The 47,342-nt window shown below is 64.1% G+C and carries 37 protein-coding genes, 1 tRNA gene and 5 pseudogenes; 20 read left to right on the forward strand and 23 right to left on the reverse strand.

Translation table 11 applies throughout. From position 1 onward, the window contains the following. Positions 1-57: 57 nt before the first annotated feature. From XpopCFBP1817_RS03915 to XpopCFBP1817_RS03925, 3 genes and pseudogenes are all read right to left on the reverse strand, one after another. Positions 58-521: pseudogene (locus XpopCFBP1817_RS03915) on the reverse strand (dihydropteroate synthase); the annotation flags it as partial. Continuing rightward, positions 521-1,565: pseudogene (locus XpopCFBP1817_RS03920) on the reverse strand (homocysteine S-methyltransferase family protein); the annotation flags it as partial. The pseudogenes XpopCFBP1817_RS03920 and XpopCFBP1817_RS03915, both read right to left, overlap by 1 nt. Next, entirely contained in the window at positions 1,540-2,535 is a 996-nt protein-coding gene (locus XpopCFBP1817_RS03925; protein ID WP_167393818.1) for an ArsR/SmtB family transcription factor, read from the reverse strand. The pseudogene XpopCFBP1817_RS03920 and the gene XpopCFBP1817_RS03925, both read right to left, overlap by 26 nt. 92 nt (positions 2,536-2,627) lie before the next feature. On the opposite strand from XpopCFBP1817_RS03925, the gene XpopCFBP1817_RS03930 reads away from it, so the two are divergent. Both XpopCFBP1817_RS03930 and XpopCFBP1817_RS03935 read left to right on the forward strand, forming a co-directional pair. Next, entirely contained in the window at positions 2,628-3,806 is a 1,179-nt protein-coding gene (locus tag XpopCFBP1817_RS03930) for an acyl-CoA dehydrogenase family protein (protein ID WP_167393819.1), read from the forward strand. A gap of 376 nt (positions 3,807-4,182) precedes the next feature. Further along, positions 4,183-5,616, forward strand: coding sequence for a platelet-activating factor acetylhydrolase IB subunit (locus XpopCFBP1817_RS03935; RefSeq protein WP_128416082.1), 1,434 nt, complete (start codon positions 4,183-4,185; stop codon positions 5,614-5,616). Positions 5,617-5,842: 226 nt separating this feature from the next. On the opposite strand, the gene XpopCFBP1817_RS03940 is transcribed toward XpopCFBP1817_RS03935, so the two are convergent. Continuing rightward, positions 5,843-5,929 (reverse strand) — tRNA-Leu (locus XpopCFBP1817_RS03940). Between the two features lie 121 nt (positions 5,930-6,050). Here XpopCFBP1817_RS03940 and rnr point away from each other — a divergent pair. The 3 genes and pseudogenes from rnr (at position 6,051) to XpopCFBP1817_RS03955 (ending at position 12,285) form a co-directional block, all read left to right on the forward strand. Continuing rightward, entirely contained in the window at positions 6,051-8,591 is a 2,541-nt protein-coding gene (gene rnr, locus XpopCFBP1817_RS03945; protein ID WP_128416083.1) for a ribonuclease R, read from the forward strand. A 217-nt stretch (positions 8,592-8,808) separates the two neighbouring features. Further along, the gene (gene rlmB, locus XpopCFBP1817_RS03950; protein ID WP_128416084.1) at positions 8,809-9,558 is read left to right on the forward strand and encodes a 23S rRNA (guanosine(2251)-2'-O)-methyltransferase RlmB; all 750 of its coding nucleotides are present in this window, start codon (positions 8,809-8,811) and stop codon (positions 9,556-9,558) included. 446 nt (positions 9,559-10,004) lie between these two features. Then, positions 10,005-12,285, forward strand: a pseudogene (locus tag XpopCFBP1817_RS03955) (diguanylate cyclase domain-containing protein). A gap of 191 nt (positions 12,286-12,476) precedes the next feature. On the opposite strand, the gene rnt reads toward XpopCFBP1817_RS03955, so the two are convergent. The 9 genes and pseudogenes from rnt to XpopCFBP1817_RS04000 all read right to left on the reverse strand — a co-directional run bounded on the left by rnt (position 12,477) and on the right by XpopCFBP1817_RS04000 (position 21,177). Further along, positions 12,477-13,118, reverse strand: a complete 642-nt coding sequence (rnt, locus tag XpopCFBP1817_RS03960) for a ribonuclease T (RefSeq protein ID WP_128416085.1) — start codon at positions 13,116-13,118, stop codon at positions 12,477-12,479. A 139-nt stretch (positions 13,119-13,257) separates the two neighbouring features. After that, positions 13,258-13,665 (reverse strand): annotated as a pseudogene (locus XpopCFBP1817_RS03965) (RcnB family protein). A gap of 130 nt (positions 13,666-13,795) precedes the next feature. Then, positions 13,796-14,500, reverse strand: a complete 705-nt coding sequence (gene phoU, locus XpopCFBP1817_RS03970) for a phosphate signaling complex protein PhoU (protein ID WP_128416086.1) — start codon at positions 14,498-14,500, stop codon at positions 13,796-13,798. 128 nt (positions 14,501-14,628) lie between these two features. Next, positions 14,629-15,459: a phosphate ABC transporter ATP-binding protein PstB gene (pstB, locus tag XpopCFBP1817_RS03975; protein WP_128416087.1), complete on the reverse strand. Its 831-nt coding sequence runs from the start codon at positions 15,457-15,459 to the stop codon at positions 14,629-14,631. Between the two features lie 22 nt (positions 15,460-15,481). Beyond that, a complete protein-coding gene (pstA, locus tag XpopCFBP1817_RS03980; protein WP_128416088.1) occupies positions 15,482-16,345 on the reverse strand; it encodes a phosphate ABC transporter permease PstA in 864 nt (287 codons plus the stop codon). After that, the gene (gene pstC, locus XpopCFBP1817_RS03985; RefSeq protein ID WP_128416089.1) at positions 16,345-17,319 is read right to left on the reverse strand and encodes a phosphate ABC transporter permease subunit PstC; all 975 of its coding nucleotides are present in this window, start codon (positions 17,317-17,319) and stop codon (positions 16,345-16,347) included. The genes pstA and pstC overlap by 1 nt, the downstream gene beginning before the upstream one ends. Positions 17,320-17,431: 112 nt before the next feature. Continuing rightward, on the reverse strand, positions 17,432-18,523 hold the full coding sequence (gene pstS / locus XpopCFBP1817_RS03990; RefSeq protein ID WP_128416090.1) for a phosphate ABC transporter substrate-binding protein PstS: 1,092 nt from the start codon (positions 18,521-18,523) through the stop codon (positions 17,432-17,434). 189 nt (positions 18,524-18,712) lie between these two features. Continuing rightward, a complete protein-coding gene (pstS, locus tag XpopCFBP1817_RS03995; protein WP_167393821.1) occupies positions 18,713-19,732 on the reverse strand; it encodes a phosphate ABC transporter substrate-binding protein PstS in 1,020 nt (339 codons plus the stop codon). A gap of 194 nt (positions 19,733-19,926) precedes the next feature. Continuing rightward, positions 19,927-21,177 (reverse strand): OprO/OprP family phosphate-selective porin, encoded by a 1,251-nt coding sequence (locus tag XpopCFBP1817_RS04000; protein WP_128416091.1) that lies wholly within the window; start codon positions 21,175-21,177, stop codon positions 19,927-19,929. 337 nt (positions 21,178-21,514) lie between these two features. On the opposite strand from XpopCFBP1817_RS04000, the gene XpopCFBP1817_RS04005 reads away from it, so the two are divergent. From XpopCFBP1817_RS04005 to XpopCFBP1817_RS04015, 3 genes are all read left to right on the forward strand, one after another. Next, positions 21,515-21,835, forward strand: coding sequence for a hypothetical protein (locus tag XpopCFBP1817_RS04005; protein WP_128416116.1), 321 nt, complete (start codon positions 21,515-21,517; stop codon positions 21,833-21,835). A 113-nt stretch (positions 21,836-21,948) separates the two neighbouring features. Beyond that, on the forward strand, positions 21,949-22,632 hold the full coding sequence (locus tag XpopCFBP1817_RS04010) for a carbonic anhydrase (protein WP_128416092.1): 684 nt from the start codon (positions 21,949-21,951) through the stop codon (positions 22,630-22,632). Positions 22,633-22,643: 11 nt separating this feature from the next. After that, complete coding sequence (locus XpopCFBP1817_RS04015) at positions 22,644-24,212, forward strand: SulP family inorganic anion transporter (protein WP_128416093.1); 1,569 nt, start codon at positions 22,644-22,646, stop codon at positions 24,210-24,212. A 309-nt stretch (positions 24,213-24,521) separates the two neighbouring features. Here the strand turns inward: XpopCFBP1817_RS04015 and nth are convergent, their stop codons facing one another. From nth to XpopCFBP1817_RS04030, 3 genes are read right to left on the reverse strand one after another with little or no spacing between them, the layout of a single operon-like run. After that, complete coding sequence (gene nth / locus XpopCFBP1817_RS04020; RefSeq protein WP_128416094.1) at positions 24,522-25,208, reverse strand: endonuclease III; 687 nt, start codon at positions 25,206-25,208, stop codon at positions 24,522-24,524. Continuing rightward, positions 25,205-25,585, reverse strand: a complete 381-nt coding sequence (locus XpopCFBP1817_RS04025; RefSeq protein WP_128416095.1) for a hypothetical protein — start codon at positions 25,583-25,585, stop codon at positions 25,205-25,207. Before XpopCFBP1817_RS04025 ends, nth begins: the two co-directional genes overlap by 4 nt. Before the next feature lie 10 nt (positions 25,586-25,595). After that, on the reverse strand, positions 25,596-26,378 hold the full coding sequence (locus tag XpopCFBP1817_RS04030) for an enoyl-CoA hydratase-related protein (protein ID WP_128416096.1): 783 nt from the start codon (positions 26,376-26,378) through the stop codon (positions 25,596-25,598). Positions 26,379-26,541: 163 nt separating this feature from the next. Here XpopCFBP1817_RS04030 and XpopCFBP1817_RS04035 point away from each other — a divergent pair, with 163 nt between their 5' ends. The 4 genes from XpopCFBP1817_RS04035 (at position 26,542) to XpopCFBP1817_RS04050 (ending at position 30,085) form a co-directional block, all read left to right on the forward strand. Next, on the forward strand, positions 26,542-27,240 hold the full coding sequence (locus XpopCFBP1817_RS04035) for an FKBP-type peptidyl-prolyl cis-trans isomerase N-terminal domain-containing protein (protein WP_128416097.1): 699 nt from the start codon (positions 26,542-26,544) through the stop codon (positions 27,238-27,240). Positions 27,241-27,436: 196 nt separating this feature from the next. Beyond that, complete coding sequence (locus XpopCFBP1817_RS04040; protein ID WP_244171050.1) at positions 27,437-28,174, forward strand: CoA pyrophosphatase; 738 nt, start codon at positions 27,437-27,439, stop codon at positions 28,172-28,174. After that, complete coding sequence (locus XpopCFBP1817_RS04045; protein ID WP_128416098.1) at positions 28,171-29,058, forward strand: sulfurtransferase; 888 nt, start codon at positions 28,171-28,173, stop codon at positions 29,056-29,058. The genes XpopCFBP1817_RS04040 and XpopCFBP1817_RS04045 overlap by 4 nt, the downstream gene beginning before the upstream one ends. 73 nt (positions 29,059-29,131) lie before the next feature. Continuing rightward, complete coding sequence (locus tag XpopCFBP1817_RS04050; RefSeq protein WP_128416099.1) at positions 29,132-30,085, forward strand: DUF1684 domain-containing protein; 954 nt, start codon at positions 29,132-29,134, stop codon at positions 30,083-30,085. Between the two features lie 9 nt (positions 30,086-30,094). On the opposite strand, the gene XpopCFBP1817_RS04055 is transcribed toward XpopCFBP1817_RS04050, so the two are convergent. Beyond that, a complete protein-coding gene (locus XpopCFBP1817_RS04055; protein WP_128416100.1) occupies positions 30,095-30,670 on the reverse strand; it encodes an N-acetylmuramoyl-L-alanine amidase in 576 nt (191 codons plus the stop codon). Between the two features lie 23 nt (positions 30,671-30,693). Here XpopCFBP1817_RS04055 and XpopCFBP1817_RS04060 point away from each other — a divergent pair, with 23 nt between their 5' ends. The 8 genes and pseudogenes from XpopCFBP1817_RS04060 to XpopCFBP1817_RS04095 all read left to right on the forward strand — a co-directional run bounded on the left by XpopCFBP1817_RS04060 (position 30,694) and on the right by XpopCFBP1817_RS04095 (position 39,199). Then, positions 30,694-31,185 (forward strand): MOSC domain-containing protein, encoded by a 492-nt coding sequence (locus XpopCFBP1817_RS04060; protein WP_128416101.1) that lies wholly within the window; start codon positions 30,694-30,696, stop codon positions 31,183-31,185. Then, positions 31,182-31,709, forward strand: coding sequence for a YqiA/YcfP family alpha/beta fold hydrolase (locus XpopCFBP1817_RS04065; RefSeq protein ID WP_128416102.1), 528 nt, complete (start codon positions 31,182-31,184; stop codon positions 31,707-31,709). The genes XpopCFBP1817_RS04060 and XpopCFBP1817_RS04065 overlap by 4 nt, the downstream gene beginning before the upstream one ends. A gap of 40 nt (positions 31,710-31,749) precedes the next feature. Next, positions 31,750-32,256, forward strand: a complete 507-nt coding sequence (locus tag XpopCFBP1817_RS04070; protein WP_128416103.1) for a GNAT family N-acetyltransferase — start codon at positions 31,750-31,752, stop codon at positions 32,254-32,256. Positions 32,257-32,438: 182 nt separating this feature from the next. Then, positions 32,439-34,038 (forward strand): annotated as a pseudogene (locus XpopCFBP1817_RS23510) (ABC-F family ATP-binding cassette domain-containing protein). Positions 34,039-34,204: 166 nt separating this feature from the next. Beyond that, positions 34,205-36,340: a bifunctional 23S rRNA (guanine(2069)-N(7))-methyltransferase RlmK/23S rRNA (guanine(2445)-N(2))-methyltransferase RlmL gene (rlmKL, locus tag XpopCFBP1817_RS04080; RefSeq protein ID WP_128416104.1), complete on the forward strand. Its 2,136-nt coding sequence runs from the start codon at positions 34,205-34,207 to the stop codon at positions 36,338-36,340. A gap of 209 nt (positions 36,341-36,549) precedes the next feature. Further along, complete coding sequence (locus XpopCFBP1817_RS04085; protein WP_128416105.1) at positions 36,550-37,326, forward strand: NAD kinase; 777 nt, start codon at positions 36,550-36,552, stop codon at positions 37,324-37,326. 167 nt (positions 37,327-37,493) lie between these two features. After that, positions 37,494-38,459, forward strand: a complete 966-nt coding sequence (locus tag XpopCFBP1817_RS04090; RefSeq protein WP_128416106.1) for a 5'-nucleotidase — start codon at positions 37,494-37,496, stop codon at positions 38,457-38,459. Further along, complete coding sequence (locus XpopCFBP1817_RS04095; protein WP_128416107.1) at positions 38,456-39,199, forward strand: spermine/spermidine synthase domain-containing protein; 744 nt, start codon at positions 38,456-38,458, stop codon at positions 39,197-39,199. The genes XpopCFBP1817_RS04090 and XpopCFBP1817_RS04095 overlap by 4 nt, the downstream gene beginning before the upstream one ends. Before the next feature lie 78 nt (positions 39,200-39,277). Here the strand turns inward: XpopCFBP1817_RS04095 and XpopCFBP1817_RS04100 are convergent, their stop codons facing one another. The 6 genes from XpopCFBP1817_RS04100 to XpopCFBP1817_RS04125 form a co-directional block, all read right to left on the reverse strand. After that, positions 39,278-39,844: a DUF2939 domain-containing protein gene (locus tag XpopCFBP1817_RS04100; protein WP_128416108.1), complete on the reverse strand. Its 567-nt coding sequence runs from the start codon at positions 39,842-39,844 to the stop codon at positions 39,278-39,280. A gap of 124 nt (positions 39,845-39,968) precedes the next feature. Continuing rightward, positions 39,969-40,655: a DUF2461 domain-containing protein gene (locus XpopCFBP1817_RS04105; protein ID WP_128416109.1), complete on the reverse strand. Its 687-nt coding sequence runs from the start codon at positions 40,653-40,655 to the stop codon at positions 39,969-39,971. Then, positions 40,652-42,097 (reverse strand): exodeoxyribonuclease I, encoded by a 1,446-nt coding sequence (gene sbcB / locus XpopCFBP1817_RS04110; protein WP_128416110.1) that lies wholly within the window; start codon positions 42,095-42,097, stop codon positions 40,652-40,654. Before sbcB ends, XpopCFBP1817_RS04105 begins: the two co-directional genes overlap by 4 nt. Before the next feature lie 109 nt (positions 42,098-42,206). Beyond that, positions 42,207-43,574 (reverse strand): FAD-dependent oxidoreductase, encoded by a 1,368-nt coding sequence (locus tag XpopCFBP1817_RS04115; protein ID WP_128416111.1) that lies wholly within the window; start codon positions 43,572-43,574, stop codon positions 42,207-42,209. A gap of 172 nt (positions 43,575-43,746) precedes the next feature. Continuing rightward, positions 43,747-45,018 (reverse strand): kynureninase, encoded by a 1,272-nt coding sequence (gene kynU / locus XpopCFBP1817_RS04120; protein WP_128416112.1) that lies wholly within the window; start codon positions 45,016-45,018, stop codon positions 43,747-43,749. A 34-nt stretch (positions 45,019-45,052) separates the two neighbouring features. Next, entirely contained in the window at positions 45,053-47,194 is a 2,142-nt protein-coding gene (locus XpopCFBP1817_RS04125; RefSeq protein ID WP_128416113.1) for an FUSC family protein, read from the reverse strand. Between the last annotated feature and the right edge of the window lie 148 nt (positions 47,195-47,342).

Consider the following 47,342-nt stretch of genomic DNA (forward strand, 5'->3'; position numbering starts at 1 on the left):
GAGCGATTACGCACACTGCCCGAACACGTCTACAACCAGATGGTCATGGGCTGAAAAACGTGGGGATACCTCAGGGTCCAGCTCGTCGTAGATCGGCATGCCGCCGGCGTTGACGATGCCCATCTCCATGCCGGCCTTGATCGAACGGAACAGAAACACCGAATGGATCGCCTGGCGCACCATTTCGTTGCCGCGCAACGAGAACGACACGTTGGGAACACCGCCGGAAATATGGCAATGCGGCAGCGTGCGCTTGATCTCGCGGGTGGCTTGGATGAAGTCCACCGCGTCGTTGGCGTGCTCCTAGATGCCGGTGCCAGGGCAAAGAGATTCGGGTCGAAGATGATGTCTTCGGGTGGGAATCCCCTCTGCTCGGTCAGCACCTTGTAGGCGCGCGTGCAGATCTCCACCTTGCGTGCGCAGGTATCGGCCTTGCCCACTTCATCGAAGGCCATCACCACCGCGGCAGCGCCATAGCGCAGCACCTTGCGCGCCTGTTCGATGAACAGCGCTTCGCTTTGAGCAGGCCGGCTTGCGCAAATTCGCGCAAGGTCTGGGCCATCTCTTCCGGGGTTTCGTCGTACTCGCCGACGGCATTCGGCAGGCCGGCGTTTGGATGCGCACTGACGTAAGCATCGGCAATCTGCGCCAGCGTTTCTACGTGTGGGCGCAGATCCTTTGCACCGAGCGCGCAGTTCAAGCCCACCGGCAGCGGCCGCCCGTGCGCGACCGAGGCATAGAACGCCTGTGCAGTTTGGCCAGACAACGTGCGACCTGAGGCGTCGGTGATGGTGCCGGAGATCATCACCCGCCGCCGGCCGCCGCGTGCTTGGAACACTTCTTCGATCGCATACAGCGCGGCCTTGGCGTTGAGCGTGTTGAAGATGGTGTCCACCATCAGCGTATCGGCGCCGCCGTCGATCAAGCCGTCGATGGCTTCGCGATAGGTCTCGCGCAACGCATCGAAACTGGTGCTGCGATACCCGAGATCGTTGACGCCCGGGCTGATCGAAGCGGTGCGGCTGGTGGGGCCCAGCACGCCGATCACAAAGCGCGGTTGTGCGGGGTCAATGCTTCGAGGTCGTCGCGGCATGCGCGCGCGACCTGCGCGCCGGCCTTGTTCAATTCGTACACCAGATGTTCCAGGTGATAGTCGGCCTGGCCCACCGAGGTCGCATTGCAGGTATTGGTTTCCAGCAGGTCGCACCGGCGTCCAGATAGGCGCGATGGATGCCGGCGATGCTCTCCGCGCGGCTCAGCAACAGCAGATCGTTATTGCTCTTCAGATCGTGGCCTTCCGGAGCGTGGGCGTGATCGCAGCCCGGCCCGTGAACGTGCACCTGCGCGCTGTCGTAGCCGCCGGCAAAGCGCGTGCCGCGGTAGTCGGGCTCCTGCAGATCGCGGCGCTGGATCATGGTGCCCATCGCGCCGTCGATGATGAGGATGCGTTCGCGCAACGCAGCGTTGAGTTTTTCGGCGCGCTCGGGGTGCAGCCAGGGCAGGGAAAACGAGATTGCGGATTGCTGAGTTGTGCAGACGTCATGACCCGGTGCTCGGCAAGGCACTGCTCTTGCTTTCAACGACGACCGCATCGCGACTTCCGATTCCCGGCTTCATCGCAATCAACGAAATCACCTCGAAATGCGGCGGGCGCTTCTCGCGCGTCACCGTTTCCAGGCTTGACACGTCCAGCCCGGCTTTCTCGGCGAACTTGCGCAATTCCTTGGACGCAAAACCGAGGTTGACATGGCCGTAGGCATGCACGGCTGCGCGATGCTCGTGCTTGGCCAGGCTGCACAGCAGTAACCGGCCACCCGGGCGCAGCACGCGCGCGGATTCGGCCACCGCTTGCGCCGGTTTTGCCGCGTAGGTGAGCGCGTGCATCAGCACCACCAGGTCGAAGCTGGCATCGGGAAACGGCAGTGCATGCATGTCGCCCTCGCGTACTTCCACATTGCGCAGCTTGCGCAAGCGCTCGCTGGCGGCCGCGACCACGCGCGCACTGGTGTCGATGCAGATGTAGCGGGTGGCGTGCGGGGCCACCAGCTCGGCCAGCACGCCGTCGCCGGAAGCGATGTCGAGCACGTCGCCGGTTTCCAACAAGGGCAGTGCGGTGCGCGCCAGCGCTTCCCAGGTGCGACCGGGCGAGTAATGCCGCTCCATATCGCCGGCCACCGAATCGGCCCAGTTCTGATCGGCGGCGCGATTGGCCAGCACGGTGGCCACGCGCTCGGCGTCCTGGCGTAGCAGCGGGTCGTCGCTGCCGGTGCTCAGTGCCAGCCACAAGGCGCGCTGCGCCGGGTCCAGCGATACCTCATCGAAGCGGTAATAGGCCGACACGCCGGCGCGACGGTCGCGTACCAGCCCGGCTTCCTTGAGCTTGGCCAGGTGCGTGGACACGCGCGGCTGGGCCAGACGGGTGATGGCCGACAGCTCGGCCACGGTGAGTTCTTCCTGCTCAAGCAAGGTCAGCAGGCGCACTCGGGTAGCGTCGGCAAACACCTTCAGGCGCGCCGACCAGTCTTCCAGATCCATGAATATCTCTATATCGCGATATGGAGATATCTTCGGCCGGGGAGGGTGTGCGGTCAACTGCATACGCATGCGAATGGTATTGGCTACAATGGATGCTCAGCCTTAGCCTGGAGGGATGCGACGTGGATTTCAGCTTTACCGAAGAACAATTGATGATCCAGGATGTGGCGCGCCGCATCGCCCAGGAAAAGATCGCCCCCAGCGCCGAGCAGTTCGACCGCACTGGCGAGTTCCCGCTGGAGAACATCCGGCTGCTCGGCGAAAACGGCCTGATGGGCATCGAAGTGCCGGCCGAGTACGGCGGCGCCGGCATGGACCCGATCAGCTACGCGCTGGCGATGATCGAAATTGCCGCTGCCGACGGTGCGCACTCCACCATCGTGTCGGTCAATAACTCGCTGTTCTGCACCGGCATCTTGAAGAACGGCAGCGAAGCGCAGAAGCAGCTGTACGTACGTGCGATTGCCGAAGGTGCGCACATCGGTGCGTTCGCGCTGACCGAGCCACAGTCGGGCTCGGACGCCTCGGCGATGCGCTGCCGCGCGGTGAAACAAGCTGATGGCAGTTTCGTGATCAACGGCAAGAAGAGTTGGATCACCTCCGGCCCGGTCGCCAAGTACATCGTGCTGTTTGCAGTGACCGAGCCGGACAAGGGCTCGCGTGGCATCACCTCCTTCATGGTGGACGCCGACCGCGCCGGCTTCCATCGCGGCAAGACCGAACCCAAGTTGGGCATCCGTGCCTCGGCCACCTGCGAGATCGAGTTTGCCGCTTACATCGCGCAGCCCGATGACGTGCTGGGCGTGGAAGGCGAGGGCTTCAAGACCGCGATGAGCGTGCTCGACGCCGGCCGCATCGGCATCGCCTCGCAGGCGGTCGGCATCGCGCGTGCGGCCTACGAGGCCACGCTGGCCTATGTGAAGGAGCGCAAGGCCTTCGGCGTGGCCATCGGCACTTTCCAGATGACCCAGGCCAAGATCGCCGACATGAAGTGCAAGCTGGATGCGGCGCTGCTGCTCACGCTTCGCGCGGCCTGGTTGAAGGGGCAGGGGCGCAAGTTCGGCACCGAAGCGGCCGTGGCCAAACTCACCGCCTCGGAAGCGGCGATGTGGATCACCCATCAAGCGGTGCAGATCCATGGCGGCATGGGCTACTCGAAGGAAATGCCGCTGGAGCGTTACTTCCGCGATGCCAAGATCACCGAGATCTACGAAGGCACCTCGGAAATCCAGCGCCTGGTGATTGCGCGCGCCGAGACGGGTTTGCGCTGATCCTGGCGTGCTTCAGCACACCTCAGCGTGGTGGTGCTGGAGCGCCTGCGTGGTGTGTGAGCGCATTGATATCCGTCAAGGGATGTCGTACTCCGGCGTTTGCCGATCGTTTGCGCCAAGCCTGGATTGCGTTCAAGCGCGTCTGTGTTCTTTCATTCGTATGCGAGGGTGGTGAGCGCATCTGTTGCATCGCGGTGCGCGCATCTGCGCGGCATCTCGCAACCCGCTTGTGAGCGTGCACGCGGGCAGGCCACAATCGACGGTCTCCAGATCAGAGGGCGTGCCCATGTCCTTGCTCTCGCAGTTGCTTCGCCGCCGTACGCGGCCAGCCGTTATTGCAGCTGTTCTCGCATGTGCGTGCGTATCGACTGCCGCAATGCCGGTGCTCGCACAAACGCCGCCGCCCTCGATCGTGCCCACCGACCGCTTGCAGGAGGCGTGGTGGGCGCAGCGGCATGCGCAGGTGCTGGACGAGGTCAGGCGGCATCCGGACACGCCGCTGCTGATGATCGGCGATTCGATTACCCAGAACTACGAAAAATCCAAGGCGCCGGACGAAGCGTTTCAGCCGACCTGGCAGACCTTCTACGGCAGCCGCGGCGCGCTCAATCTGGGCTTCAGCGGCGACGGTACCGAAAACGTGTTGTGGCGGCTGGCCAACGGCGAGGTCGAGGGCCTGCAGCCCAAGGTCGCATTGGTGCTGATCGGCACCAACAACACCGGCCATCTCGGTCAGACCGCCGAGCAGACCCAGTTGGGCATCGACGCAGTGGTGGCGGCGATCGAGCAGAAGCTGCCGCGCACGCACATCTTGTTGGTGAGCGTGCTGCCCAGCGACATCTCCAGCGAGAAGTCGCGCCGCGATGCGCAGATCAACCAGGGCCTGGCGGTACGTTATGGCGACAATCCGCGTGTGAGCTATCTGGATGTAGGGTCGATCTTTCTGTGCGATGGCAAGCTGCGCACAGAGTTATTCTACGACACACGGTTCCGCCCGCCTGCCGGCGCCTTGCATCCGGACACGCAAGGCCAGCGCATGTTGGCCGAAGCGATCGAACCGACCCTTGCACGGCTGCTCGGCGAGCCGCCGGTCAAGCCGGTCGCCGAGCTCGGCCGCGATTTTGCGACGTCGCTGATTCCGGTCGATTGGCTAGAGCAAGACTCGTACGATTGGTATGCGCGTCATCATGCGGCGCTCGCCGCAGCGCGCACGCGCAAGCCGGACGTGGTGATGATCGGCGACTCGATCACGCATTTCTGGGCTGGCCCACCGCAGGCCACGCGCGTCAGTGGCGCGCAATCGTGGCAGTGGTTGTACGGCACGCGGCCGGTGCTGAATCTAGGCTTCGGCTGGGACCGCACCCAGAACGTGCTCTGGCGGATCCGTCAGGGCGAGCTCGACGGTCTGGATCCGCAATGGGTGGTGCTGCATCTCGGCACCAACAACCTCACCGGCACCGCGCAGTCCCGCGCGAGCACGCCGGCCGAGGCCGCGCAGGGCGTGGAGGCGGTGGTGAACGAAGTGCGTCGCCGCTTGCCCAACAGCAAGCTGATCCTGATGGCGATCATGCCGCGCGGCCGCCATGCGGGCGACGCACAGCGTGCACCGATCGCCGAGACCAACCGCTTGCTGGCCGCGCGCTATGCCAAGGATCCGTCAGTGCGTCTGGTCGATATCGGCAAGCAACTGCTGCAGCCCGACGGCACGTTGCCCGAGACGCTAATGCCTGACGGCACGCATCCCAGTGAAGCGGGCTATGCGATCTGGGCAAATGCGCTGCGCGAGGCGGGGATCACGGCCTCGCCATAGCCTTGCGCCTGCAGCAGCTTCGAATGAGGCTGCTGTCGTCAGGCCATATCGCTTTGCATGGCGCGCCCGCTGATACAGCGCAGCGGGGGGTGATCGCTTGACGCTCCGGTACCCACACACAGCCACTCATCCAGCCGACCGACAACCCGGCGACTCAGCAGCACGCAAGCATTTTCAGACACCAGAAACCAGAAGACCCCCGATCGCTCGGGGGTCTTTTTAAAACTGGTGCCCAGAAGAGGACTCGAACCTCCACGAAGTTGCCCCCGCTAGCACCTGAAGCTAGTGCGTCTACCAATTCCGCCACCTGGGCAAGGTGAGCCGCTAATTTTGCAGGCTCCTGACAAGCTTGTCAATGAGGGGCGTCGGCGATCTGCGCCTGGACGGGCCGGCTTTCAGCCCACATCACGGCTGCACGGGGTAATATGGTGGCAATGACCAAGAAAAACACCCCAGATTCCGATCGGCCGAGTCGCCGCAATTCCGCCAGCATTGACGAGCCCACCACCGCCGAAAAACAGAAGTTGCCGGGGTGGATGCCGGACTTTCTGGTTCGCGCCGCCGCTGGCGCCTCGACCAAGTCCGCCAACAAGCGCGCTGCCGATAAAGCGGCGCAGGTCTCGCCGGAGCTGCAAGTAGCGCCGCCGCTGCCTCAACCGCCGGCTCCGCGCGCACCGCATCCGCGCAAGAGCGGCCCGCCTGCGCCGCCGCCGGAACACCTGGTGCCAGTCCAGGTCGCCACTGCCGCTGCCGCTGAATTCAAGGACCCGCACGCCGATCGCGAAGCACTGCGTTACGCCGAGCCGATCGCCAGCCGCGAAGCCATCCTGCAGCTGCTCGAATCCTGCGACGGCCCGCAAACCGCCGAAGAAATCGCCGAACAACTGCATCTGAGCGACCGCATCGATGCGTTGGGCAAGCGCCTGTCCGCGATGGTGCGCGAAGCGCAGCTGGTGCAGAACCGCCTTGGCGGCTACGCACCTGTGCAGCAAACCAGCCTGATCGCCGGCGTGGTGATCGCCAATCCGGAAGGCTTTGGCTTCCTCAAGCCGGACGAAGGGGGCGACGATCTGTTCCTGCCGCCGTACGAAATGCGCAAGGTCATGCACGGCGATCGTGCGCTGGCCAACGTCACCGGCATTGACCGCCGCGGTCGTCGCGAAGGTGCGATTGCACGGGTGCTCGAACGCCGTATTTCGCGCATGCTCGGGCGCTTTTTCTACGAGCACGGCGTGGCCTACGTCGACCCGGACGACAAGCGCGTGCAACGCAATGTGCAGATCGCACCGGACGGCATCGGCGAAGCACGCGAGGGGCAGTTGGTGGTGTGCGAACTGATCGCGCCACCAGATGCACGTCGCCCCGCGATCGGCAAGATCATCGCGGTGCTTGGCGACAAGCTGACCCCGTCGCTGGTGGTGGAAATGGCCATCCACGGCCACGAACTGCCGCATGAATTCCCGCAGGAAGTGCTGGACGAAGCGGCTGCTGTGCCGCTGGTGGTCGAGCCGCAGATGATCGGCGGGCGTGTGGACCTGCGGCAGATGCCGCTGGTCACCATCGACGGCGAAGACGCCAAGGATTTCGACGACGCGGTGTATTGCGAATCCAACGCCGACGGGTTCCGTCTGGTGGTGGCGATTGCCGACGTGTCCAACTACGTGCGTCCCGGCACGCCGCTGGACAACGAAGCACAGAAGCGTGCCACCTCGGTGTATTTCCCGGGTTTTGTGGTGCCGATGCTGCCGGAGACGCTGTCCAACGGCATCTGCTCGTTGATGCCCAAGGTCGACCGCATGTGCTTCGTCTGCGACATGCAGGTGGGGCGCGATGGTGAAGTCACCGGCTCGCGTTTCTACGAAGCGGTGATGAACTCGCACGCACGCCTGACCTACAACCAGGTCTGGAAGGCAGTCGGCGAAGACGATGCCGACACCAAGGCCTTTATCGGCCCGTTGTTGCCGCAGGTGCAGCGTCTGCATCAGCTCTACAACGTGTTGTCCAAGGCGCGCACACATCGTGGCGCGATCGAATTCGAAACCTCCGAAGTACGCTTCGTGCTCGACAACGCCGGTGAGGTCACACAGGCCGGCATGCTGGTGCGTAACGATGCGCACAAGCTGATCGAAGAATGCATGATTGCTGCCAACGTGGAAGCCGCGCGTTATCTGCTTAGCATGCATGTGCCGGCGCCGTATCGCGTGCACGAGCGGCCGCCGGAGAGCAAGTTCGAAGACCTGCTGGAGTTTCTCAAGGAATTCCAGCTGAGCCTGCCGGCGTGGAGCAAGGTGCGCCCCGGCGACTACACCAAGTTGCTGAAGAAGGTGCGTGCGCGCCCGGATGCTGCCCTGCTGGAATCGGTGCTGCTGCGCAGCCAGAGCCTGGCGGTGTACTCGCCCGACAACAACGGTCATTTCGGTCTGGCATTGGATGCGTATGCGCACTTCACCTCGCCGATCCGGCGTTACCCGGATCTGCTGGTGCACCGCGCGATCAAGCATGCGTTGACCGGCGCCAGCCCGGAAAAATATATCTACGCCCCGCGTCAGATGGGGGCGTTGTCGCTGCAGTGTTCCGAGCGTGGGCGGCGTGCCGACGAGGCCGAACGCGAAGTCGACGAGCGTTATCGCGCCGCGTGGATGGAAAAGCATGTCGGCAGCCAGTTCGATGGCGTGATCAGCGGTGTGACCGGGTTCGGCCTGTTCGTGGAATTGAACGAATCCAAGGTCAACGGCCTGGTGCATGTCACCCAGTTGCCGCAGGACTATTACCAGTTCGATCCGATCCGCAAGACGCTCAGTGGCGAGCGTCGTGGCCGCGCATTCCGCCTGGGCGACCCGGTGCGGGTGCTGGTGCTCAAGGCGAGCATGGAAGAGCGCAAGATCGACTTCCGCCTGGCCGAAGATCGCGGCGATTCGCCCGAACCGCCGCCGCCGCGCGCTCAGCCGGCCAAGCGCAAGAAGAAGCAGTACTAAAAGTGGCTAACAAAACTGCGCAGGGGTTTTGACAGCCGCTCTTAGCGTGTCGACACCATCGCGAGCATCCGTTTGGCGGCTGCTCGCGGTGCGTACGAAGACGGCAGCAGGCCGCTGCTGCGAAGGCTCTCCACCGTCACCGCCGTCCAAACCACGGCCGTGACGTGGCAGGCCGCAGGCCCTACCATTCCTCTTTATCTCTTCGTATGCCCGCGCAATGAGCAAGCAGAATCAGTGGATCGTCGGCGTCAACGCCGTTGCCTCGTCGGTCGAGAACGACGCCGATAACGTGCGCGAAGTGTTGATCGAAGCCGGTAGCAAGAATCCGCGCCTGACCGAGATCGAAGAGCAGGCGCGCAGCAAGGGCATCGAGGTACGTCGCGTCAACACGCAGGCGCTTGACGGCGTCGGTGGGCAGCTCCGCCACCAGGGCGTGGTCGCGCGCTACGCTGCCGCGCGGCTGTGGGCCGAAAGCGAGCTCGAAGCGTTGGTGACCGCCGCCGAAGGACGTGCGCTGCTGCTGATCCTGGATGGCGTGCAGGACCCGCACAATCTCGGCGCCTGCCTGCGTAGCGCCGCCGCCGCCAGCGTCACTGCGGTGGTGATTCCCAAGGACAAGTCGGCCACCGTCAATGCGACCGTGCGCAAGACCTCGGCCGGTGCGGCCGATCGGATTCCGGTGGTGGCAGTGACCAATCTGGCGCGTTGCCTGCGCGATCTGCAGAAGCAGGGCGTGTGGCTGTATGGCCTGGCCGGCGAAGCCGAAGCCTCGTTGTATAGCGTGGACCTGCGCGGCAATGTCGGGCTGGTGCTCGGTGGCGAGGCCGATGGCCTGCGTCGGCTCACGCGCGAGCATTGCGATGGCCTGGTCAAGATTCCGATGCCGGGCGATATCGAAAGCCTCAACGTGTCGGTGGCGGCTGGTGTGACCTTGTTCGAAGCCGTGCGCCAGCGCCTGGGCGCGTAATCGCATTGGCGCGTGAGGACGTATGCGTGCGGATTGAGCGCTAGACCGAAGGCGCATCGTTCAACACGCGCGCGTCGCATGGCCCATAACAATCGTGCAGTGCGCGCACGCTTGCGCAGATGTCGATAGCGATGTGTTGCCGATCGCAAACGCAGCGCTTGTGCATCAGCACTTTCGACAACACGCGTATCGATCACCGACGCGCGCGTGTTTTATTGCCTACGATGGTGCCAGCAAACGGCGTGTGGTATCTCATGAATCGTGGGGCGGGTGCCTGTCATACAGGTCAGAGCACGTGCGCCCTTAGGACGTCAGCACGAAGAGATAGGCAGTCGCAGCGCTGGTTGCGTGGCTGTGCCTGCTTGCTGCTGGCGTTGTGCTCGCGCGTTGCAATTGCCGCACCCGCGGGGACGGCGCAATTGCGCGACTATGCGATCGATAGCTGAATTTCGCGTAATGGATTGCCGCACAACTTGCTGCGCGATTTCGCCAGACCCGCGACGTCTATCTGTGGTTCGCCACCTGGGAAGGCCTGGTGCGCTATAACGGGCTGGAATTCAGCGTCATCGATCGCAGCACGCGCCCCGGCTTGCCGGATAACGGCGTCGGTGCGTTGTATGTCGATCGCAATGGCGCACTGTGGCTGAGCGATGCACGCGGCAATCTGGTGCGTCACAGCGCCGATGGGCACTGGCGGCGCTGGGAGCGCCGAGGGCAGTGGCCGCAAGCGCTGATCCACGCAATGACCATGATGCGTAAGGCCGGATGTGGTTGTTGTTCGAAGGGCGCAGTCTTGGCTGCCTGTGCCCGGATGGGCACTTCGCGTATTTCCCGCCGCGCGATGGCTTGCCGTTGCAGCGCAGCTTCCCGCGCATGGTGTTCGACGACCAGGGCGGCTGCTGATCGGTACGCTCGACGGGTTGATCTACCGCGAGCCGGAAGGACGCATGTATCGTGCCCCGGCAGCGTTCGGCCTGCCGCCCGGCCTGGCATGGCCGTACCGCGCGCCAGACGGCGCCGTCTGGGTCGTCGCGGGCGAGCGGTTGTATCGCCTGTAGGGCAAGCGCGCCCAGCTGAGGCATCGCGTGCCGGGGCAGGAACACTTCACGGCAATGTTGCAGGATCGCCACGGCGACCTGTGGGTGGGGCCCTATGCCGATGGCGTGTTCGTCTTGCGCGCTGGACACGTGCTGCGGCACTACGGCCAAGCCGAGGGCATTCCCAGCGGGCAGATCCGCGCCATCGTGATCGACGACCACGCGACGGTGTGGTTGGCCACGCAGCGCGGCATGGCGTGGTGAAGTTGGCGGATGGCAGGCGAGCGGCGTTGAACATCGACGGCTTGCCCGATGGTGTGGTGACTGCGCTGGCGCGCATTGGTGGCGCGCTGTGGATCGGGTCGGTCGATGGCGCCGCAGTGCTGCGCGATGGCACGTGGATCAGCAGCAATCGCGGCGTCTTGCGCACCGAACTCAGCACGCTCAACGCCGTCGCCGATGGACGCGGCCGGCTGGCCATCGAACGTTATGGCGAAATCGATGGCATGGCCAACGCGCAGGCCCATGGCAGTTCCGGCCCGCGCATGATCGCGCGCGCCGACGGCTCGGTTTGGGTGGTCACTGCAGGCGGCGTCAGCATGGTTGCCCCGACGCGGTTGCAGCGCTTTCGCAAGCGCCGCGCGCCGCCTGCATTGATCGAGAGCGTGCAGCAGGATGGTCGCCCGTTGGCCTGGCGCCAGCAGGCAAAGTTGGCCGGCGGACATCGCTTGAATGTGTCCTAAGTCGGCATGAGTTTTCTTTTGCCGGAACGGATTGAGGACCGCACCCGTCTGGAAGGCCTGGACAGCGACTGGACCGAACGTGGCCGCCAGCGCAACGTGGAATTCATCGGCTTGCCGCCGGGTCGCTATCGCCTGCAGGTGGCCGCCCGGCATCCTGGCGGCACGGGGAGCCCGCACCAAGCGATGTGGGCACTGCGATGTGGGCATTCGAGGTCCTGCCGCTTTGGTGGCAACGCCATGACGTGCGTTTTGCTGCGGTGCTGGGCGCGATGCTTGCGCTCGCCTTGTTGTATCGGCTGCTGTTACATCGCTCCAAGACCCACAATGCACGCTTGGCCGACCTGGTGCGCAAACGCACTGAAGATCTGCAATTGCAGGCGCAGCGCCTGCTGCAGGCCAATCAGGAAAAGAGCGAACTGCTGACCCAGCTGCGGATCGAATCCGACGTGTTCGAGCTTCAGGCGCATGAAGACACCTTGACCGGGCTGCCCAATCGTCGCCACTTCGACGAAGCGTTGGCACGTGAGATCAGCTATGCACGCCGCAGTGGTCGCCCGCTGGTGTTGGCGATTCTGGATATCGATCACTTCAAACGCATCAACGATCACTACTCGCACGCCAGTGGCGATACCGTGCTGCACGAACTAGGTGGGTTTCTCACTGCTGCCGCACGCGCCTCGGATCTGCCGGCCCGCCTGCGCGGCGAAGAGTTCGCCCTGCTGCTCGCCGACACCACGCTGGGCCAAGCGCAGGCGCTGTGCCTGCGCATCCGCGCGCGGTTCCATGCGCGCCACGACTGGGGCGGCGTGGACGGCCTGCAAGCGGCCTTCAGTGCCGGCGTGGCCGAGCTGCGCGATGACGACACCGGCGCATCGCTGATGCAGCGTGCCGACCACGCGTTGTACGAAGCCAAGCGTGCAGGGCGCGACCGGATCTGCGTAGGGTAGGGTTGGGAATCGGGAATAGCGGAATCGCAAAAGCGAGGCGCCTAGCGCTTCCCGTCTCCTGCGGGAGAAGGTGCCCCGCAGGGGCGGATGATGGTACGGCCGCACGCAGTAGTACCGCCAAATGCAGATTTTTTAAGCAGAGAAACCCAACTGTTTTTGCGAATCCCCAATCCCCAATGCCCAATCCCCGCTCAAACAGGCCCCGGCCAAGCATTGGCGATCTTGCAGAACAGCCGCGCGGTCTGCTCGGTGTCGTACACCGCGCTATGCGCATCGGCCGCATTCCAATCCAGGCCCGCGGCTTGTGCCGCGCGCGCCAGCACGGTCTGCCCGTACGCCACACCGGCCAGGGTCACGGTGTCGAACACGCTGAACGGATGAAATGGATTGCGTTTGTGGCCCACACGCGCAACCGCCGCGTTGAGGAAGTTCAGATCGAAATGCGCGTTGTGGCCGACCAGGATCGCGCGCTGGCAGCCATACTTTTTCACCGCCGCACGCACCGGCGCGAACACATGATCCAGCGCGTCTTTCTCCTGCTTTGCGAAGCGGAATGGGTGGTCGAGCACGATGCCGGTGATTTCCAGCGATTTCGGGTCGATCTCCAGGCCGGGTGCCGGCACCAGATGCGCGCTGGCGGTTTGGCCGGGGGAAAAGCGACCGTCTGCATCCATTTCGATCGGTACGCAGGCGATTTCCAGCAGCGCGTGCTTGTTCCAATCGAACCCACCGGTTTCCACATCCACCACCACGGGCAGATAGCCGCGGAACCGCCGCGACATGGGCAAAAAGGAGGAGCCAGGCTGTAGGTCGAGCAGTTCGTTCATCTGCATAGCCTAGCAGGTCGCAGCCGGGCTCGATCGTTGCCTATGCCTGTCACGCAGGCCATTCGGGCAAAGCGATCCTGCAAAAAAAAGCTGCCCTGTGTTGCCACGGATCGGGCCTGTTCGACGACGCGTTCGATAGCCCGCGTCAGTGACCGCCGACCACACTCGCGATCAAACAGGTGACCACTGCAATCAACACGTAATTGTTGTCCACCTGGCGCCATTCGTGCCCGCGCGGCGGCTTGTTCAGATGATGCGTGCGGTAGTCGGCAACGCGGTTGCTGCGATGGTCCGGCGCCAGCCGCTCGCCGCGCAGCTAAGGCGGGCCACGACGATCGTTGCGGTGATCGTCGTTACGCGTGCTGCGGCGATCGTCGCGTTTGTCATCGTGCCTGTTGTCGTCACGGCGCTCGTTGCCGCGATCATCGTGACGCTGCGCATTGCGGTCGCGCTCATTATCGCGGTCGCGGTCGTTATGCTGCTGAGGCGCAGCGAACGCTGCACCGGACATCAGCAGCGCCAAAGCCATGAAAGATCCAATGATGCGTTTCATCTGCGGACTACTGCGTCACAGGAACGCCCTGTTTGATTTCACTCCAGGCCTGTTGAGCTCAATACGTAATGAGAAGCCGTTGAGGCCTGTTCTCAGCATGTCGATAAGTCGCGACGGCACGCGTCCTGGATCAGATGACGCAGGTGGTGTCGTCGCGCTTCAATCGCGGCGGCAGCGGCTGCTCGCCATGCACCAGGAACCACACGTTCTCGGCGATGTTGGTGGCGTGGTCGCCGATGCGTTCCAGATTCTTGGCCATGAACAGCAGATGCGTGCAGGGAGTGATGTTGCGCGGGTCTTCCATCATGTAGGTCAGCAATTCGCGGAACAGCGCTGTGTACTGCGCATCCAGGCGTGCATCTTCATCGCGTACGCGAATCGCCGCATCGGCATCCTTGTTGCGATAGGCCTGCACCGCTTCGCGCACGGCATGCGCGGCCATCTGACCCAGCGCACGCAGGCCCACGGTCTGCGGCAGCGGCGGTGCGCAATTGAGCGCGATCGAGCGCTTGGCGACGTTGGCCGCGTAATCGCCGATGCGTTCGATATCGGCCGGAATGCGCAGGCCGGCCAGGATTTCGCGCAGATCGCGCGCCATCGGACCACGCAACGCCAGGCGCATCACGTCGTGGCTGATCGCATGCTCCAGCGCGTCGATCGCCTTGTCGTTGACCACGATCCGATGCGCTGCGTTGTCGTCGCGACGCTCCACCACATCCAGTGCGGCTTCCAGCTGCGCCACCGCCGTGTCGCCCATGCGCACGATCTCGGCGACAAGACGGTGCTGCTCCTCGTCGTAGCTTTTGACGATATGGTCGTTGAGGTGCTGGTTCATCGTGATCTCGATTCGTGGCAGTGGTGGATGTCCGCCGTGACCTTGGCGACATCGCACGTGATGCGGATGTCGTGCCGGTCGGTGCGGCGGAGCTGCGTCAATGCGGCGTTGCGATGGGGTGCCCTACATCAACCGAAACGACCGGTGATGTAATCCTCGGTTTGCTGCTTGGACGGCTGGGAAAAGATCGTTTCGGTGCGGTCGTGTTCGATCAGGTCGCCCAGATACATGAAGGCGGTGTAGTCGGACACGCGTGCGGCCTGCTGCATGTTGTGGGTCACGATCACGATGGTGTATTCGCGCTTGAGTTCTTCCACCAACTGTTCGATGCGGCTGGTGGAAATCGGGTCCAGCGCCGAGGTCGGTTCGTCCAGCAACAACACATCCGGCCGCAGCGCCACCGCACGTGCGATACACAGGCGCTGCTGCTGACCACCAGACAGACCCAGCGCGCTTTGCCCCAGTTTGTCCTTGACCTCGTCCCAGAGCGCGCCTTGACGTAAGGCGTGTTCGACACGGTTGTGCATGTCGGCCTTGGACAGTTTTTCGTGGTGACGAATGCCGTAGGCGACGTTTTCGAAGATCGTCATCGGAAACGGCACCGGCTTCTGAAACACCATGCCGACCTTGCTGCGCAGCCGGTTCATCGGGTATTTCTGCGAGAGGATGTTCTCACCGTCCAGCACCACTTCGCCACGCGCTTGCATCTTCGGATACAGCGCGTAGATGCGGTTGAAGATGCGCAGCAAGGTCGACTTGCCGCAGCCGGACGGCCCGATCAGCGCGGTGACGCGCTTTTCCGGAATCTCGATGTTGATGCTCTTGAGCGCATGGTACTTGTCGTAATAAAAATCCAGATTGCGCGCGGCCACCTTTATCGGTGCCTGCGCGGTCGGCGACCCCTTGGCGGCCGGGACAGCGATGCGATGCATCTGCTTGGCGTTTCGGAGATCGTTCATGTCGGGTGTCCGGAAGGAGAGATCAGTCATTGGAAATCTTGTTGCGCAACAGCAGCGCGCGTGCGCCCAGGCTGATCAACAACACGAACACGGTCAGCACCAGCGCACCAGACCAGGCCAGGGTCTGCCAGGACTCGTAAGGGCTACCGGCGAATTGATTCATGATTACCGGCACGCTGGCCATCGGCTGCAAGATGTTGCTGTTCCAGTATTGATTGCCGAAGGCGGTGAACAGCAGTGGCGCGGTCTCGCCACTGATGCGTGCCAGCGCAAGCAGAATACCGGTCAGGATGCCGGCCGACGCGCTGCGATAGAGCACCTGCACGGTGACTTTCCACTGCGGAATGCCGAGCGACAACGCCGCTTCGCGCATCTGCGCCGGCACCAGACGCAACATTTCGTCGGTGGTCCGCACTACCACCGGCAGCACGATGAAGGCCAGCGACAGCGCACCGGCAAATGCCGAGAAGCGCCCGCCGGTCTGCATCACGTACAGCGTGTAGACGAACAGGCCCAACACGATTGACGGCGCCGACAACAGGATGTCGTTGACAAAGCGCACCACCAGGCCGGTCTTGCGCGCATTGCCGTACTCGGCCAGCCAGGTGCCGGCGGCAATGCCGAGGGGGGTACCGATCGCCAGCGCCAGGCCGCACATCACTGCACTGCCGAAGAAGGCGTTGAGCAAGCCGCCTTCCTGCATCGGCGGCGGTGTCATCTTGGTAAACAGATTGACGCTGATGCCCGGTACGCCCTTGGACATCAAGGTCCACAGGATCCAGGCCAGGAAGAACAGCCCGAACAGGGCGGTGACGCACGACAGCAGCAGCGCCACCGCGTTGATCACGCGGCGGCGGTTGTAGAGGGATTGCGAGACCGAGGACATCAGTTGCCCTCTCGACGCGACAGCTGCATCAGCATGAAGCGCGCAATCGCCAGAACAATAAAAGTCACGATGAACAGCACGAAGCCGAGCAGCAACAATGCCGAGCGATAGGTCTCGGTGGCCTCGCCGAAGTCATTGGCGATCAATGCAGCGATGGTGGTGCCAGGCTCCAGCAGCGACGGCGACAGCCGTACCGTGTTGCCGACCACGAAGGCCACCGCCATGGTTTCGCCGAGCGCACGGCCCAGGCCCAGAAACACGCCGCCGATCACCGCAGAGCGGGTGTACGGCAGCACGATGTCCCAGCTGACTTCCCACTTGGTCGACCCCAGCGCGTAGGCCGATTCCTTCAAGCGCGTGGGCACGGTCAGAAATACTTCGCGCATCACTGAAGAGATGAACGGAATCACCATGATCGCCAGCACAAAGCCTGCGGTCAGCAAGCCGATCCCCAGCGGCGGACCCTGAAACAGCGGGCCGATCAGCGGCAGCGTGCCGAGGTGATCGTTGAGCCAGGGCGTCACGTGTTCTGTCATCACCGGCACCAGCACGAACAGGCCCCACATGCCGTAGATGATCGAAGGGATGCCGGCCAGCAATTCGATCGCGGTGCCGACCGGGCCGCGCAACCAGCGTGGCGCCACTTCGGTGAGAAAGAACGCGATACCAAAACTCACCGGCACCGCAATCACCATCGCGATCAACGCGGTGACCAAGGTGCCGTAGATCGGCGCCAGCGCGCCATATTTGTTTTCGACCGGATTCCAGTCGGCGGAGTAGAAGAAGCTCAGCCCCTGCGCCTGCAAGGCATGACGTCCGCCCCACAGCATCGACAGCGCGGCGCTGCCGAGCGCCAACAGGACGAAAACGACCGTGGCGGCCAATGCAAGCTTGAACAGGCGATCGGCACGCGCATCGCGCAGGTCGCTGCCGCGTGGTGCGGTCATCGCTTTGGGAATGGCGGTGGCATTCATTCGATTTGACTCGTCACCCACGCAATGGCGGGAGCGTGAGACAGCAGGAACGGCAAGGCGCCCGCAGGCACTTCACCGCAGCGCAACCCGCCACAACAGCGGGTGCAGGGAATTACTTGAACTTGCTGGCCCAGTAGGCCTGGATCTGCTTTACCAGCTCCGGCGGCAGCGGCACATAATGCAGTTCGCTGGCCTGAGTCTGACCGTTTTCCAGCGCCCACTTGAAGAAGTCCAGTGTCGCCTTGCTGCGCGCCGCATCCTTGGGCTGCTTGTGCATCAGCATGAAGTTGGTGGCGGTGATCGGCCAGGCCTTCTCGCCCGGTGCGTTGGTGATCACCAGGTTGAAATCCTTGGCGTTGGCCCAGTCGGCGCTGGCGGCTGCGGCGGCGAAGCTTTCCGCATTCGGCTTCACCCACTGGCCGGCCGCATTCTGCAGCGAGGCGTAAGGCATCTTGTTCTGCAGTGCGTAGGCCAGTTCGACATACCCGATCGAATCCTTGATCTGCTGCACGTACGAGGCCACACCTTCATTGCCCTTGCCGCCGACGCCGCCCGGCCATTGCACGGAGGTGCCTTCGCCGACCTTGCTCTTCCACTCCGGGCTGACCTTGGACAGGTAGTTGGAGAAGTTGAAGGTGGTGCCCGAACCATCGGAGCGGTGCACCAGGTTGATCTTGGTCGCCGGCAGGGTCACGCCCGGGTTGGCCGCGACGATCGCCGCGTCGTTCCACATCGTGACCTTGCCGAGGAAGATGTCGCCCAGCAACGCGCCGGTCAACCGCAGCTTTCCCGGTGCGATGCCTTGCAGATTCACCACCGGCACCACGCCTCCGATTGCCGATGGGAACTGGCCCAGCCCGGCCTGCTGCAGTTCGGCGCTGTCAAGCGGCTTGTCGGTCGAACCGAAGTCCACCGTGCCGGCCTTGATCTGCGCAATACCACCGCCGGAACCGATCGACTGATAGTTCACCTTGTTGCCGGTGGCGGCGTTGTAACCGGCCGACCACTTGGAGACCAGCGGGTAGATGAAGGACGCACCGGCACCGGAGATCTCGGCGCTCTTGCTGTCGCCGGCGGTGGCGCCTGCGCTGGGAGCGCCCTTGGCGGCGTCGCCGGACTGCGCATCCTTGCCGGGCGAGCATGCCGCCAGGGCGAGGGCGATGGTGAGAGACAGAGCGGTCAGGCTGGCCGACTGCAGTTTCATGGAAGCTCCGAGGATGGATTGGCCGGGGTATCCGGCGGACCACGCTATGAAATGATGTTTTTGTTACGCGTGCATGACAGTGCCTTTTGGAAAAGGCATCACAAAAAAGACGCGACCCTGATAAGGGCCGCGTCCCGGTGCCGACGCCGGGGAGAGCGACGGCGTCGTTCCTGCGCCTATCGCTTTCTCTTACTTGGGCAGATTTTTGGCCCAGTAGCCTTCAATCTTGGTCACCAAGCTGTCAGGCAACGGCACGTAGTCCAGCTGTTTGGCCTGCGCATCGCCCTTGCTGTAGACCCAGCGGAAGAACTCCAGTGTGTTCTTGAGGCCTTCCGGGCTCTTGGGCTTCCTCTGCACCAGGATGAAATTGGTGGCGGTGATCGGCCAGGCGTTGTCGCCGGCGGCGTTGGTCATCACCAGGTAGAAGTCCTTACTGTTGGCCCAGTCGGCGCTGTTGGCAGCGGCGGCGAAGGTTTCATCCGACGGCTGCACGAACTTGCCGGCGGCGTTCTTCATCGCGGTGTAGGCCATCTTGTTCTGCAGCGCATACGACAACTCGACGTAGCCGATGCCGCCCTTGATCTGCTTCACATAAGCGGCCACGCCCTCGTTGCCCTTGCCGCCGATGCCGGTCGGCCACTGCACCGCGGTGCCTTCGCCGACCTTGCGCTTCCAATCCGGGTTGACCTTGGACAGATAGTTGGTGAAGTTGAAGCTAGTGCCCGAACCATCCGAGCGATGCACCACGGTGATCTTGCCCTCGGGCAGCTTCACGCCCGGATTGAGCGCGGCGATGGCCGGATCGTTCCAGGTGCTGACCTTGCCAATGAAGATGTCGCCCAGGGTCTTGCCATCCAGCTTGAGCGCGCCGGGTGCGATGCCCGCCACGTTGACCACCGGCACCACGCCGCCGATCACCGAGGGGAACTGCGCCAGACCGGCCGCGGCCAGTTCTTCCGGCTTGAGCGGGGCATCGGACGAGCCGAAGTCCACACTGGCCGCCTTGATCTGGGCAATGCCGCCGCCCGAACCGATCGATTGATAGTTGACCTGCTTCTTGGTGGCCGCGTTGTAATCGGCCGACCACTTGGACATCACCGGATAGATGAACGACGCACCGGCGCCGGTGACATCGGCGGCCTGGGCACACAGCGCCAGCGAGGCGGCAAGCACGCCCACGGCCAGACGGGTCTTCAAAAAATGGATCACGGAACAACTCCTGTAGCGAAGGGATAAGGACGTCCAGCCTGCGTGCCATTGCAGGGCAGGGGCATGACCGCGTGGTGTCGGAGAGATGACATTGACATGACGGTGTTGCGCCGGAGCGCCTTGCCGGGTGTGGCTAAGATGGTTGCCGCCGTAGCGCCAAGAAGCGCGCGCCCTACTGCCGAACCGTTGCTCACTTACCAATAGAACTGCGCACGCGCCTCAACGATCGAGGGGTTGTCGTCGACCAGACCACGCGTGGCGCTGCTGTAACGGGTGCTTTCCACCTTGGCGTAGTCGAGGGCGAACTTAAAGTTTGAGCGCCAGTACCAGTTGGCACCGATCGTCCACACATCCATCTTGCCGCCCAGCACGCCGTCCACGAACGGGGTGCTGCCGTTGGAGACCAGACGGCCGTCGTTGAGATCCAGGGTGTCGTAACGCATTGCCAGCTGCCACAGGCCGGAGGCGGGTGCGTTCGGCAGCGGGGTGGTCGGCACGCCGGCCTTGTAGCCCCATGTCTCGCCGGTGATGTTCCAGACGCCGCTGACGTACCAGCCACCGCTCTTGTAATCGTTGGCGTTGTTGCCGATGCGCTTGGCGTTTTCCTGGAAGAATTCGCTCTGCAGCTTGAACGGGCCGGTGATCCACATCGCCTCGGCACTGGCCACACCCACGCTGTCCACGTTGGTGATGGCGCCGCTGTCGATCAGGCGGATGGTGGTCAGGTCGGCATCCGGACGCGCGCGCAGGCGCAGGGTGTCGTCGTCGGTGTCGTACCCCAGGTAGCTGAGGCCGACGTGCAGCACGTTGCCGCTTTCGTTGATCGGTGCCCAGGTGCTGCGCGCACCGTAGCCGCTGCCATGGGCCTGATTACGGGTCAGTTCGCGACCGAACGCACTGGCGGTCACGCTCCAGTTGTTGTCGCCCATGCCGTAGGCCACGCCCAGCCGGCGCGAGATGCCGTAGGTGTTGGTCACTGCGGCCTTGGAGACGAAGTCATTGGTCTTGGTGCTAGACAGTTCTTCCAGACTGTTGGGCTGCTTGAACTGACCGATCTGCAGATAGTTGTTGGCGTTGCCGGCGAACTTGTACTTGACGTTGTTGTCGAGGAAGCGCCCGGTGCTGCGGATGGTGGTGCTGCGGATGGTGACTTCCTTCAGCACGCTCGGGTCATAACCGGCCACCCATTCGACATTGCCCGGCCCCTTGCCCTTGAGCACCAGCTCGGCGCGGCGGATGCTGAATTCGGAATTGTCGCCATTGGCGCCGATCGGGCCATTGAGGTCCTGCACATCGTTGTGGAACCAGTTGCCGTCTGCCTGGACCAGGCCTTCCAGCGAGATTTCCGAGCCGCCGATCACATCGATGGCGATCTCGGCGTGCGCAGCGGGCGCAGCCAGTGCCAGCAGCAGGGCGGAGCCGAGCAGGGTAGGAGAACGTTTCATGGGTGCGTTGCGACCTGACGAGAAAGTGAGCGCAGGCTATGGCGTGAAAGTTACGTTAAAGTGACAACTTCGAACCGCATCGCAATCATATTTTTGTCAATTAAGACAAACATTTACGGGTATTTTATTTTTGTCATTGTGTGTCATAAGTCTGAACGAAAACCATTTTGTGACAGTTGCGATGACGCCGCTGCACATGCCTCTGGCTGGCTCAAGCTTATGACGACCTGAATCGATGCCCTGAAATGCCGGCCAATCAAGCGCTTATGCGTAGCACCACTTGCGCAGCGCTTTCTAAATTGTTATGTTAGAGACCATGTATCTAAAATTAATCCGTTTGCTGTTGGTCTGCCTACTTGCGCTCACCGCGTGGTCGGTAGCCAATGCGCACGATCGCATCCACGATGCGCTTGTGGGCGACGGCTTGGCGGTGATGGCGGATACTGGCGAAGAACGTAACGCAGCCGAAGATCTGCAGGACGACGGGGACGCACAGACCCAGGTCGATCCCCATTGTGCAGACGACATCCCCTTGCTCTCCCAAGCATGGTCAGTGGTCGCACGCTATTTCCCCTCTTGGTACGCGCACTACGCGCCGGCATCTCAAAAACGCGACCTGATCACGCAACTGCGTCCTCCTAACGCACTGCGCGCCTGATCCTTCGTCTGTCGCGTCAACCGGTGTGCCCACCGGACTTCTTTTGATTTGTTCGTCTTTGCAATTCGCGGTTTGCGCCGTGGATCGCCATCCGTTGCCTATGAGGTACTCCCATGGAAAGTTTGCTAGAAGGTTTTCGTCATTTCCGCAAGGAAGTGTATCCGCGCCAGAGTGCGCGCTTTCAGGAACTGGCCGGTGGCCAGAGTCCGCACACGTTGTTCATTACGTGCGCCGATTCGCGCGTCATGCCGGAGCTGATCTTCTCCGCCCAGCCTGGCGAATTGTTCGTCTATCGCAACATCGGCAATGTCGTGCCGCCTTACTCGCAACACGTGAGTGGCGTTGTCGCAGCGATCGAGTACGCCATCGCCGTGCTGGGTGTGCGTCACATCGTGATCTGCGGCCATACCGATTGCGGCGCCATGAAAGCGGTGCTCAAGCCGGAATCGCTGGAAGACGTGCCGTCCGTGGTGGCGTGGCTCAAGCACACCGACTCCGCGCGTCATGTCACCGCGCATTACGGACACGACCCGCACAGTCAGGACGCGTTGGACTGCATGACCGAAGAGAACGTGGTCTCGCAGCTGGACCATTTGCGGACGCAGCCGGTGGTTGCGGCACGTCTGGCCGCTGGCACCTTGCGCATCCACGGCTGGATCTATGACATCGCCCATGGCGAGATCCGCGCCTTCGATGCCGAGAAGGGTGGCTTCCGTCCGTTGTTGGCGGAAAACACCCCCGAAGCCACCCCACGTCCGCGACTGCAGCAACAAGTCGTGCGCGCTGAACTGGCCTGACGGAGCACATGATGAACACATCAGATATCGGCGGATATTTCCGTCAAGGACTGTTCGGGCGTGATTTGTTGGCGTCTGTCGTTGTTTTACTCGTCGCGCTCCCGCTATGCATGGGGATTGCAATCGCATCCGGCATGCCGCCCGCCGCAGGCCTGATCACCGGCATCATCGGTGGTTTGGTCGTTGGCTTTCTGGCGGGCTCTCCGTTGCAGGTGAGTGGGCCTGCCGCCGGCCTGGCTGTGTTGGTGTTCGAACTGGTCCGGGAGCACGGCATTGCCGCGCTCGGGCCGGTGATCCTGTTGGCCGGTGCGATTCAGTTGGTTGCCGGCCTGTGCCGCGCAGGCGTGTGGTTCCGCATGACATCGCCGGCTGTGGTGGCCGGCATGTTGTCCGGTATCGGCATCCTGATCGTGGCCTCGCAAGTGCATGTGTTGATGGACGCCTCACCCAAGGCGCGCGGTCTGGAAAACTTCGCTGCATTGCCCGCCGTGTTGTGGCAGGCGATCACCGAAGGCACCGGCCGCACCGCGTTGTTCGTGGGCCTGGCCACCATCGGCATTATCTTGGCGTGGGACAAGCTGTGTCCGCAGCGTCTGCGATTGCTGCCGGGTGAGTTGATTGCGGTGGTAGCGGTGACGGCTGCGGTGCAGTTGCAGGGCTTGAACCTCGCCAAGGTGGATGTGCCCACCAACCTGTTCTCTGCGATCAGCATCCCCAGCATCTCGGACATGTTTGGCGTGTTCAACGCGACCTTGCTGGTGTCTGCAGTGACGTTTGCCTTCATCGCCAGCGCCGAGACCTTGCTGTCGGCGGCGGCGGTGGATCGCATGCACCAGGGCGCACGCACGAACTACGACCGTGAACTGGCTGCGCAGGGCGTAGGCAATATGTTGTGCGGTTTCCTCGGCGCATTGCCGATGACCGGCGTGATCGTGCGCAGCGCGGCCAACGTGCAGGCCGGTGCGGCCACCCGTACTTCCACGGTATTGCATAGTGGTTGGCTGTTGGTTTTCGCGGTGCTGTTGCCGTGGCTGCTGCGGATGACGCCGGTGGCGTGTCTGGCCGGTATCCTGATCTACACGGGTGTGAAGATGATCAAGATCGGGCAGGTCAAGGAGCTTGCGACCTATGGTCGTGGCACTGCGGCCATCTATCTGGCGACCACGTTCGCGATCGTGGCGACCGACCTGCTGACCGGGGTGTTGATCGGCTTCGGTCTGTCGTTGTTCCGTCTGGCTTTGCATTCTTCGCGCCTGAAGGTGGACGTGCGTGAGCACGAGCACAAGAAGGACGAAATGCATCTGACCATGCAGGGTTCGGCAACGTTCCTGAAGGTGCCGGCGATGGCACGTACGCTGGAAAGCGTGCCGCCGAATACGGCGCTGCATCTGGATGTGGCCAAGCTGCACCACGTCGACCATGCCTGCATCGAGTTGCTGCGCGACTGGAGCCGAAATGCGGCGTCGCGCGGCTGCGAGCTGGTGGTGAACTGGAGCGAGCTGGATCGACGTGTGGAAGGTCAGCCAACGGTGGAAAGCGTGCTGGTCGAACAGCACGTCGAACACGCCAAGGCGGCGTAAAACTGCTGTAAACATGCGGCGTTCGCGCCGGGTGGCGTCTGTCCTGACCGGATGATGCATGGCGCCGTAAGACGCATCATCCGGTCGCGATTTTTTTATCTCGGGCGATCGGGTAGCAGGCAGCAGTGCGTCTCGATGGCGCTGAACAAAACAGCGCTCAAGTTGTCACTGGGCGTCTTTGTTGGATGAGTGAGCCCAGTGTGCTTTAGGCAGGCCGGTGCCGCGTGCAAGTGGCTGTTTCTGCGCGTTGCTGTTGTTGCGGTTACGACCGGAAACCAAGTTTTGTCAGCTGCCTCAGGTTTCCGTGCATCAATTCTGCGCCACGGTCTTGTCGCGATAACGGCACAGGTCATGAATCACGCAGCCCGGGCAATCGGGTTTGCGGGCCTTGCACACGTAGCGGCCATGCAGAATGAGCCAGTGATGCGCGTCGTGCAGAAACTCTGCAGGAATGACTTTCACCAGTGTATCTTCGACCACGCGCACGTCCTTGCCTGGCGCAAGCCCGGTGCGGTTGGCGACGCGGAAGATATGCGTGTCCACCGCCATGGTGGGCTCGCCGAACGCGGTGTTGAGCACGACGTTTGCGGTCTTGCGGCCGACGCCGGGTAATGCCTCCAGCGCAGCGCGATCGTGCGGGACTTCGCCAGCGTATTGCTCCAACAAAATACGGCAGGTGGCGATGACGTTCTTGGCCTTGGCGTTGAACAGGCCGATGGTGGCGATATAGCGCTTCAGGCCTTCTTCGCCGAGATCGAGAATGTCGCGCGGGGTATTGGCGACTGGATACAGTTTGCGGGTGGCCTTGTTGACGCCGATATCGGTGGCTTGCGCCGAGAGCAAGACAGCAATCAATAACTCGAACGGGGTGGTGTATTCCAGCTCGGTGGTCGGGTGCGGATTGAGTTCGCGCAAACGCTCGAACATGTCCTGCACTTCGCGCTTGTGCATGACGCTGCCGCGACGTGTCGGCGGGGTGGGGCGAGTCGCGTTCATGGTTGTGCTTCACCTGCGGCCTTGGCCTTGGCACGCGCCAGGATGGCGGCGACCAACGGCGGCAATGTGGCAACTGCAGGTTGGCTGGTCGCTGGTGCGGGTGTGCGGCGTGCCTCGCGTTCGGCGGCGCGTCGCTGCAGGCGCGCTGCGCGTGCGCGGTAGCGCTCGCGTGCGGCCCAGGCATCGCGTAGGCGCTGCTGTGCCGCGAGCAATACCGCGCTGAGTTGCGGGCAGGCTGGATCCAGCGCGTCGTCGCGTGGATCGGGCAGGTATTCCATCAAGCCGAGCGCCAGCGCGCTGTCGAGATCGTCGGCTTGCACGCAGCCGAACAGTTGCAGCGGTAGTGGACGCGGCACCGGTATGGGGTCGGACGTCATGGCGAATCGATCAGCGATTGAGAAAATGTGCGGGGCGTTTTTCAAGGAAGGCACGTGTGCCTTCGCGCATGTCGTCGCTGGCGAACAACAGCGCAAATTGCGCAGTTTCCAGCTGCAAGCCTTCTTCGATCGCGCATTCGCCACCGAACACCACCGCATCCAGAATGCCGCGCAGTGCGAGCGGTGCAGCAGCGGCCAGGCGCTGTGCCAATGCCAGGGTTTCATCCTGCAGCGCCTCTGGCTCGACCACGCGGTTGAGCAGACCCAGCTGCAATGCGCGCGCTGCATCGATCAGCAGGCCGAGCAGGCACAGTTCCAGCGCAGCAGCACGACCGGTGAGGCGCAACAGCCGTTGGGTGCCGCCGAAACCGGGGATCAGGCCGAGATTGATTTCCGGCTGCCCCAGGCGAGCGGTGGCCGCGCCGATGCGCAGATGGCAGGCCATGGCCAGCTCCAGGCCGCCGCCCAGCGCAAAACCATTGACCATTGCGATCACCGGCTTGGGCATGCGCTCGATCCGGCGCATCAGTCGCTGGCCGAGCAGCGAGAATTCGCGCCCCTGCATGGCCGATAACGCACGCATCTCGGCGATATCAGCGCCGGCTACGAAGGATTTGGGACCGGCACCGGTGAGGACCACCACGCGCACGTCATCCGCGCTGGCTGCATCCTCAAAGGCCTGATCCAGCGCCCGCACCGTTTCCTGGTTCAAGGCGTTCAGTTTGTCCGGTCGATTGACCGTGATCGTCCGTACACTGGCGTGGTCGGCGATCAGAATGACGTGATTGGACATGGGAATCCTTGCGAACGTAAAAAATTAGTAAATAAGGAACTTCCGAAAGCCTTGCTGGTCATAGCTTTCGTGATGAGTAGCGGTTCGGTATCGCGGCCGCTATCCTAGCGCGTCATCTCAGGCGGCAGACCCGTCCTGTGCCACCACCCTGGAGAATTGTTTGATGAAGTTGCGTTCTATCGCGGTCGCTGTGGCGGCCCTGGCCCTGACGGGCAATGCACTTGCCCAGGACACAACGTCCGAGAAAGGAAAGTTGAGCTATTACTTCGGCTATGACTACGGCAACAACCTTGCCGAGCTCACAGGTCGCGGCGAGCAGCTCGATGTCAATGCGGTGGTGAAGGGTCTGCAAGACGCCTACGCCAAGAAGCAGCCGTCGATCACTGCCGACCAGTTGAAGCCGGCCGTTGAAGCGTTCCAGAAGCGCGAGCAGGGCCGTGCCCAGCAGGCCAAGGCCGAGTACGACAAGGTTGCCGCTGCCAACAAGACCAAGAGCGAGCAGTTCCTGGCCAAGAACAAGGGCACCGCTGGCGTGCAGACGCTGCCGAGCGGCGTGCAGTACCGCGTGATCGAAGCAGGCAAGGGCGCCAAGCCGACTCAGGCCAGCACTGTGCAGCTGGAAGTGGCCGGTCCGTTCCCCTTCGGCGATCGCGAGAAGGCACGTCCGGCGCAGCAGATTCCGGCCATCAAGGTCAGCGAAGTCGAGATGCAGGCCATGCGCGACACGCTGCTGCAGATGCCGGCCGGTTCGAAGTGGGAAGTGACCCTGCCGCCAGAGAAGGCCTACGGTGCCGACCCGCGTACCCCGTTCCCCCCGAACGTGGCTGTGCAGTTCGAGATCAAGCTGGTCAGCGTCAAGTAATTGCGTTTGTTGTTGCTGCGACAACGCCGGCCACCAAGCCGGCGTTGTCGTTTGGGTCCACCAGAGGTGCGCGAACGCAGTGGTGGAGGTCTTGACGATGCGGGGGCTGCAGGAGCGAGCGATGACCGACCCAGTGATGACCGACAAGGATTCGAAAGACGGCAGTCTGCCCAGCCCATGTATCGGTGTATGTTAGTTGGACGCGCAGTCGCACTGTGCCGGCTGCCTGCGCAGCCTGGATGAAATTGCACGCTGGATGAGCATGAGCGACGCCGAACGCCAGAGATATCTGCACACGGTTCTGCCTGCGCGCGCACTGGCGGCGCGGCTGCCCGAATGCGCGCAACTGCAGCGTGCGTTGTATCCGCTGGACACCGCGCCCGACGGGCCGGGTTGGAACCATGCCGAATTTATCGATCTGACCGAAGGCGGCGCCTCCGCCGAAGCGGCGGTGTTGTGTGGTTTGGTGCCACGCGAGCACGGCACCATGGTGCTGCTGACACGCCGCACCGACAGCCTGCGTCATCATGCCGGTCAGGTCAGTTTTCCCGGTGGGCGGGTCGAGCCCTCCGATGCAGATGCGGCGGCTGCGGCCTTGCGCGAGAGTTGCGAAGAGATCGCACTCGGCGCGCAGCAAGTGCATGCCTTGGGCTATCTGGATCCGTTTTTGACCGTCAGCGGGTTTCGCGTGACGCCGGTGGTCGCGGTGATCGACCCGGCGTTCGTGGCGGTGCCGCAGCCGGACGAAGTGGCCGATATTTTCGAAGTGTCCTTGGCGTACCTGATGGACCCTGACAATCTGCGCAGCGTGGAGCTGGAGTTTCGCGGCCGGCTACGCCGCGTGCTCGAATACGATTGGCCGGCCCAGCGCATCTGGGGCGCTACCGCGGCCATTCTTCTCAATCTTCGTCGTCGCCTGGAGCAGGTTGCATGAGTGTCGATACCGACTGGACCACGCTGGTCGATAGCGCCACCTTGGCGGCCGCGTTGCAACATCCGCAGCTGCGACTGCTGGACGCACGCGCCGCGCCACCCACTGCGCCGGACCAGGATGCAGCGCGCAATGCCTATGCGCAGGGACATCTGCCGGGCGCCCATTACGCCGATCTCAACGACGATCTGGCCGATTTGTCGCGGCCTGCACAGGGGAGGCATCCGCTGCCGCACAGCGCGGCATTCGCCCAGCGGCTGGGCGAATGGGGCATCGATCCGGCCAGCCAGGTCGTGGTCTACGATGCTGCGGACGGCAGCATGGCCGCAGCGCGTGCATGGTGGATGCTGCGGTTGATGGGACATCGTCGCGTGGCGGTGCTGGACGGTGGATTGGCCGCCTGGCGCGCATCCGCATTGCCCGAGAACACCGAGCAACCTGCATTGCGTGATGGCGCGGCGTATCCCGGCAGTTTCAACAGCGATGCGGTGGTCGAAGCCGAGCAGATTCTGGCGCGGCTGGATCAGGCGCCGGGCTGGTTGCTGGATGCACGTGCCGGTGAGCGCTTTCGCGGTGAGGTGGAGCCGATCGATCCGGTGGCCGGGCATGTGCCCGGTGCGGTGAGTCGTCCGTTGGGTGTGAGCCTGCGCGATGGCCGTTTCAAGCCGGCAGACGAATTGCGTGCCGAGCTGTCTGCGCTGCTGGGTGCATATTCACCCGCGCAAGCGGTGGTGATGTGCGGATCCGGCGTGACTGCGTGCCATTTGTTGCTGGCATTGGACGTGGCGGGTTTGTCTGGCGCGCGTGTTTACGCCGGCTCCTGGAGCGGTTGGTTGCACGATGACAGCCGCCCGGTCGCGGCCGCTCCCCGATTGCAGGCACAATAGCGCCAGGAACGGTGACCTGTGGGGACGCAGGTTCGCTGCGCGGAGCGCAGTTTCTCGCAGTGGTGAGTGACTCATGCGGTTGCAGTTACAGGTCGGCGCCATCTGCGTCGCGGTTTCGATGATGGCTGCCTGTTCGGCGGAATCGAACGCCGGCGCAGGCGATGGGCGTCTTGTTGGGCGTGCACAAAACTACGCGCGCGATGTCCATCAGCTCGAACTTGAGCGCGCACGTGCCGAGCGATTGACGCGTTTGCGCGCGCCTGATGGTTGGCTGAGCTACACCGGCTCAGGTCGTGTGCGTGCTGGGCAGTATCGCGTGGGAAGCGATTCGCACAGCGACATCGTGTTGCCGGCCGGTCCTGCGCAATTGGGGCAGTTGACGCTGGACGCTGGCGGCCACGTGCAGTTCCAGGCTGCGGCTGGTGTGCCGGTGACAGTGAACGGCAAGCGTATCGATCGCCTTAGCCTGGAATCGGAGCGGGCAGGGCAGCGCGGCGATCGCCTGGATGTGGGCGACCAACAATTCTATCTGGTGCAAACCGGCAGCTTGTTCGGATGGCGCTTCCGCGACCCGGCCGCGCCGGCACTGACGCAATTCGATGGGCTGGACTACTTTCCCACCGATCCGCAGTGGCGCGTCCAGGCACGCTGGCAGGCCTATTCACCGCCGCACGCGACCACCTTGCTCACCTCGATCGGCACGCCGCTCACCGTCGAGGTGGCCGGCGAGGCGGTGTTCTGGCGCGATGGTCACGAGTATCGATTGCAGCCGATTGCGCAGGATGCTGGCGAAGGCCTGTTTTTCCTGTTCGCCGACCGCACCAGCGGCAAGGAAAGCTATGGCGGCGCGCGTTATCTGTACACCGCAACACCACGCGATGGCCGCATTGTGCTCGACTTCAATCTGGCCGAAAATCCGCCCTGCGCATTGACGCCGCACGTGGTCTGCCCGATCGCGCCGCCGGGGAATCGTCTGGATGTGGCGGTGAATGCGGGCGAAAAAACCTACCGCGCGCCAGAGCGCTGAGCGTTACGCTCAGCGTGGCGTGTGCAACCAGCTCACCGCAGCTTCGATGCGCGGCCATGGAAACAGCGGGCCGGGGTCGAGCTTGCGCTGAATCTTGCGCGAGTGATCGTCCCTTGCCGCTTCCTGGGTGGTATCCAGTGCTTGATGACCGGCGATCCGGCTGACTGATGGCAGGCGTTGTTGCAGCCACTGCAGCAGGGTGATCAGCGCGGTGATCTGCACATTCGGATACGGCTCGGTCATGACTTGATGGTGCGAGTCGAGCCAGTGCGGATAGCGGCCGCTGTTGACCAGTTCGATGCCCAGCGTATGCGGGTTATGGCCGCGCACGTGATGGGCGACGCGCTCGAGTGCGACGTATTGCTGGATGCTGCCGTTGCGGTCTATGTAGTAATGCCCGCTGTTGCCAGTGCCGCTGTCGTAGAGCACGCGTTCGCCGTATTCGCGCGCCATTACCATGTCGGGCAATTCGGTGCAGTGGATGACCACCATGTCGATCTGTGTAAGCGAGCGTCGCGGCAACCGCGATTCGTAGGACAACGGCGCGTAGGTGATCGGCGGAGACGGCAGGGCGGCATCGGACATGGAGCGGATGCTAGCATTCGACGATGGCTTTGAATCCCGACAGCCCTTTGGGCAAATTGATGGCAACGCTGCCGCAGATCGGTCAGGTGACCTGGATCGGTGTGCGACCGGCACGCGACGTAGACATGATCGAGGTGGAAGCGGTGCAGGCCACCACCGGCATTGGCCTGGTGGGCGACCGCTATAGAGGCGGCAGCGGCAAGCGTGGCGTGACCTTGATCCAGGCCGAGCATCTGCCGGCGATTGCGGCGCTGACCGGGCACGCCACGATTGCGCCAGCCACGTTGCGGCGCAATCTGATGGTGTCCGGCATCCCGCTGATCGCCTTGAAAGGGCGGCGCTTCCGCATCGGCGATGTCGAACTGGAAGGCACCGACCCCTGCGACCCGTGCTCGCGCATGGAAGCTGCGCTGGGCGCTGGCGGCTACAATGCGATGCGCGGCCATGGCGGGCTGTGTGCGCGCATCCTGCGGGGCGGCGTGCTGCGCATCGGCGATACGGTGCAGGCGCTATGAGTCGCGGTCATTGCATCCTGTCGCACGGGTTCGAAAGTGGCCCGGACGCGCTGAAGGTCACCGCGTTGGCCGACGTCGCCGCGCAATTGGGCTGGACCCACGAGCGCCCGGACTACACCGATCTGGATGCCCGCCGCGAGGTGAGCTCGCTCGGTGATGTGCAAGGCCGGCTGCAACGCTTGCTGGAGATCGCGCGTGCGGCGGCCGACAAGGGGCCGTTGGTGCTGGTCGGCTCCAGCCTGGGTTCGTATATCGCCGCCCAGGTGTCGTTGCAGGTGCCAACGCGCGGGCTGTTTTTGATGGTGCCGCCGACTAGGATGGGCCCGTTGCCGGCGTTGGATGCGGCGGCCGTGCCGATGTCGATCGTGCATGCCTGGCGCGATGCATTGATCCCGGCCGCCGAGGTGATCGCCTGGGCGCAGGCGCGCAATGCGCGCTTGCTGCTGGTCGACGACGACCATCGGCTGGCGGCGCATGTGGACGCGTCGGCGCGTGCCTTCGCCGAACTGTTGCAGAGCCTGTGATGCCTTCGCACCTGCTGGCGTGCTGCATGCGGAGTTACCGATGAACGTGTTGATCCGCGAAGCGAGCGACGCCGACGCCGCTGCCATCGAGCTGCTGACGATGGTCGCGTTCATGCGTTCCGAACACAGCCGCCATGACGAGCAGCACGTGATTGCCGCGTTGCGCAACGACGGCGCATTGACGTTGTCGTTGGTGGTCGACCACGACGGCTATGTGGTCGGGCATCTGGCGGTGTCGCCGGTGTCGCTTTCGGACCATTCGCCGGGGTGGTACGCGCTGGGGCCGCTGGCGATCGGGCCCGGGCATCAGCGCCAGGGGCTGGGTACGCGCCTGGTGCAATCGGCCCTGGCGAACTTGCGCGAGCGCGGCGCGGCCGGCTGCCTGGCACTCGGCGCGCCTGTGTTCTTCAAGCGCTTGGGCTTTGCGGTGGAACCGGGGCTGGTGTTGCCGGATGTGCCAGCGTCCGAGTTGCAGGCGCTGTCATTCGGCGACCGGCTGCTGCCGTTGGCCGATGTGTCCTACCACCCGGCGTTCGGACTGGGTTGAGTCCACGCGATTGTCGTTCACTGCGCGGGTGCCGTCGCATTCGCTGCAGGTTTAAACTGATTGCACAGCAACTCATTGAGGATTGGTCCAATGCGCCATTGATGCCGCCGTCGCGATGACGGCCTTAGCCGCTGCCGATCCGGTTGGATCGGTGCGTGTGCTGGCATGCAATGGAGAAACGTATGACCTGTCCGTCGCTGACGCTGGAGAGCGTTGCGTACGTGCTGCCCGATGGCAGCCCGCTGTTTTCTGATCTGACGATCCACATCGACCAACGCGCCACCGGCCTGGTCGGGCGCAATGGCGTGGGCAAGAGCGTGCTTGGGCGCCTGTTGGCCGGTGAGGTGGCGCCCAGCGCCGGGCGTTGCGTGCGCACCGGCAGCGTGCACTACCTGCCGCAACGCGTGAGCATTGCGCCGGGACAGACCATCGCCGAGTTGGCGGGTGTCGCGCCGCTGCTGGACGCACTGGACAGGATCGCCGCCGGCAGCGTGGATCCAGCCGATTTCGAACAGGTCGGCGAGCGTTGGAGCGCCCATTAGTACTTGGCCGCAGAACTCGAACGGCAAGGCCTGGGCGGGCGCGATCCGCGAGCGCCGGTAGCGCAACTCAGTGGCGGCGAAGCGATGCGCGTCGCCCTGGCCGGCGCGTTTCTGACCCAGCCGGACCTGTTGATTCTCGATGAGCCGAGCAATCATCTGGATGGCCCGCAACGCCAGCGGTTGATGGATCGGCTGCAGGCACGAAGCGGTGGCCTGGTGGTGATCAGCCATGACCGCAGTTTGCTCGAGGCGATGCAGCGCATCCTGGAACTGTCCGCGCACGGGCTGCGCAGTTACGGCGGCAATTACGCGTTCTATGCCCGGCAACGCGTGCTGGAGCAGCAGGCAGCCGGCGATCTGCTGGCCCAGTGCAAACACGCACGCGCACGCGGCGAGCAGGCGCTGCGCGAGCAGCAACTGCGCCAGCAGCAGCGTCAGGCACGCGGCGCGCGTACTGCGGGGCAGGCCAACCACGCGCCGATCCCGCTTGGTCGCCAGAAGCAGCGCAGTCAGGTCAGTGCCGGCCAGCGTCAGGCTGAACAGGCGCGGCTGAGCGAGGCGGTGGTGCAGGCGCAGCGCATGTCGAGATCGATCGGGCCATCGCGGTATTGGCGTCGGCATCGCCGACCGGTGCGTCGCGGCGGTTGGCCACGCTGCAGCAGGTGCAACTGGCCGACGGGCGGCTGGGCGGGCGTCGGGTGGATCAGCTGTTGCATGGGCAGCTGCGGATCGGCCTGGTCGGCCCCAATGGCAGCGGCAAGTCATCGTTGCTGCAACTGCTGGCCGGGCGCTTGCAGCCGAGCGCCGGACACTGCGAGGTGCATGTGCCGGTGGCGTATCTGAACCAGGACTTGGGGCTGCTGGACCCGGCGCGCTCGGCCGTCGCGCAACTGCACGCTGCCGACCCAGTCGCGCAAGCCCACGCACACCGGCTGCGGCTGGCGCTGCTGGGGTGGATCAGACGCGTGCGGACCTGCCCACCGGCCAGCTCAGCGGCGGCCAGCGGCTCAAGGCGGCGCTGGCCTGCGCGCTGTACCGAGCGCAGCCAGCGCAGCTGCTGTTGCTGGACGAACCGACCAATCACCTGGATCTGGCCTCGGTGGAGGCGATCGAAGCGCTGCTGCGCAGCTACGAGGGTGCGCTGATCGTCGCCTCGCACGATGCCGCCTTCCTGCAGCGGCTGGGTCTGCAACAGCGCCTGGACACCGCGCAGACGCAGTGGCGGCTGGCGCCGTGGTGAACCGCGCAGCGGGCGATCCGGCCGCCGGGCTGGTAAAGCCGGCGCCGATGGCCGACCATTTGCGCCCCGCGCGCGGCGGCCACGGCTTTGCCCTTCCGGGCGCCGGCCCAGCGTCCCGCTCTCACGCCCGCCCCCACGGCTAGCGTCTCCATCGATACCTGCCTACGTGAAATTCTTCGCATCCTGTGCCAAGGGCCTGGAATACCTGCTTGCCGACGAGCTGCTCACGCTCGGCGCCAGCAAGGCCACCGCCACCATCTCCGGCGTCAACGTCGAAGGCGATCTGCGCGACGCGCAGCGCGCCGTCATGTGGTCGCGCCTGGCCAGCCGCGTGCTGTGGCCGTTGAGCGAGTTCGATTGCCCGGACGAGGACGCGCTGTATGCCGGCGTTTCCGAGTTGCCATGGGACGCGCATCTGTCCGTTGGCCACACGCTGTCGGTGGATGCGCATGTCTCCGGCACCGCGATCACGCATGCCCGCTATGCGGCGCAGCGCATCAAGGACGCGGTGGTCGACACCATGCGCCGGCAGGGCCTTGAACGCCCGTCGGTGGATGTGGAAAGCCCGGATCTGCGCCTGAACCTGTCGCTGCGCAAGGGCCGCGCCACCCTCTCGGTGGACCTGGGCGGCGGCCCGCTGCATCGGCGCGGCTGGCGCATGGCGCAGAACGAAGCGCCGCTGAAAGAGAATCTGGCCGCAGCAGTGCTGCTGCGTGCCGGTTGGCCACGTGCCTACGCCGACGGTGGCGGCCTGCTGGATCCGATGTGCGGTAGCGGCACCTTGTTGATCGAAGGCGCGCTGATGGCCGCCGACGTCGCACCCGGCCTGCAGCGCTATGGCAGCGATGTTCCCAGCCGTTGGCGCGGCTTCGACCGCGAGCGCTGGCAGCAACTGGTGAGCCAAGCGCGCGAGCGCGACAGCCTTGGCCGCGCCGCGCTCAAGCAGGTGATCCACGGCAGCGACATGGATCCGCATGCGATCCGCGCCGCTAAGGAAAATGCGCAGGTGGCCGGTGTCGCCGAGGCGATCTGGTTCGGCGTGCGCGAGGTGGGCGATCTGCAGACCCCGCAGCAGGCCACCGGCGTGGTGGTGTGCAACCCGCCCTATGACGAGCGCCTGGCCGCCGATGCGGCACTGTACCGCCGCCTGGGCGATACCTTGCAGCGCTGCGTGCCGCAGTGGCGCGCCAGCCTGCTGTGCGGCAATGCCGAACTGGCCTATGCCACCGGCCTGCGCGCGGGCAAGAAATACCAGCTGTTCAACGGCGCGATCGAGTGCGCGCTGATCGTGTGCGACCCGATCGCGATGCCACGACGCACCCCGCTGGCTGCACCGACCGCGCTCAGCGAGGGCGCGCAGATGGTCGCAAACCGCTTACGCAAGAATCTGCAGAAGTTCAAGAAATGGCGCGCGCGCGAAGGCATCGAATGTTTCCGTGCCTACGACGCCGATCTGCCGGAGTATTCCGCTGCCATCGACGTGTATCAGCAAGCCGATGGCGATCGCCGCGTGTTTTTGCACGTGCAGGAATACGCCGCACCGGCGACGATTCCGCAAGCCGATGTGCGCCGTCGTCTCGGCGAACTGCTGGCCGCCGCACGTGAAGTATTCGAGGTGCCGGGGGAACGTGTTGCACTCAAATCGCGCGAGCGTGGCAAAGGCGGCAGCAAGTATGGCCGCTTCGAGCAGCGCAATGAGTTCATCAACGTGCGCGAGCATGGCGCCTTGCTGCGGGTAAATCTGTTCGATTACCTGGACACCGGCTTGTTCCTGGACCATCGCCCGTTACGCGGCACCATGGCCACGCAATCCAAGGGGCGGCGCTTCCTCAATCTGTTTTGCTACACCGGCGTGGCCAGCGTGCAAGCGGCGGTGGCCGGTGCGACATCCACCACCAGCGTGGATCTGTCCGGTACCTACCTGCAATGGTGCGCCGACAACCTGGCCTTGAACGGGCAGGCCGGTAGCAAGCACAAGCTGGTGCAGGCCGATGCGCTGGCGTGGCTGGAAGCCGAGCGTGCGCATTTCGATGTGATCTTCTGCGACCCGCCGACCTTCTCAAATTCCGCACGTGCAGAAGACTTCGACATCCAGCGCGAGCATGTGCGCCTGTTGCGTGCGGCAGTGGCGCGTCTGGCGCCGGGGGGCGTGCTGTATTTTTCCAACAACTTCCGTCGCTTCAAGCTGGATGAGGAGATGGTGGCCGAGTTCGCGCAGTGCGAGGAAATCAGCCCGCGCACCATCGATCCTGATTTTGAGCGACATGCGCGGATTCATCGGGCGTGGCGGCTGACGGCGTGAGGCCCCCGGGTCGCGTCTGACGGCCTGGTGTGCGCGTTGCGATATCGGTCTTGGCCGCGCTCGGCTAGCTGCCGCGCGCCAGCTTGTCGGTCGCGTCTGATCGCGCAGGCGCAGGCGTCATCGCGGCCGGGGATGCGAGCGCAGGGCGTGGCCGCAACAAGCCCACCACAGCGCTGGGGTATGCTGATTCGCATGCTTTGGAGTTAACGATGACCGCACCACCTCGCATCGCCTTTCTCGCCAGTCACGCCGAGCCGGCGGTGGCCGCGCGCGCGCATCTTGTGCAGCGCTACGGCGATCACGCGCTGGCCACCGCCGATATCGTCTGCGCCCTGGGCGGTGACGGTTTCATGCTGCAGACCCTGCATCGGCATGGCGCTGCCAGCAAGCCGGTGTTCGGCATGAAGCTGGGCTCGGTCGGGTTTTTGATGAACCAGTACCGCGACGATGAAGATGACCTCCTCGCGCGTCTGCAACGCGCCGAGCCGGCGCATCTGCGCCCGCTGGAAATGCAGGTGCAGACCGAGTCCGGTGCCAGTGCGGTGTCGCTGGCCTACAACGAGGTCTCGCTGTTGCGACAGACCCGCCAGGCCGCGCATCTGAGCGTGGATCTCAATGGCCAGACCCGCATCGCCGAGCTGATTGGCGATGGCGTGACGGTGGCCACGCCAGCCGGCAGCACCGCGTACAACTACTCCGCGCATGGGCCGATTTTGCCGCTGGGCTCGAATACGCTGGCGCTGACACCGATTGCCCCGTATCGCCCGCGACGCTGGCGCGGCGCCATCCTCAAGGCCGATACCGAAGTGTGCTTCCGCGTGCTGGACCCGTACAAACGCCCGGTCAGTGTCACCGCTGACTCGCACGAGATCCGCGACGTGATCGAAGTGACCATCCGCGAATCCACGCAGCGCCAGGTGACGCTGCTGTTCGATCCCGAACACAATCTGGAAGAGCGCATTTTCAGCGAGCAATTTGCGGTTTGAAGGGCGGTGATTCGGGAGTGGGGATTTAGGATTGGCAACAGCAAGAGCGCGGTACTTAGGCTGTAGGATCGCGCGCACGCGCTACGATGCGGGGCGGGTGAGAAATCGAATTCCGATTTCGAATTCCCGCTTCAACCTATTCCCTATTCCCTATTCCCGGCGCCCAAATGGCTGATAATTCCCCAAGGTTACTGACCGTCGCGGTCACCTCGCGCGCGCTGTTCGACCTCGAAGAAGGTCACGCGCTGTTCGAGGCCGATGGTGTGGAGGCGTATTCGGCGTTCCAGCGCGAGCATGAGGACAACATTCTGGAGCCGGGCGTTGCGTTTCCCGTGGTGCGCAAGCTGCTGGCGCTCAACCACGATGTGCCCGAAGAAACCCCGCGTGTGGAAGTGATTCTGCTGTCGCGCAATTCTGCCGATACAGGTTTGCGCATCTTCAATTCGATTCAGCACTACAACCTGGGCATCGTGCGGGCGACCTTTACCTCTGGTCAGCCGACCTGGCCGTACGTAAAGCCGTTCGGCACCGATCTGTTTCTGTCGGCCAATCCGGAGTCGGTGCGGCGTGCGCTCACCCATGGCATTGCGGCGGCGACCATCATGCCGCGCGCGCCGGGCGAACGTGCCGAGGCCGCAGCGGCGATCGTGGACAACGATGAAAGCCGGTTGCCGACGCAGTTGCGTATCGCCTTCGACGGCGATGCGGTGATCTTCGGCGACGAGAGCGAACGCATCTCGCGCGAGCAGGGTGTGGAGGCATTTGGACGCCACGAGCGCGAACGCGCACGCGAACCGTTGTCGGTCGGGCCGTTCCGCAATTTTCTGTCTGCGCTGCATGCGCTGCAGGCGGCATTTCCGCCTGGTGAGGCCGCGCCGATCCGCACCGCGCTGGTCACCGCGCGTTCTGCACCGGCGCATGAGCGGGTGATCCGCACCTTGCGCGACTGGGGCGTGCGCTTGGACGAGGCCTTGTTCCTGGGCGGACGCCACAAGGGGCCGTTTCTAGAGGCGTTTGGCGCGGATATCTTCTTCGACGATTCGCAGCACAACATCGACAGTGCGCGCCAACACCAACACGTGGCGGCCGGTCACGTGCCGCATGGCGTGGCCAACGATCCACCGAGCAGGTGAGCGATGCACCAAAGCCGCCTGCACGCGCCGCGCTGCGCTCCAGCTGGCGCCAGCTGGAGCTGTATTTCGCCGGCGATACCGTCCAGACCTGCATGTCGCGCTGGGCGCCGTATCGGCTGATGCTGCCGTACACGCGCGGCATGCTGGCCGTGTTGTGGCTGCAGCCGCGCCCCGAGCGCATTGGGCTGATTGGATTCGGCGGCGGCGCGCAGGCCAAGTTCTGCCATCGTTATCTGCGCAGCACGCGCATCGAAGCGGTGGACGCCGATGCGCAGGTGCTGGCGTTGCGCGATGCGTTTGCTGTGCCGCGCGACGATGCGCGGCTTGAGGTCACGCACGGCGATGGTGCGCAGTGGATCGGCACGCGTGCCGGGCGATACGACCTGTTGCTGCTGGATGCCTACGATGCCCACGGCATTCCACCCGCGCTATGCACGCCCGAGTTCTACGCCGAGTGCCGCGCTGCGCTGACGCCAAGCGGTGTGCTGGCGTTGAACCTGTTCCAGGTGCCGCTCGCCGGGCATCTGGCCAAGCTACGCGACGTGTTCGAGGGACGGGTGCTGCTGTTGCCCGAGCCGGATCTGCGCAATCAGGTGTTGTACGCCTGGAATGGCAAACGCACGCCGGGGACTGCGGAGCAGGCGTTGGCGTCGTTGCCGTGGTCGGCGCGTCGGCAGTTGCGGCCGGCGATGTTGCGGCTGCAGGCAGCGTGGATGGAACGGGCCTGGCGGTATGCGTGAGCTGCTGTATCCGGGTGGTCTGACACGTGTCGTCAGCCGGCGATGGTGCAAACTTCACCATCGCTCGCAAACGCACCTTTAGGGGTTGAGCAGATTGCCTGCATCAGCCAGCGGCAACTGGATATCGGTCAATCGCCAGCGCAGGCCTTGTCGCGTCAGCACAAACACCACCGGTGCCCCGGTCGCCGTGCGGGTGGTGGCGGTAAAACGGCGGGTGGATTCGAAGCGCTGCTCGGCGTCTTGTAACGGGCGCGCAGGCGCTGGCGCCGCATAGGTATCCGGACTGACGGTGGCGCCGGTGACGCGATTCCACACGCCATGGCCCTGCAATAGCGCACCGATGCCCAGTGGCGTGACCAGCGTGTCCACACCGGCGCCGCTGATGCCACTGGCAAGCTGCAAGGCGAACCCGCCGAGCAGACTCGATTGCATGCTGCTGCCGGCCTGGCGAATCAAATAATCGTCCAGCTGCGCCTTGAGGTTGACCCGCAAACTTGAGAAATCCACGTGGTGTTCCAGCTGCCCGGCATCGCGATTGGCCACTGCATCGCTGATGCCGCGAATGGCCAGATACGGGCCTGTAACCACGTAAGTGGCCAGCAACAGTACGGTCAGCACAGGCAGTAGCAACCAACGTTTTTTCATGGTTCGCATTCCATTGCTGTTGGTGGCCGGGACGCCATCGATGCAGGCCAACGCGTAGCGAAAAATCGCCGCCGCACGCTGACGGCCGGCGGAGCCTCGATCGCTGTCTGCGCCATGCGCTGCATCAAAATTCCAGATCCAACGCGGCGCACAGATAATCGACAAACGGCGCCAATACCACCAGATCCGCTTCGATGGTCTGACGCACACGCGTGCCAGTCATGGTGGCATCGTCGAGGTGGCGCAGATAGGCCCAGTTGCGATGCTTGAGATCGTCGATGAACTCGAAATCGTTGGGGAATCCGCGCGGTGCACGCACCAGCTTTTCGCTGTCGTCCATTGTAAATTTGCGGCGCAGTTTGGGTTCGTAGGCGACCGCTTTCCAGTTGGCGGGATTGTCGAAGATGAACTGGCGCAGCTTGCGTTGGGTGTCTGTCTCCGGTTGCCACAGCCCTGCACCAACAAAACTCTCGCCCGGCTGCAGATGGAGGTAGAACGACGGCGCCGGCACCTGGCGGCGGCGCTCATGAAACAGGCGCGCACCTTGCCAGTTCTTGTACGGCGATTTGTCGTTGGAAAACCGCGCATCGCGGTAGATGCGAAACAGCGAACCGCCCTGGGTCTTGGGATCGGCGCGATAGTGTTCGCTGACCTTGGCCAACGCCGGCTGCAGATCGGTGATGAGCTGCAGAAACGGCTGGCGCACGTGCGCCTCGTACTGATGCCGGTGGTCGTTGAACCAGGTCTTGTCGTTGTGGCGGGCCAGCGCACGCAGAAACTTGAAACTGGCCTCGGAAAAGTAGGTGGTCATAGCGTGCGTTGGAGGTCCGAACCCCAGGCGGTGAGCTGGTCGAGTAGGGCTTGCTTGGTAGCATCGTCGGGGTGAGCAAGCCGTAAATCCGCGATCTGCGTATGGAACTGGTCGAGCGTGACTTCGCCCAGGCCACGGTCTTCGAGCAGGCGCTGGCGGCGGTACACGTTCCAGCGTTCGTGCTCCTCGAACGTCAGCGTTTGCGGCCAATTGCGCGCGCGGTAGCGGAACAGCAACTCGATCAGGCGCGGGTCGCGCAAGCGCGATTCCAGCGCGCCCAACGCGGCCGGCGCACTGGTGCGGACCTGGGTGAGCAGGCGCTTGTCGCCCTCGGCCAGGAAGCCGTCGTAGAGCGATGCATCGGCATCGTTGACCGCTGGCGCCGCAGCGCGCTCATTGCCGTAGACCTGACGCACTTTTTCGGCCAGCTCTGGGCCGAGCTCGCGTAGGCGCGCGGCTTTTGCCAATACCGCATCGTGGTCGATGCCCAGACGCTGAAAATCCGCTGCGCGCAGATGCTGCCAGGCCACCAGTTCCGGCGACTTGTTCAGATGCACCTCCTTCAGCGGAATGCGCTGTTCGCCTTCGGGCAGATCGGCGGCGCGGATATACAGCCGGTCGGCGATCTCGTCCGGACTCAGGCGCAACAGCCCTTCAGGATCGCTCTCCAGATCGAACACGATCACCCGGCTGTCGATGCGTGGATGGCGCGTCAACGGCAGCACCGCAGCGGCGCACATGCGCGATGCGGGATAGCGCTGCGAGATATGCAGCACCGGCTGCATGGCGATGACGTCGAGCAGCGTCGCCGCAAAGCGCTTGTCGCGTAGACGCAGGGCGTACTCCCATAGTTTGGGCTGGTGTTGCTGGAATTTGCGCGCCATGCCGATGGTGGCGTGCACGTCTGACAGCGCCTCGTGCGCATCGCCTTCGCGCACCGCGTTGGCATCTGCCAGGTGTTCGAGTTTGAACGAGGTGGCGCCATCTTCGCGCTGCGGCCAGACGATGCCGTCCGGGCGCAGGGCATGCACCAGCCGCAACACGTCGAGCAGATCCCAACGCGAGTTGCCGCCGCGCCACTCGCGCTCGTACGGGTCGTAGAAATTGCGGAACAGGCCGCAGCGCACGAACTCGTCGTCGAAGCGGATCGAGTTGTAGCCCAGCGTGCAGGTCTGCGGCCGGCTCATCTGTTCGGAAATACGCGCGAACGCTTCGGCCTCGCTCACACCTTCGCGCAGCGCGTGTTGCGGGGTAATGCCGGTGACCATGGTCGCGTACGGGGAGGGCAGCAGATCGTCGGCCGGCTGCACGTAGAAACTGATCGGCTCATCGATCACGTGCAATTGCGCATCGGTGCGCACCGCGGCGAACTGCGCGATGCGCGTGCGGCGCGGATCCTGGCCGAAGGTTTCCAGGTCATAGAAGAGAAAGCTGTCAGGCATGCCGTATCACATCCAGATCTGCGGCGCGCTGGGGAGGGCGCCCCCAGTGCTGCCTAGTATCTCTCATCTGCGCGCCAGCACGCTGACGCAGGGGGCCTGTGCGCAAGGTTCAGTGCGCGCCTTCCAGCGGCTGCAGACGCGCATGCACGACCGCTTCCAGCGCGGCCCAGTCGATGCGCGACAGATCGGTGTGCCCGCGCGTGGCCTCGACCAGAATCTCGCGCTGGATCTCGCTGCGCGCCAGGGCGATCGAATAGCGCGTGCGCAGGAAGGTCACCATCGTGTAATGCGGCACGAAGCGGGTGGGCCAGCGTGTCTGCAGTTCCTGTTCCAGCGCGCGTTGCAGTAGGAACGCGGCATCGCCGACGCGGTCGCGCATTTCCAGATAGTTTTCCAGCGCCATCTGCTGGATCGCTGCCGCATCGTCGCGGCGCGCTGCTTCGAACGCGGCGAAGGCGTGTTCGAGATCGTCGTGCGCGTCCAATTGCTCTGCCAGTGCAACGCAGTCTTCGAAGGCGCAATTCATGCCCTGGCCGTGGAACGGCACCATCGCATGTGCGGCGTCGCCGATCAGCAATGCGCGGCCGCCCAGATGCCAGCGGTCCAGCGTCAAGGTGCCGAGCAGTCCGGGCGGATGTTCTTCCCAATGCTCCTTGAGTTGCGGAATCAGCGGCAAGGCATCGGGAAAGTCGCGTGCGAACAGGGCTAGCGCTTCGTCGCCGGTGCGCGTGGTAACAAAACTGGGCTCGCCGGCGTTGGGCAGAAATAGCGTGACGGTGAAGGTGCCGCCATCGTTGGGCAGCGCGATGCACATGTAACGCCCGCGCGGCCAGATGTGCAGCGCATTGCGTTCGATACGGAAACCACCGCCGGGCAGTGGCGGAATCTCCAGTTCTTTGTAGGAGTGATCGAGGAATTCGATGCGCTCGCCCAGCGGCGATTTGCGCTGCATTGCCGCGCGCAGCGTGGAGCCGGCGCCATCGCTGCCGATCAGACTCTGGACGTGGATCTCGTGCGGCTGGTCGTCGCGGTCGTCGATGAAACGTGCGTAGCCGGCATCGAAATCCACCGTATGCAGGCGCCGATAAAAGTGCACGCGTGCGCCGGCCTGTTCGGCCAGATCCAGCAGCGCGACATTCAGCGCTGCGCGATGGATCGACCAGATCACTTCGCTGTCGTCGCGCCCGTAGCGCTGCAACTGCGGTTCGCCAATCAGCGGATGCACCATGCGTCCGCGCATCATCACCGCCTTGGCCATCACCGCATCTTCGGCGCCGGCCTGGCGCAGCGCATGGCGGCCGCGTTCGGCCAGTGCCAGGTTGATCGAGCGGCCGGACTCGTAGCCCTTGATGTGCGGATCGCCGCGGCGCTCGTAGACGGTGACCTGCCAGCCGCGACGCGATAGCAGAATGGCCAGCAGGCAACCGGCCAGACCAGCGCCGATCAATGTCAGGGAACGAGGAGTGACTGCGCTCAATGCGGTATCCGGAAGCGGCCGGACGCGGATGCCGGCGAAGAGGGAGACAGTGAAGCGGCTAGCGACGGCGCACGCCGCGGTCATCCAGATGCGGGTCTGGAGTGTACGTGCGCGTGTGCCGGTTCCGACTGGCGCGCACACCTGTTTCGATGACGCCGTCTGTGCCGCGTGCTCAGGCGGCAGCCCAGGTTTCCACCTGCTCCACCAACTGGTGCAGATCGCAGAAGCGGTTGTACAACGGCACCGGCGCGATGCGGATGACATCCGGTTCGCGCCAGTCGCCGAGCACGCCCACCGACTGTAGATACTCGAACAGCGAGCGCCCCTGCGCGCGGCCACCGGCCACCCGCAACGACAGCTGGCAGCCGCGCTGCGCGGGTTCGGCCGGGGTGACGATCTGCAGTACCTGCGGCACGCGTGCGTGGATCAGCTGCTCCAGATTCCCGGTGAGCTGTTCGGATTTTGCACGTAGTGCCGGCATGCCGGCCTGATCGAACAGCTCCAGCGACGCACGGAGCGGCGCCAGCGCCAGCGCCGGCGGGTTGCTCAGCTGCCAGCCTTCGGCGCCGGGCGAGGGCACAAACTGCGGGTCCATGCGGAAGCGGGTCTGCTGCTCGTGTCCCCACCAGCCGGCCATGCGCGGCAGATTGCTGTTGGCATGGCGTTCGTGCACGAAACAGCCGCCCACTGCGCCGGGACCGGCGTTGAGATATTTATAATGACACCACACCGCAAAATCGACGCCATCGTCGTGCAGCGTCAGCGCAATGTTGCCGACCGCATGCGCCAGGTCGAAGCCCACCGCCGCGCCTTGTGCGCGTGCCAAACGCGCGATGCCGCCCAGCTCGAAAGCCTGGCCGGTGCGGTACTGGACGCCTGGCCACAGCACCAATGCAAGGCGCGGACCATGCACTGCGATAGCATCGGCGATCGCCGCCATCGATAACGTGCCATTGGGTTCGTCTGCTTCCACTTCGATCAGGTGCGTGGCCGGGTCCAGCCCATGCAGGCGTAGTTGCGATTCCACCGCATGGCGGTCGGACGGAAACGCGCCGGCTTCGATCAGGATCGCGCCGCGCTCGGGCGTGGGGCGGTAGAAGCTGGCCATCATCATATGCAGATTGACACTCAGCGTGTTCATCGCGACCACTTCGCCGGGCAGCGCGCCGACCACGCGGGCCAGACCATCGCGCACCAACTGGTGATAGGTCAGCCATTGGGTGGGGCCGGTGAAGTGGCCTTCCACCGCGAGTGCGCCCCACTGGTCGAGTACTTCGGCCACCATCGCGCGCGCGGCGCGCGGCTGCAGGCCCAGCGAATTGCCGACGAAATAGGTCTGATCCTGGTCGCCATGCTGCGGGAACACAAAGTCATCGCGCAGGTGGCGCAGTGGGTCGGCGGCGTCCAATGCAACGGCATGGGCGCGGGACAGCAGGTTGGTCATCATCACAGCTCGCAACGCAGGTCAGTGGGGCAGTTTACCTGCCGGCAGCGTGTGCGCCGTCATGCGCGGCCGCTGTCTGGGCCGAGGCGTTGGTTGAGGCTGGTCGGGCAGGCCGCAATAGATGGGCCAACGTGCCGATACTGTCGGTGATGCGGTCGATGGTGTCGGCTAATGCAGCGGTAGTGGGCGAGCTGTCGGGCAGCGCCGCCAACGCATCGGACAAGCTGCGTTCGGCGCTGCGCAAGGTCGCCGCGGCAGGGATGCCGCCATTCACCAGACAGGTAATGAGTTCGGACAGCGCTTGGTCGGCTTGTTCTGCAAATGCAGGCAATGCATCCAATGTGGGCAAGGCGTGGCCGTCGCGCAGCACCGCTTCCAGCGACAAGGTGGCGCGGATCAGCCGGTTGCTGTTGGCCAGCAGCGATTCGGCAAGTTTGAGTTCGTGCAGATTGCGGCGGCTGCGTGGCTCGCCGCGCAGGCGCTCGATCGAGGCCTGCGCATTGGTGCGCGCCACGCGCGCAGCGGCGCGGGTATCGCTCAGATCCTCCATCTGGCCGAGCAACAGGTTGCGCAGATGATCGCGATACGCGCTGATCAGCTGTGCCAGCGAAGCGCGGATATGCCGACGTTCGCGCGTGGGCCACAGCGCATAGGCGATCAGGGCCCATGCGCTGCCGGCCACAGTCGCCTGCACACGCGCGCCAATCGCTTCGCCGGGTGCCACGCCTTCGAACGACAACAACAGCACCAGCATACCGGTCAGAAACGCCACGCCGATGCCGTAATTCACCTGTGTCAACAAGCGGAAACCCAGGCAAAACAGCGCCAGCAAAGCCAGCCGGATGCTGGCGCCATCCATCGCCAGATGCGCCAGCAGTGTCGCCACCAACAGGCCGACGAAGGTGCCGGCCACACGTAAGGCGCCGAAGCTGAAAGTTCCGCCAAAATCCGGCTTGAGCACGATGGCGGCGGTCATCGGAATCCAGAAGCCATGCGGAATCTGCTGCCAACGTTGAAAGGCGATCGCCAGCGCCAGACATACGCCGCAGCGCAATGCATGCCGGAATGCCACCGACGACAGATCCAGATTCGCGCGCAAGGTGGCCCAGGTTGCCGCCGGCCTGAGTGCCGCAGGCAAGCGCGCTTCGGCCAGTTGCGCCTGGATCTCGCCACGGCTGCTGGCCCAATGCGCGTTGCGGATCAGTGCGCGCAACTGGCCACCCAGGCCTTGCGCACGCGCCACTGCCACACGCACCAATCGACGCTCACGGGTATCGGCGTTGTCGAGCTGAAACTGCGCCAGTGCAGCGACCAGATCGTCGAAGCCGGTCATCGAGGCATCGGCCACCAACGGGTCTTCGCCGCCGGTCATGGCGTGGGCGAGTTGTTCCAGCACGATCGCGCTGCGTTCGAGCACACGTTCGATGGCTGGGCGGGCTTGCGAGTCGGCCAGGCGGGTGTCGGCATCGGCCAGCGACAGCAGCTCCAGCCGCACGCGATCGCAGAGCTCGGCAATGATGCGGAAACTCTGCACGGCGATCGCGCGCGAGCGGTGTTCGCCGTGCAGCATCACCATCGCATCAAGCACTTGTTGCGTTGCCTGCGGTGCGGCGCTGGCTTCGGGGCGCTGGCGTGCGATGCCTGCCAGTTGACGCATCAGATCGGCGAGTGCGAAGCGTTCCGGGCGGTAGCGTTGCAGCGGCCACGCCGCCAATGCCAGCACCACCTGCAGCAGGCCACCGGCGAAGATCAACGCCGCAACGCCCGGTGCCTGCTCCACCGGCAAGCGCATATCGGCGCTGACCACCAGCACAATCATGCTGGTCAGGCCCACCCGCGCGGCCACCGGGCCGAGCGCCACCAGCAGCCCGCCGCCCAGACCGAGCAACAAACCGGCGACGACCAATGCAGGGGTGTTGTGGCCGACCCAAATGCCGAGCAACGCGGCCGCACCGGCGGCCAACGCGGCCATCAACATGCGTTGCAGACGCGCGCGATACGGGCCGGGCTGGTCGGTGAACATGGTGTTGAGCGCGCCGGTACACACTGCCAGGCCGGCGGCGACATGACCGGTCGCCACGCCCACCGCCAACGGCAGCACCACCGCAGCGGTATTGCGCAAGGCGACGCGCAGCGGCACGTCACGCGGTTTGAGGTCGATCAGCGTGCGCAGCATGGTGCAGACTTCAATAGTTTCGACTGGCGCAGCAGACTACTGGGTTCGACGGGCGCATCAGAGTTGCCTATTAGGGCCTGTTAACACATACGAAGCCCTTCAACGATCAGGACGAAGCTCAGGAATCCGAGGAACATGACGTCGAGCT

Source organism: Xanthomonas populi, from assembly GCF_002940065.1.
GTDB classification, from domain to species: Bacteria; Pseudomonadota; Gammaproteobacteria; order Xanthomonadales; family Xanthomonadaceae; genus Xanthomonas; species Xanthomonas populi.

Bases quoted from the DNA above. Each gene is read 5' to 3' on its own strand.
- XpopCFBP1817_RS04000 (WP_128416091.1), bottom strand. From the start codon at position 21,177: ATGAAACGTTCTCCTACCCTGCTCGGCTCCGCCCTGCTGCTGGCACTG.
- sbcB (WP_128416110.1), bottom strand. From the start codon at position 42,097: ATGCCTGACAGCTTTCTCTTCTATGACCTGGAAACCTTCGGCCAGGAT.
- kynU (WP_128416112.1), bottom strand. From the start codon at position 45,018: ATGACCAACCTGCTGTCCCGCGCCCATGCCGTTGCATTGGACGCCGCC.
- XpopCFBP1817_RS04035 (WP_128416097.1), top strand. From the start codon at position 26,542: ATGAAGTTGCGTTCTATCGCGGTCGCTGTGGCGGCCCTGGCCCTGACG.
- XpopCFBP1817_RS04065 (WP_128416102.1), top strand. From the start codon at position 31,182: ATGAGTCGCGGTCATTGCATCCTGTCGCACGGGTTCGAAAGTGGCCCG.
- XpopCFBP1817_RS04125 (WP_128416113.1), bottom strand. From the start codon at position 47,194: ATGCTGCGCACGCTGATCGACCTCAAACCGCGTGACGTGCCGCTGCGC.
- XpopCFBP1817_RS04030 (WP_128416096.1), bottom strand. From the start codon at position 26,378: ATGTCCAATCACGTCATTCTGATCGCCGACCACGCCAGTGTACGGACG.
- XpopCFBP1817_RS04010 (WP_128416092.1), top strand. From the start codon at position 21,949: ATGGAAAGTTTGCTAGAAGGTTTTCGTCATTTCCGCAAGGAAGTGTAT.
- pstA (WP_128416088.1), bottom strand. From the start codon at position 16,345: ATGTCCTCGGTCTCGCAATCCCTCTACAACCGCCGCCGCGTGATCAAC.
- XpopCFBP1817_RS04060 (WP_128416101.1), top strand. From the start codon at position 30,694: ATGGCTTTGAATCCCGACAGCCCTTTGGGCAAATTGATGGCAACGCTG.
- rnt (WP_128416085.1), bottom strand. From the start codon at position 13,118: ATGCAGATGAACGAACTGCTCGACCTACAGCCTGGCTCCTCCTTTTTG.
- XpopCFBP1817_RS04070 (WP_128416103.1), top strand. From the start codon at position 31,750: ATGAACGTGTTGATCCGCGAAGCGAGCGACGCCGACGCCGCTGCCATC.
- phoU (WP_128416086.1), bottom strand. From the start codon at position 14,500: ATGAACCAGCACCTCAACGACCATATCGTCAAAAGCTACGACGAGGAG.
- XpopCFBP1817_RS04090 (WP_128416106.1), top strand. From the start codon at position 37,494: ATGGCTGATAATTCCCCAAGGTTACTGACCGTCGCGGTCACCTCGCGC.
- pstS (WP_128416090.1), bottom strand. From the start codon at position 18,523: ATGAAACTGCAGTCGGCCAGCCTGACCGCTCTGTCTCTCACCATCGCC.
- XpopCFBP1817_RS04085 (WP_128416105.1), top strand. From the start codon at position 36,550: ATGACCGCACCACCTCGCATCGCCTTTCTCGCCAGTCACGCCGAGCCG.
- XpopCFBP1817_RS03935 (WP_128416082.1), top strand. From the start codon at position 4,183: ATGCCGGTGCTCGCACAAACGCCGCCGCCCTCGATCGTGCCCACCGAC.
- pstB (WP_128416087.1), bottom strand. From the start codon at position 15,459: ATGAACGATCTCCGAAACGCCAAGCAGATGCATCGCATCGCTGTCCCG.
- XpopCFBP1817_RS04015 (WP_128416093.1), top strand. From the start codon at position 22,644: ATGAACACATCAGATATCGGCGGATATTTCCGTCAAGGACTGTTCGGG.
- nth (WP_128416094.1), bottom strand. From the start codon at position 25,208: ATGAACGCGACTCGCCCCACCCCGCCGACACGTCGCGGCAGCGTCATG.
- XpopCFBP1817_RS04105 (WP_128416109.1), bottom strand. From the start codon at position 40,655: ATGACCACCTACTTTTCCGAGGCCAGTTTCAAGTTTCTGCGTGCGCTG.
- XpopCFBP1817_RS04055 (WP_128416100.1), bottom strand. From the start codon at position 30,670: ATGTCCGATGCCGCCCTGCCGTCTCCGCCGATCACCTACGCGCCGTTG.
- XpopCFBP1817_RS04025 (WP_128416095.1), bottom strand. From the start codon at position 25,585: ATGACGTCCGACCCCATACCGGTGCCGCGTCCACTACCGCTGCAACTG.
- XpopCFBP1817_RS04050 (WP_128416099.1), top strand. From the start codon at position 29,132: ATGCGGTTGCAGTTACAGGTCGGCGCCATCTGCGTCGCGGTTTCGATG.
- XpopCFBP1817_RS04100 (WP_128416108.1), bottom strand. From the start codon at position 39,844: ATGAAAAAACGTTGGTTGCTACTGCCTGTGCTGACCGTACTGTTGCTG.
- rlmB (WP_128416084.1), top strand. From the start codon at position 8,809: ATGAGCAAGCAGAATCAGTGGATCGTCGGCGTCAACGCCGTTGCCTCG.
- XpopCFBP1817_RS03930 (WP_167393819.1), top strand. From the start codon at position 2,628: ATGCTCAGCCTTAGCCTGGAGGGATGCGACGTGGATTTCAGCTTTACC.
- XpopCFBP1817_RS03925 (WP_167393818.1), bottom strand. From the start codon at position 2,535: ATGGATCTGGAAGACTGGTCGGCGCGCCTGAAGGTGTTTGCCGACGCT.
- rnr (WP_128416083.1), top strand. From the start codon at position 6,051: ATGACCAAGAAAAACACCCCAGATTCCGATCGGCCGAGTCGCCGCAAT.
- XpopCFBP1817_RS04045 (WP_128416098.1), top strand. From the start codon at position 28,171: ATGAGTGTCGATACCGACTGGACCACGCTGGTCGATAGCGCCACCTTG.
- pstC (WP_128416089.1), bottom strand. From the start codon at position 17,319: ATGAATGCCACCGCCATTCCCAAAGCGATGACCGCACCACGCGGCAGC.